We start from the raw sequence: 47,886 nt of genomic DNA, 5'->3' as shown, positions 1-47,886 counted from the left end.
TGGTAGTTGGGGGTCTCCCCCTGTGAGAGTAGGACGCCGCCAAGCTTGTCTAAAGATCAGTTCCATTCGGAACTGGTCTTTTTTGTGTTTTTCAGAGGTTTGACATAAGATAAATGTGGAAATAATATTCTTAGTTGAGCGATTATCTTGAAAAATTGATCAAAAAAATTTATAGTAAGATTAAAGTCAAATATAGTCAAAGTCAATGGAGGAGGAGGCGGAGTGGCACAAAATATTTCTGATATCATCGAGCAGTATTTGAAGGAAGTCTTGGAACAGAATGGTCGAGAAATATTAGAAATTAAGCGCAATGAAATTGCAGATAAGTTTCAATGTGTACCTTCACAAATTAACTATGTTATCAATACACGCTTTACAAGTGAAAGAGGCTATATCGTTGAAAGTAAGCGTGGAGGCGGTGGCTATATCCGCATTATTAAAGTCAAAATGAATGATGAAGTCGATTTATTGAACAACATTATTTCTCAAATATATCATCGTTTATCACAGGCTGCATCTGATCATATCATCATGCGTCTTGTTGAAAATAACATTTTATCTGAAAGAGAAGCAAAGATGATGATCAGTGTCATGGACCGTTCTGTATTGCACATTGATTTACCTGAACGTGATGAGCTGAGGGCTCGGATGATGAAAGCAATGTTAAATGCTTTAAAATTAAAGTAAAGCGGGTGAAAAGATTGATTTGTCAAGAATGCAATGAGAGACCAGCCACTTTTCACTTTACAAAAGTTATAAATGGAGAAAAACAAGAAATGCACATATGTGAGCAATGTGCAAAAGAAAACAGTGATTCATATGCTATGAGTGGAAACCAAGGTTTCTCGATTCACAACTTATTGTCAGGATTATTAAATATTGATCCGAGCTTTACATCCAGTGCTAATAAAGGATCATCTATTTTTCAAGAAGCGAGAGAAGTGAACCAATGTCCAAAATGTGGGTTAACCTTTCAGCAATTTAGAAAAACGGGTCGCTTTGGTTGTGCAGAATGCTATCGGACGTTTGATCAGTATCTTAATCCTGTGTTCCGGAAAGTTCATAGTGGAAATACAGTTCATAATGGAAAAGTTCCAAAACGAATTGCCGGCAACCTTCATGTACGCCGGAAGCTCGAGATGATGCAACAAGAGTTAAAACAGCTAATTGAGCAGGAAGAGTTTGAAAAAGCAGCGGAAGTTCGAGATCAAATTCGAGCATTAGAGCAAGAGCAATCTCAGCAGAGGGAGGGAGATTAACGACATGTCACTCCAGCACTTTATTCAAGACGCATTGAGTCAATGGATGAAACAAAAAGGACCAGAAAGTGACATCGTTCTAAGCAGTCGCATTCGGCTAGCACGTAATCTAGAGCATGTTCGTTTCCCAACTCAGTTTTCTCAAGAAGAAGCTGAAGCTGTTCTCCAGCAATTCGAGCAGAAGTTTGCTAGCCAAGAAGTAAAAGATATTGGAAACTTTGTTCTTATTCGAATGAATGAAACGCAGCCTTTAGCGAAGAGGGTACTTGTTGAAAAACATCTGATTAGCCCTAACTTGGCAGAGTCAAGGTTTGGTGGCTGCTTGCTTTCTAAAAATGAAGAAATCAGCGTGATGCTAAATGAAGAAGACCATATTCGTATCCAATGCTTGTTCCCTGGATTTCAGCTTGCAAATGCTTTAAAGGTTGCAAATCAAGTAGATGACTGGATTGAAGAGCAGGTGGATTATGCGTTTTCAGAAAAGCGGGGATACTTAACAAGCTGTCCAACCAATGTAGGCACAGGAATTAGGGCGTCAGTCATGATGCATTTACCAGCATTAGCTCTCACAAGACAAATGAATCGCATCATTCCTGCAATTAATCAATTAGGCCTTGTGGTCAGAGGAATTTATGGTGAGGGTAGCGAAGCAATAGGAAACATCTTTCAGATCTCGAATCAAATGACGCTTGGTCAATCAGAAGAGAATATTGTGGATGACTTGAATAGTGTGACAGCTCAACTCATTGAACAAGAGCGATCTGCACGAAAAGCATTATATCAAACGTCTAAAATTGAACTTGAGGACAGAGTATACCGTTCTTTAGGAATATTGGCCAATTGTCGCATGATTGAATCGAAGGAGACAGCAAAGTGTCTTTCGGATGTGCGGCTTGGAATTGATTTAGGTATCATTAAGGGGCTTTCAAGTAATATACTGAATGAGCTCATGATTTTAACGCAGCCTGGTTTTCTCCAACAATATTCAGGAGGAGCCTTGGAGCCAAATGAAAGAGATATCAAACGAGCAGCGATTATTAGAGAAAGGCTGCGCTTAGAAATGCATAGGAATGGACAGGAGGATGAAACGATATGATGTTTGGAAGATTCACTGAAAGAGCTCAAAAGGTATTAGCGCTTGCACAAGAAGAAGCTATTCGCCTAGGCCATAAGAACATCGGAACAGAGCATATTTTACTTGGTCTTGTACGCGAAGGTGAAGGAATTGCCGCAAAAGCATTAGAAGCACTGGGTCTTGTTTCAGAAAAAATCCAAAAAGAAGTTGAAAGCTTGATTGGGAGAGGACAAGAGGTATCTCAAGCTATTCCTCATTATACGCCAAGAGCAAAGAAGGTTACTGAGCTTTCAATGGATGAAGCGAGAAAGCTAGGTCATTCCTATGTAGGGACAGAACATATTCTTTTAGGGCTGATTCGTGAAGGCGAGGGTGTTGCTGCCCGCGTATTAAATAATCTCGGAGTGAGCTTAAATAAAGCGCGTCAACAAGTATTACAGTTGCTTGGTAGCAATGAGACTGGTACCTCTACTGCAGGATCTAATAGCAATGCAAATACGCCAACATTGGATAGTTTGGCTAGAGATTTAACAGCTATTGCAAAAGAGGACAGTTTAGATCCTGTCATTGGCCGAAGCAAAGAAATTCAACGTGTGATAGAGGTATTAAGTAGAAGAACGAAGAATAACCCTGTGCTAATCGGTGAACCTGGTGTTGGTAAAACAGCCATCGCAGAAGGTCTTGCACAGCAAATTATCCACAATGAAGTACCAGAAATCTTACGTGATAAACGAGTGATGACACTCGATATGGGAACCGTTGTAGCGGGAACGAAGTATCGCGGTGAATTCGAGGATCGTTTAAAAAAAGTCATGGATGAAATTCGTCAGGCTGGAAATATTATTCTCTTCATTGATGAACTTCATACATTGATAGGTGCTGGTGGAGCAGAGGGGGCCATTGATGCTTCTAATATTTTAAAACCATCTTTAGCACGCGGTGAGCTTCAATGTATTGGGGCAACCACGTTAGATGAATATCGTAAATATATTGAAAAGGATGCTGCATTAGAACGCCGCTTCCAACCAATTCAAGTCGATCAGCCATCTGTCGATGAGAGTATTCAAATTTTAAAAGGACTGAGAGATCGTTATGAAGCGCATCATCGTGTATCCATTACGGATGAAGCAATTGAAGCTGCGGTGAAGTTATCTGATCGTTACATTTCTGATCGTTTCCTTCCTGATAAGGCGATTGACCTGATTGATGAAGCAGGTTCGAAGGTGCGTTTACGTTCTTTCACCACACCGCCTAATTTAAAGGAACTAGAGCAAAAGCTGGATGAGGTTCGAAAAGAAAAGGATGCAGCTGTTCAAAGTCAAGAATTTGAAAAAGCAGCTTCATTACGTGATACAGAGCAGCGTCTTCGTGAAAAAGTAGAAGTGACTAAGAAAACGTGGAAAGAAAAGCAGGGTCAAGAGAATTCAGAGGTATCTGTAGATGATATTGCGATGGTTGTGTCCAGTTGGACGGGAGTACCTGTTTCAAAAATTGCACAGACCGAAACAGATAAGCTTCTGAATATGGAACAATTGCTCCATTCCCGAGTCATTGGACAGGATGAAGCTGTTGTCGCTGTAGCAAAAGCAGTGAGACGTGCTCGTGCCGGATTAAAAGATCCAAAACGCCCGATTGGCTCCTTTATCTTCTTAGGTCCAACAGGGGTTGGTAAAACTGAGCTTGCAAGAGCACTGGCTGAGTCTATTTTCGGTGATGAAGAAGCGATGATCCGTATTGACATGTCTGAGTACATGGAGAAGCACTCTACGTCAAGACTTGTTGGTTCACCTCCAGGCTATGTTGGCTATGACGAAGGTGGTCAATTAACAGAAAAAGTAAGAAGAAAACCATATTCTGTAGTGCTGTTAGATGAGATCGAAAAAGCGCATCCAGATGTGTTTAATATCTTACTGCAAGTGTTAGAAGATGGACGTCTAACTGATTCTAAAGGGCGTACAGTAGATTTTAGAAATACCATTTTGATTATGACATCAAACGTTGGTGCTAGTGAACTGAAGCGAAATAAATATGTCGGCTTCAACGTTCAAGATGAAAGTCAAAATTACAAAGATATGAAAGGGAAAGTAATGGGTGAGTTAAAGCGTGCATTTAGACCAGAATTCATCAACCGTATTGATGAAATCATCGTTTTCCACTCACTTGAGAAAAAGCATCTAAAAGAGATCGTTTCCCTCATGTCCGATCAATTGACTAAACGATTAAAAGAGCAGGATCTCTCAATTGAACTAACGGAGGCAGCGAAAGCGAAGATCGCCGACGAAGGTGTAGACCTTGAGTATGGAGCTCGTCCGTTAAGAAGAGCGATTCAAAAGCATGTGGAGGATCGTCTTTCTGAGGAATTGCTGAAGGGCAACATTCAAAAGGGGCAACATGTCGTAATAGATGTTGAAAATGGAGAATTTGTCGTAAAAGCAACTGCTGCTACGAATTAATATGGTAAGAAAAAAAGAGAGGCATACCGACAATACGTATGCCTCACTTTACTTATTTTTTGAACAGTATAAGGAGTTGTATTCTTCAATCTATGGCAAAGACAAAATCGAAATTTATATGCCAATCATGCGGCTATGAATCAGCCAAGTGGATGGGGAAATGTCCTGGCTGCGGCACATGGAACAGTATGACAGAAGAGGTCATTCGCAAAGAGCCAGCAAACCGCCGAAGTGCTTTTAACCATTCTGTACAAACCGTTCATCAACCTTCACCAATATCTACAATTGAAACATCAGAAGAACCCCGAATCAAAACAAATTTAGAAGAATTTAACCGAGTATTAGGAAGTGGAATTGTCAAAGGCTCTCTTGTTCTGATTGGCGGAGACCCTGGTATTGGTAAATCCACATTGTTATTACAAGTGTCAGCACAGCTCTCAGACCAGAAACAGAATGTGTTATACATATCTGGAGAGGAGTCAATCAAACAAACCAAACTGAGAGCAGACCGTCTTGGCATTGAAAGTGCCTCTTTACATGTTTTGGCTGAAACTGATATGGAGTATATAACGTCTGCTATACAAGAGATGAAACCCGCTTTTGTTGTGGTGGATTCGATTCAAACAGTTTATCAAAGCGATATTACATCAGCACCTGGATCTGTTTCTCAGGTGAGGGAGTGCACAGCACAATTGATGAAGATTGCGAAGACGAACGGAATCCCTATTTTTATCGTTGGTCACGTGACCAAAGAAGGGTCGATTGCAGGACCGCGCCTTTTAGAGCATATGGTTGACACTGTTCTTTATTTTGAAGGAGAGCGGCATCATACATTTCGTATCCTAAGAGCAGTAAAAAACCGGTTTGGTTCTACAAATGAATTAGGAATTTTTGAAATGAGAGAGGAAGGGCTCTCGGAAGTATTAAACCCGTCTGAAATTTTTCTAGAAGAGCGGTCAGCGGGTGTATCAGGTTCGTGTGTCGTTGCTTCAATGGAAGGAACAAGACCCGTTCTTGTGGAAATACAAGCATTAATTGCGCCAACAAGCTTTGGGAATCCGCGGAGAATGGCAACAGGTCTTGATCATAATCGTGTGTCATTACTGATGGCAGTCTTAGAAAAACGTGTAGGATTGTTGCTGCAGAATCAGGATGCGTATTTAAAAGTCGCTGGCGGTGTGAAGCTTGATGAACCAGCCATTGACCTAGCAATTGCCGTCAGTATTGCATCAAGCTTTAAGGATGCAGCACCGCATCAAGCGGATTGCTTTATAGGAGAAGTCGGTCTGACTGGAGAAGTCAGAAGAGTATCAAGAATTGAACAGCGTGTACAGGAAGCTACTAAACTAGGGTTTAAGCGAATGTTCATTCCTCAGGCGAATATGGATGGATGGAAAAAGCCTAGAGGGATTGAGTTAGTCGGTGTAGAAAATGTAGCGGAGGCACTTCGTATTTCACTAGGGGGATCATAGAAATGGAAAAAGAGAAAAAAGGAGCGAGAGAAGTAGATCTCTTAGATATTGTCCAGTTTGTGGCTCCAGGAACACCTCTGCGAGCAGGGATCGAAAATGTATTGAGAGCCAAGACTGGGGGGTTAATTGTCGTTGGTTATAATGATAAGGTCAAAGCAGTGGTAGATGGAGGTTTTCACATTAATTCAGCCTTCTCCCCAGCACACTTATATGAATTGGCCAAAATGGATGGAGCCATTATTTTAAGTGACTCTGGTCAAAAAATCTTGTATGCGAATACACAGCTCATGCCAGACGCAACGATTCATTCTTCAGAAACAGGCATGAGACATCGAACGGCTGAACGTGTAGCAAAACAGACTGGGTGCTTAATTATTGCGATTTCTGAACGGAGAAATGTCATTACCTTATACCAAGGAAATCGTCGTTATACTTTGAAGGATATTGGGTTTATTTTAACGAAGGCCAATCAGGCCATTCAAACACTTGAGAAGTATAAAACGATTTTAGACCATGCCATATCTACGTTAAGCGCCCTAGAATTTGAAGAGCTTGTGACATTTGGTGATGTGCTGTCAGTTCTGCATCGCTATGAAATGGTGCTAAGAATTAAAAATGAAATTAATATGTATATCAAAGAGCTCGGAACAGAAGGACATCTGATTCGTCTGCAAGTAAATGAGCTCATAACAGATATGGAGCAAGAAGCAGCTTTATTTATTAAAGATTACGTGAAAGAAAAGATTAAAGATCCATATGTTTTGCTCAAACAGCTCCAAGATATGTCTAGTTTTGAACTTTTAGATGATTCGATTCTGTACAAGTTACTTGGATATCCGGCTTCTACAAATATTGACGATTATGTGTACACAAGGGGATACAGATTACTGCATAAAATCCCTAGATTGCCTATGCCAATCGTCGAAAATGTCGTTGAAGCATTCGGTGTGCTCGATCGAATTATGGAAGCAGATGTACAAGAATTGGATGAAGTAGAAGGAATTGGAGAAGTAAGAGCGAAGAAGATAAAAAAAGGATTAAAAAGATTACAAGAAAAACATTATATTGATCGCCAACTATAAAAAAGGAAAAATCTTCTCATTTGCGGTTAAAAATGGATGAATTTGGGTATATTAATGATGCTTTTTGTTTTCTGTTGATCATGATGGGAAACTTAAACATATATCAATGTCAGGTGAAGGTGGATAGACAGATGAAAAATAAAGGAGGTGAAGGTATGTTAAAAAGAATCGTTCAGGTGTTTTTTATCATTTTGGGTGCAGTTGTGGGAATTTTTATCATTCCAGAGTTATTTCTACTGTTAAATGTAAAGGACATACCTTTCATAACAAATGCTTACTTTTCAGCACTAATAGGAGCGGCAGTGTTCTTCATCGTCGGCAAATGGTGCACAGGCTATGTTGTGAATTGGATGAAATGGATCGAGGATTCTCTATTGAAGGCACCTCTTCCTGATCTTATATCCGGAAGTTTCGGTTTAGTATTTGGACTTATTCTAGCTTATCTTATTGTAAACGTGATCCCGCTAAACAATATTCCATATCATATTTTTGGAACGATTTTCCCAATTTTCCTGGCTTTCTTTTTAGGATACCTTGGATTCCAAGTAGGATTTAAGAAGAAGGATGAAATGATGGGGCTGTTCTCAAGATCTGGAAAGGTCAGCAAGAAAAAAGGAGCAATTGATGATGAACCTGAAATAGAAGATAAAAAGCTGAAAATTTTAGACACAAGTGTTATCATAGATGGAAGAATCGCAGATATTTGTCAAACTGGATTCCTAGAAGGAATTATGGTGATTCCTCAATTTGTGTTAGAAGAATTACAGCATATTGCAGACTCATCTGACGTCTTAAAAAGAAATAGAGGCCGAAGAGGTCTTGATATTTTAAATCGTATTCAAAAAGAGTTGGATATCAAAGTTGAGATTTACGAAGGTGACTTCGAGGACATTCAAGAGGTTGATAGCAAGCTTGTGAAGCTCGCTAAGTTAACTTCAGGTGTTGTTGTGACAAATGATTTTAATTTAAATAAAGTATGCGAACTTCAAAAAGTAGCAGTGTTAAACATCAATGATCTAGCGAATGCGGTCAAACCGGTCGTATTGCCTGGGGAAGAAATGAAGGTACAGGTCATTAAAGATGGGAAAGAGCACAACCAAGGTGTTGCCTACTTAGATGACGGTACGATGATTGTTGTCGAAGAAGGACGCAATTACATTGGAAAAGACATTGATGTATTGGTCACAAGTGTGCTTCAGACTGCTGCTGGAAGAATGATTTTTGCGAAGCCAAAACTTCTGGAGAAGGCGCTCTAAAGGGAGAACGAACATGTATTATGAAGTAGTTATTCCGGCTGCGGGGCAGGGGAAACGAATGAAGGCCGGCCGCAATAAACTTTTTATTGAACTGAAAAGAATGCCGGTCATCATTCATACACTGAAGGTGTTTGACGCCCATTCACCATGCAAACGCATGATCCTTGCGATCAATGAAGAGGAGCGTCGTGACTTTGAAAGGCTACTAAAGGTATACGCTTTTCAAACGCCTGTTTCACTCGTCACTGGCGGTGAAGAACGTCAGCAAAGTGTATACGAAGGATTGAAAGCAGTAAAAGATGCGGACATCGTGCTTGTGCATGATGGTGCAAGGCCTTTTATTAAGCATAGACAGATTGACTTACTCGTTAAAGCCGCGATTGAAAAAGGCTCCGCAGTCGTAGCGGTACCAGTGAAAGACACAATTAAACGCGTTCAAGAAGGCAAAGTGGAGCAAACCATTGAACGTCAGAGCTTGTGGGCAGTCCAGACCCCACAAGCTTTTCGTCATTCTATTTTAAAAGAGGCGCATGAATATGCGGAACAGACAGGTTTCCTTGGAACAGACGACGCTAGCCTTGTTGAACAACTACAGGGTGAGAGTGTGTATATTGTCCAAGGAGACTATACCAATATTAAGCTGACAACACCGGATGATTTATTGGTTGCTAGGGCAATTATGGAGGCGGAAAGAGGGAACTAGAACATGTTTAGAATAGGACAAGGCTTTGATGTACATCAGTTAACAGAGGGAAGACCCCTTATTATCGGCGGGGTAACCATTCCCTATGAAAAGGGGCTGCTCGGTCATTCAGACGCTGACGTACTGCTTCATACGGTGGCAGACGCATGTCTAGGTGCGATTGGTGAAGGGGACATTGGTCGACACTTCCCAGACACTGACCCTGAATTTAAAGGTGCTGATTCATTCAAATTACTTCAGCATGTGTGGGCACTTGTGAAAGAAAAAGGTTATACGCTGGTGAATATTGATTGCACGATCATGGCTCAGAAGCCAAAGATGGCTCCATACATTCAACCAATGTGTGAGAAAATTGCAGAAGCGCTTGAGGCGGATGTCACTCAGGTGAATGTAAAAGCAACGACTACGGAGAAACTCGGATTTACAGGCAGAGGAGAAGGAATTGCGTCACAGGCGACAGTGCTTCTTCAGAGAAAGTAAAATCCGTTTTGATGCGAAAGGTATTTGATGATAAAATACGTATATAAAAAAATGTCAGACAACATGTGCAGATGAAAGGAAGTTAAACTCATGGGAAATGAAGTGCGTGTTCGTTATGCACCGAGTCCAACTGGTCATTTACATATTGGGAATGCTAGAACGGCTCTTTTTAATTATTTGTTCGCACGCAGTCAAGGCGGCAAATTTATTATTCGTATTGAAGATACGGATCAAAAACGTAATGTAGAAGGCGGTGAGGAAAGTCAGCTCCGTCATTTAAAATGGCTCGGCATTGATTGGGATGAGAGCGTTGATAAAGATGGTGGCTATGGTCCTTACAGACAATCAGAGCGTAATGATATTTACAAGAAATATTATGAGGAGCTGTTAGATAAGGACTTGGCTTATAAGTGCTATTGTACGGCTGAAGAACTAGAGCAAGAACGTGAAGCGCAAATTGCCCGCAGTGAAATGCCTAGATATTCTGGGAAATGCAGTCATTTATCAAAAGAAGAAGAGGACAAGCTTATTGCTGAAGGAAGAGAGCCAAGTATTCGCTTCCGTGTACCAAAAGGTGAAATGATCAAATTTAACGACATGGTCAAAGGTGATATTTCTTTTGAAACGGATGGTATCGGTGACTTTGTTATTGTGAAGAAAGATGGCACGCCCACTTATAACTTCGCTGTTGCAGTTGATGATCATTTGATGAAAATGACACACATTCTCCGCGGTGAGGATCATATCTCTAATACACCTAAACAAATCTTGGTATTCAAGGCTTTTGGCTGGGATGTACCGCTTTTCGGACATATGACATTGATCGTCAACGAGAATCGTAAGAAACTAAGTAAACGTGATGAATCCATTATTCAATTCATCGAGCAATATAAGAACTTGGGCTATTTACCGGAAGCGTTGTTTAACTTCATTTCATTACTTGGATGGTCTCCAGTTGGTGAAGAAGAACTATTTACAAAAGAGCAATTCATTGAAATTTTCGATGTAAACCGACTTTCAAAGTCACCAGCTCTATTTGATATGCATAAACTAAAATGGGTGAATAACCAATACATGAAAGCACTTGATCTTGATCAAGTTGTGCAATTAACACTTCCACATCTTCAAAAAGCAGGAAAAGTCAGTGAACAATTGACGGAAGAGGAAAGTGTTTGGGTACGTAAATTGATTTCTCTTTATCAAGAGCAGCTTAGCTACGGAGCAGAAATTGTTGAGTTAACAGAGTTGTTCTTTAAAGAGCAAATTGAGTATAATCAAGAGGCAAAGGCAGTTTTAGCAGAAGAGCAAGTTCCAGAAGTCTTGGCATCTTTTGCAGAACAGCTTGAGCGCCTTGAGTCTTTCACACCTGATGAAATTAAGGCTGCGATTAAAGCTGTTCAAAAAGAAACAGGGCACAAAGGCAAGAAACTATTCATGCCAATTCGTGTGGCTGTCACAGGACAAACGCATGGTCCAGAACTTCCGCAAAGCATTGAACTTTTAGGAAAAGAAACGGTATTAAACCGTATTAAACAACTATAAGTAAAATCGTTGCGAGGGAGAAGTACAAAGTTTTCACCCATCACAGAAAGAGTCTTCACCGGCTGAAAGAGACTTATGGGCAGACTTTGGAAATGCACCCTCAAGACCCTTGAGGAACACATAAGTAAGTATGCAAGGGCGGTGACCTCCGTTACGGGATTAAGTTGAGAAAGCTTGCAAGGTAAGAGAGCTTTCTAAACAGAGTGGAACCGCGTTTCAAAACGTCTCTGTCAGATGGCAGAGGCGTTTTTTATTTGTCTAAAAAGAGAGCAATTTTTTAGAGAGATTGATTTGGAAGAACGGGGGGGAGCATGTGTTTTTCAAAATGCTGAAAGAAGATATTGATACTGTGTTTGATCAAGATCCTGCTGCTAGAAGCTATATTGAAGTCGTGCTAACCTATTCGGGGCTTCATGCGATTTGGGCTCATCGTATCGCGCATGCATTTTATAAGCGCAAACTATATTTTATTGCGCGGGTCATTTCCCAGGTCAGCCGGTTTTTTACAGGTGTTGAGATTCATCCAGCGGCGACAATCGGCAGGCGCTTCTTCATTGATCACGGCATGGGTGTCGTGATCGGAGAAACATGTGAAATCGGAAACAACGTAACCGTTTTCCAAGGCGTGACGTTAGGAGGAACAGGGAAAGAAAAGGGAAAGCGACATCCAACTATTTTAGATGATGCCCTCATTGCCACTGGTGCAAAGGTGCTTGGTTCCATTACTGTTGGAAAAGGGTCCAAGATTGGTGCAGGGTCAGTTGTGTTAAAAGATGTCCCAGACCATTCAACAGTTGTAGGTATACCTGGGCGCGTGGTGGTTCAAAATGGGAAAAAAATCAATCGTGATCTCAATCATCAAGATTTGCCTGATCCAGTTTCCGATCGTTTTAAAGAATTGGAACGAGAAATGGAAAAACTAAAACGTGAGCTAGCTTCATTGAGCAGAAAGGAAGAACAATCATGACAATCAATATTTATAATACATTGACTCGTAAGAAGGAAGAATTTATCCCGCTTGAACCAGGAAAGGTCAAGATGTATGTGTGCGGACCAACCGTTTATAATTACATTCATATTGGGAATGCAAGGCCAGCTATTGTGTATGACACTGTTCGTAAGTATTTAGAATACAGCGGTTATGATGTACACTTTGTATCAAACTTTACAGATGTCGATGATAAACTCATTAAAGCGGCAAATGAATTAGGAGAAGATGTTCCAACTATTGCTGACCGGTTTATCCAAGCATATTTCGAAGACGTCAGTGCACTAGGTTGCAAAAAAGCAGACCTGCATCCTCGAGTGACAGAAAATATGGATGATATCATTGCTTTTATCGCCACATTGATTGAAAAAGGGTACGCTTATGAAGCGGATGGCGATGTGTATTACAGCACACGTTCATTTGAAGGTTATGGAAAGCTTTCTCACCAATCAATTGATGAACTGAAGACAGGCGCACGTATTCGTATAGGCGAAAAGAAAAGAGATGCGCTGGACTTTGCTTTATGGAAGGCTGCAAAGGATCAGGAAATCTCGTGGAAGAGTCCATGGGGCGAAGGACGCCCAGGTTGGCATATCGAGTGTTCAGCAATGGTGAAGAAATATTTAGGTGATACCATTGATATTCATGCAGGTGGACAGGACTTAACATTCCCCCATCATGAGAATGAAATCGCCCAATCTGAGGCTTTGACAGGAAAACCTTTTGCAAAGTATTGGATGCATAACGGGTATATCAACATTGATAATGAAAAAATGTCAAAGTCACTTGGAAACTTTGTGCTTGTTCATGACATTATTAAAGAACAAGACCCAGATGTCCTTCGATTCTTTATGTTATCTGTTCACTATCGTCATCCAATTAATTACTCAATTGACTTATTGGAGAGTACAAAAAGTGCATTTAACAGACTAAAAACATCTTTTGCTAACTTACAACATCGTCTTGAGAGTAGCACCAATTTAACAGACGATCACGCTGAATGGTTGGCGAAAATTGAAGAACAGCGTGCTACATTTATTGCTGAAATGAATGATGATTTTAATACAGCGAATGCTATTTCTGTCTTATTTGAATTAGCGAAACAGGCCAATTACTATATGGAGAATGATCATACATCAGAAGAAGTCATCAAGGCATTCATTGAACTGTTCAAAGAAATCACTTCAGTTCTTGGCTTCTCATTAGAAGAAAAGCACGCACTTGATGAAGAAGTAGAAGCGTTAATAGAAAAACGTAATGAAGCTAGACGAAATCGCGACTTTGCACTGTCTGATCAAATTCGTGACCAGTTAAAGAGCATGAATATTGTATTGGAGGATACTCCTCAAGGGACTCGTTGGAAAAGAGGAGAATAAAGTCATGTTGAATTTTGAAAAGCTGAAAGACGGAAAGCAGTTGAACGGACTTGCGCTTGCTTATATGGGTGATGCCATCTTTGAAGTATATGTCAGGCATTACCTCCTCCAAACGGGGGCGACAAAACCAAATGAACTGCATAAACGAGCAAGCAAAATTGTATCAGCTAAATCCCAAGCCGCCATTTTATTTGAACTTCAGCAGAGAGGCTTCTTTACTGAAAAAGAAGAAGCGGTGTTAAAAAGAGGAAGAAATGCAAAATCAGGCACAGTGCCTAAAAACACAGACGTTCAAACGTATCGTTATAGTACGGCGTTTGAAGCGGTCATGGGTTATTTATTTATTGAAAAGCAGGACGAGCGCTTAGAAGAGCTAATCCGTCAAGCGATTGAAATCGGAACGTCAGGGAGGAAGACAAATGAGTCAGCAACATGATTATGTGATTGGGAAGAATGCAGTGATTGAGACGTTGAAATCTGACAGAGAGTTATACAAGCTCTGGATGGCAGAAAACACTGTAAAAGGACAAGCCCAGCAGGTCATTGAACTCGCCAAAAAGCAGAATATCACCATACAGTATGTTCCGAGGAAAAAGCTTGATCAAATGGTATCCGGTCAGCATCAAGGAATTGTGGCACAAGTAGCTGCTTATGAATATGCGGAATTAGAAGATCTATATCAAATTGCACAAAAGCGAAATGAACAGCCATTTTTCCTTATTTTAGATGAGATTGAAGACCCTCATAATTTGGGATCCATTATGCGTACGGCAGATGCTGTTGGTGCGCATGGGATCGTCATTCCAAAAAGGCGAGCAGTCGGCTTGACGACAACCGTCGCAAAGGCATCTACTGGAGCGATCGAGCATATTCCCGTAGCAAAAGTAACCAATCTTTCAAGAGCTTTAGATGAGATGAAAGAAAGAGGGATTTGGATTGCAGGAACAGATGCATCTGCTAAACAGGATTACAGACAGTTTGATGGAACGATGCCTCTAGCTCTTGTTATCGGCAGTGAAGGAAAAGGTATTGGTCGATTAATTAAGGAAAAATGCGATTTCCTAATTAAGCTGCCAATGATCGGGAAGGTGACTTCATTGAATGCATCAGTTGCCGCCAGCTTGTTGATGTATGAAGTTTATCGAAAACGTTATCCGTTAGGAGAATAGAGATGGATATCCTCTTAGTCGATGGATACAACATGATCGGTGCATGGCCTCGTTTGCAACACTTAAAGGAAAACAGCTTTGAAGAAGCCAGAGACGTACTAATTCAAAATTTAGCAGAATACCAAGCATATACAGGGTATCGAGTTATTGTTGTATTCGATGCCCACATGGTCAAAGGAATCGAAAAAAAGCAGACAAACCACCGAGTAGAGGTCATTTTTACGAGAGAGAACGAAACGGCTGATGAGCGAATTGAAAAGCTGGCACAAGATTTGAATAATATCCGGACGCAAATCCATGTGGCAACATCTGATTATACGGAACAATGGGCGATTTTTGGACAAGGTGCTCTTCGTAAATCTGCTCGAGAGCTACTGAGGGAAATTGAAGTAATAGAAAGAAAGATTGAAACACGTGTAAAAAAGATTACTTCTGATAAACCAGCATCCAAAATTGAATTGTCAGAAGATGTATTGAAAACGTTTGAAAAATGGCGGCGGGGCCATTTAGAATAACTTGACGATATTTCAACCATTATTGTATAATATTTCTATCTAGGTGCGGTCGGGGGGATCGAAGTGACTCTAAACAACAGCAAGGGTAAATCCATCAGAGAGCAATTTTGCCAGTTGGAAGATGAACAAGTCATTGAAAGGGTTCATGTCGGAGATAGTGATGCGCTAGATTATTTAATAACGAAATACCGCAATTTTGTACGTGCAAAAGCAAGATCTTATTTTCTGATTGGAGCGGATCGTGAGGACATTGTCCAAGAGGGGATGATTGGGCTTTATAAGTCTATTCGTGATTTCAGAGAGGACAAGCTTACTTCATTTAAGGCTTTTGCAGAATTATGTATTACCCGCCAAATTATCACCGCAATTAAAACAGCTACTCGCCAAAAACATATCCCGTTAAATTCCTATGTATCATTAGACAAGCCAATATACGATGAAGAATCGGACAGAACATTATTGGATGTCATTTCCGGTGCTAAAGCGCTTAACCCAGAAGATCTGATCATTAGCAAAGAAGAATTTGATGATATTGAAATGAAAATGGGTGAACTATTAAGTGAGCTGGAAAGAAAAGTACTTGTGCTTTATCTGGATGGCAGATCCTATCAGGAGATTTCTGAAGATTTGAACCGTCATGTGAAATCTATTGATAACGCTCTCCAAAGAGTGAAGAGGAAACTGGAAAAATATTTAGAGCTTCGTGAAATCAGTCTCTAGTAAAACCTATATTGACAGCTTTTTCGACACTGTGATAAGGTACTAAGGAAATGATGTCGAGAAAATAGGTGTAAATTATGAGGAAAAAAGTGACTCTAGCCTGTAAAGACTGCGGGAGCCGCAATTATACGACAATGAAAAGTGTTGCTTCAGCAGCTGAAAGATTAGAAGTTAAGAAATATTGCAAGACTTGTCATTCACATAAAACACATTTAGAAACGAAGTAAGATTTGCGTTCTTTAATCTGTGGAGGTCTTTTACATGCGTATTATCAGTTTCCTAAAAAGTGTCGGGAAAGAAATGAAAAAGGTCAGTTGGCCAAAGAAAAACGAAATGGTTCGTTACACAGTCACTGTTATTTTGACAGTCGTTTTCTTTGCAGTTTTTTTCTCTCTTCTTGATATAGGAATCTCACAATTAATCGAATTAATTCATTAATACTTGAATAATGGTCTGCTGAACGTGCTATAATAGATCATAATATGACTCGCCAAAAAACCCGTTTTGCGGGTTTTTTCAATTGCTTGAAAATATCCACCGTTACTCGAGATTCGTCTAATAGACATTATGAAATGTGGGGAGGGAAGGACTGAATAGTCCTAAACGAAAATGGAAAAGAATTGGTATGTTGTGCATACGTACTCTGGCTATGAAAATAAAGTAAAAGCGAACTTGGAAAAGCGTGTTGAATCAATGGGCATGCAAGATAAAATCTTCCGCGTTGTCGTACCAGAAGAAGAAGAAACTGATATTAAAAATGGTAAGAAAAAAGTCGTCAAAAAGAAAGTGTTCCCAGGTTATGTTCTTGTTGAAATTGTGATGACAGATGACTCATGGTATGTGGTACGTAATACACCAGGTGTCACAGGGTTCGTCGGATCAGCTGGATCAGGTTCAAAGCCGACAGCACTATTACCAGGCGAAGCGGAAACCATTCTGAAGAGAATGGGTCTTGAAGAACGCAAGACAGAAATCGACTTTGAACTAAAAGAAACAGTGAAGGTCATTGATGGACCATTTGCGAACTTCACTGGCTCTATCGAAGAAATTGATTATGATAAAAATAAAGTGAAAGTATTCGTTAATATGTTTGGTAGAGAAACACCTGTTGAACTTGAGTTCACACAGATCGATAAATTGTAATTGAAAAGAGCTTGAAATGAGTGTATAGAAGTGGTAATATAGCTAAGGTACGTCTTGAGTTACTTCAAGATCGCTAGCTAGTTATTTCGTCATTCATATAAAGAATGAAGTTGTTGAGTGGGAGGGGGATTCCCCTATTACCACATCACGGACTTTAAGGAGGTGTGTCTCGTGGCTAAAAAAGTAGTAAAAGTTGTTAAATTGCAAATTCCTGCTGGAAAAGCTAACCCAGCTCCACCAGTTGGACCTGCACTAGGTCAAGCCGGTGTTAATATCATGGGATTCTGTAAGGAGTTTAACGCTCGTACAGCTGACCAAGCTGGTCTTATCATTCCTGTTGAAATTTCGGTTTTTGAAGACCGTTCATTTACATTTATTACTAAAACTCCACCTGCTGCGGTTTTACTTAAAAAAGCAGCTGGTATTGAGTCCGGTTCTGGTGAACCTAACCGTAATAAAGTTGCAACTGTTAAGCGTGATAAAGTACGCGAAATCGCAGAAACAAAAATGCCTGATTTAAACGCTGCTAGCGTTGAATCAGCTATGCGTATGGTTGAAGGTACTGCACGCAGTATGGGTATTGTCATCGAAGATTAATTTTTTTGTCTTGTTGGGTTGCGAGTTTGGTTTTGACAAGTTCGCAACCCTTATTCGTGGGAGGTTATTCCGCTAAAACCACATAAGGAGGATTTTTATAATGGCTAAAAAAGGTAAAAAGTATACAGAAGCTGCTAAGCTGATCGACCGTTCTAAAGCGTACGATGTAGCTGAAGCTGTTTCTCTTACAAAGAAAACAAATACAGCGAAATTTGATGCGACTGTAGAAGTTGCTTTTCGTTTGGGCGTAGACCCTCGTAAAAACGATCAACAAATCCGCGGTGCAGTTGTACTTCCTAATGGAACTGGTAAAACTCAACGCGTTCTTGTATTCGCTAAAGGCGAAAAAGCAAAAGAAGCAGAAGCTGCTGGAGCAGACTACGTTGGAGATTCTGATTACATCACAAAAATCCAACAAGGCTGGTTCGAATTCGATGTAATCGTTGCAACACCTGACATGATGGGTGAAGTTGGTAAGATCGGTCGTGTACTTGGGCCAAAAGGTCTTATGCCAAACCCTAAAACAGGAACTGTTACATTTGAAGTGGAAAAAGCAATCAATGAAATCAAAGCTGGTAAAGTTGAATACCGCGTTGATAAAGCTGGTAACATCCATGCGCCAATCGGGAAGGTTTCTTTTGAGGACGAGAAGCTTGTTGAGAACTTTACAACAATTTACGAGACCATCCTTAAAGCAAAACCTGCAGCGTCTAAAGGTGTATACGTGAAAAACGTTTCTATTACATCTACAATGGGACCTGGCGTGAAAGTGGATCCATCATCTTTCTCTGCTTCAAAATAATTCTTGACTAATCACAAACATTTTGATAACATCAAAATGTTGTAAAATAGAATAATGTCCATTTATACCGTAGACAGCAGGGGCCTTATGGCTTAAATAACCCGCCGAGGTGTATATGTCACAGTCTTACGTTAACGTATGCTTGTATATACAGCCTCCATGTCTTGATGGAGGCTTTTTATATGAAGAACCGTTCGTTAGGAACGTGATGGCCTGATCGGTATAAGTGTTACACAAAGAATGTACAGGAGGTGTAACCATGAGCAACGCAATCGAAACTAAAAAAGTAGTCGTTGATGAAATTACTTCTAAATTTAAAGACAGTAAATCAACAGTGATCGTTGATTATCGCGGTCTTTCAGTTGCTGAAGTAACAGAACTTCGTAAGCAACTTCGTGAAGCTGGTGTAGAATTTAAAGTTTACAAAAATACTTTGACTCGCCGTGCGGTTGAACAAGTTGAATTGACTGGTTTGAATGAATTCTTGACTGGTCCAAATGCGATCGCATTCAGTAACGAAGATGTAATCGCACCTGCGAAGATCATCAATGACTTTGCGAAAAACCACGAGGCTTTAGAAATTAAAGCTGGTGTCATCGAAGGAAATGTAGCGACTGTAGAAGAAGTGAAGGCTCTTGCTGAACTTCCGTCTCGCGAAGGCTTGCTTTCTATGTTGCTTAGCGTTCTTCAAGCTCCAGTCCGTAATCTTGCTCTTGCAACTAAAGCAGTTGCAGAACAAAAAGAAGAACAAGGCGCTTAATGCGTACTTGACGTAAAATAACTTAAAATGGAGGAATTACAAATGGCTTTAAATATCGAAGAAATCATTGCTTCAGTTAAAGAAGCAACTGTACTTGAGTTAAACGACTTAGTAAAAGCAATCGAAGAAGAATTTGGCGTAACGGCTGCTGCACCTGTAGCTGTAGCTGGTGCTGCTGCTGGTGGCGCTGCTGAAGAGAAAACTGACTTTGATCTAATCCTTGCTGGTGCTGGAGATCAAAAAATCAAAGTAATCAAAGTAGTTCGTGAAATCACTGGTCTTGGCTTAAAAGAAGCTAAAGAACTTGTTGACAACACTCCAAAACCACTTAAAGAAGGTATTGCTAAAGAAGAAGCTGAAGAACTTAAAGCTAAGCTTGAAGAAGTTGGCGCTTCTGTAGAAGTTAAGTAATCTTCGCCTAATCTTTTGGAAAAGCTCGCTTTTACTGGCGGGCTTTTTCTTTTCTAATCTCCTGAAACGATTGAATCCAGAGGAGGTCCATTCAATATGAGTGACCACTACTATACGGAAAAGCCATCAGTGAAAAGTAATAAAAAGACATGGGACTTCACCTTGAGAAACCGTACCTTTACTTTTACAAGTGATAGTGGAGTGTTTTCTAAGAAAGAAGTCGACTATGGTTCAAGGCTTTTAATTGAAGCTTTCGAAGAACCTGAATTGGATGGCGACGTCTTAGATGTCGGTTGCGGTTATGGACCGATCGGCTTATCATTAGCAAACGAAATGACAAGTCGCACCATTCATATGATTGATGTGAACGAAAGAGCAGTCGAACTTTCAAAGGAAAACGCTAAACATAATCGCATTGATAATGTCCGCATCTATCAAAGTGATTTGTTCTCGAATGTTCATTCATCAGCTACTTTTGCCTCGATACTGACCAATCCCCCCATCCGGGCAGGGAAGAAAGTTGTACATGCGATCTTTGAAAAAAGTGCTGATCATTTATTGCCAGAAGGTGAATTGTGGGTGGTTATTCAGAAAAAGCAAGGCGGGCCATCTGCGATTGAAAAATTAAAACAGCTCTTTAAAGAAGTGACGGTCGTTAAGAAAAAAAAGGGCTATTATGTGATCAAAGCTAAAAAAGTTTGACGCAGTTTCCGAGCTGTGTTAACATTATAAAATGCCAATATGTATATTTTGCTTGATAGGCTTAAAAAACAACTATTTTGTATAAATTATGCATACTTGGGAAAACTAATAAAATCGGTATTTGCTTTTGGATGTGGTTTTCTTATTTTAGAAACCCTTTTTTCTTTTGTCTTGTAAAAGTATTTCTATTCTGACATGCAAAAGAGCGAAATACTTTTTACACATATAATACGCATGATTTGAGGGGTGAATCAGTTGACAGGTCAACTAGTTCAGTATGGACGACACCGCCAGCGCAGAAGTTACGCACGCATAAGCGAAGTGTTAGAATTACCAAATCTCATTGAAATTCAAACCTCTTCTTATCAGTGGTTTCTTGATGAGGGTCTTAGAGAGATGTTTCAAGATATATCCCCAATTGAGGATTTTACTGGCAACCTTTCTCTTGAATTCATTGATTATAGCCTAGGGGATCCTAAGTATCCTGTAGCAGAATCAAAAGAACGTGACGTAACTTACTCTGCTCCACTAAGAGTGAAAGTTCGTCTCATTAACAAAGAAACTGGAGAAGTAAAAGACCAAGATGTGTTCATGGGTGATTTCCCAATTATGACAGACACAGGTACTTTTATCATTAATGGTGCGGAACGTGTAATCGTTTCTCAGTTAGTGCGATCTCCAAGTGTATACTTCAGTGGTAAAGTAGACAAAAACGGTAAAAAAGGCTTTACTGCGACTGTCATTCCAAACCGTGGCGCATGGTTAGAATACGAAACTGATGCGAAGGATGTAGTATATGTACGCATCGATCGCACACGTAAGTTGCCGGTTACGGTTCTTTTGCGTGCTCTCGGCTTCAGCTCTGATCAAGAGATTCTTGACATCATTGGCGAGAATGAATACTTACGCAATACGTTGGAAAAAGACAACACAGAGAATGCTGATAAAGCACTTCTTGAAATCTACGAGCGTCTTCGTCCTGGAGAACCGCCAACTGTTGAAAATGCGAAGAGCTTGCTAGACTCACGCTTCTTTGATCCAAAGAGGTACGACTTAGCAAATGTTGGACGCTACAAGATTAATAAAAAGCTTCATATTAAAAATAGACTTTTCAATCAAAAACTAGCTGAAACGTTAGTTGATCCTGAAACAGGTGAAATTCTAGCAGAAAAAGGTCAAATTATAGATAGAAGAGTTCTTGATAAAATTCTTCCATACTTAGAGAACGGCATCGGATTTAGAAAGCTTTATCCGAATGGTGGTGTAGTAGAAGATGAAGTAGAGCTTCAGTCTATCAAGATTTATGCACCAACTGATCCAGAAGGCGAACAAGTGATTCATGTGATTGGCAATGCATATGTAGACGAAACTGTAAAAAACATCACGCCATCTGACATTATTGCATCGATCAGTTACTTCTTTAACCTGTTGCACGGTGTAGGCGATACAGATGATATCGACCACCTAGGTAATCGCCGTCTACGTTCTGTAGGTGAACTTCTGCAAAACCAATTCCGTATTGGTTTAAGCAGAATGGAGCGTGTTGTTCGTGAAAGAATGTCTATCCAAGACACAAACACGATTACACCTCAGCAATTGATTAACATCCGTCCTGTGATCGCTTCTATCAAAGAGTTCTTTGGTAGCTCTCAGCTTTCTCAGTTCATGGATCAAACAAACCCGCTTGCTGAATTGACTCATAAACGTCGACTATCAGCACTTGGACCAGGTGGTTTGACTCGTGAGCGTGCAGGAATGGAAGTTCGTGACGTTCACTACTCTCACTATGGTCGTATGTGTCCAATCGAAACGCCAGAGGGTCCAAACATCGGTTTGATCAACTCTCTATCTTCATTTGCGAAAGTGAACCGTTTCGGCTTTATCGAAACACCTTACCGCAGGGTTGACCCTGAAACAGGTAAAGTGACACCAAGAATTGATTACTTGACAGCTGATGAAGAGGATAACTACGTTGTAGCACAAGCGAACGCTCAGTTAGATGAAGATGGCTCATTTATAGATGACAACATCATTGCTCGTTTTAGAGGGGAAAACACAGTTGTACCTCGAAACCGAGTTGACTATATGGATGTATCGCCAAAGCAGGTTGTTTCTGCAGCGACAGCATGTATCCCATTTTTAGAAAACGATGACTCTAACCGTGCTCTAATGGGAGCGAACATGCAACGTCAGGCTGTGCCTTTGATGCAGCCAGAAGCACCAATTGTTGGTACAGGAATGGAGTATGTATCAGGTAAAGACTCCGGTGCTGCTGTGATCTGTCGCTACCCAGGTGTTGTAGAACGTGTTGAAGCGAAAAATATTTGGGTTCGCCGTTATGAAGAGGTCGACGGACAACAAGTCAAAGGAAACCTAGACAAATACAGCTTGCTGAAATTTGTCCGCTCTAACCAAGGGACTTGCTATAACCAGCGTCCAATCGTTAGTGTTGGAGATGAAGTCGTCAAAGGAGAAATTCTTGCAGACGGTCCTTCTATGGAAAAAGGTGAATTGGCTCTAGGACGTAACGTGATGGTCGGCTTTATGACTTGGGACGGTTACAATTATGAGGATGCAATCATTATGAGTGAGCGCCTTGTAAAAGACGACGTCTACACATCTATTCATATTGAAGAATATGAATCAGAAGCTCGTGATACGAAGCTTGGACCTGAAGAAATTACACGTGATATTCCAAACGTTGGGGAAGACGCATTGCGCAACCTTGACGAGCGTGGAATCATCCGTATCGGTGCAGAAGTCAAAGACGGAGATCTTCTTGTTGGTAAAGTAACGCCTAAAGGTGTAACAGAACTGACAGCTGAGGAACGTCTATTACACGCTATCTTTGGTGAAAAGGCTCGAGAAGTTCGTGATACGTCTCTTCGTGTTCCACACGGCGGCGGTGGTATTATCCACGATGTGAAAGTCTTTAATCGCGAAGATGGAGATGAATTGCCACCAGGTGTGAACCAGTTAGTTCGTGTATACATCGTTCAGAAACGTAAAATTTCTGAAGGTGACAAAATGGCCGGACGACATGGTAACAAAGGGGTTATCTCCAAAATCCTTCCAGAAGAAGATATGCCATATCTTCCAGATGGAACACCGATTGATATCATGTTAAACCCTCTAGGGGTACCATCTCGTATGAACATCGGTCAGGTACTTGAGCTTCATATGGGTATGGCTGCACGTTACCTTGGCATTCACATCGCGTCACCAGTATTTGATGGTGCTCGTGAGGAAGATGTTTGGGAAACGCTTGAAGAAGCAGGTATGTCTCGTGATGCGAAAACAGTCCTTTATGATGGTCGAACTGGTGAACCATTCGACAACCGTGTATCTGTTGGAATCATGTATATGATCAAACTGGCTCACATGGTTGACGATAAACTTCACGCTCGTTCAACAGGACCGTACTCACTTGTGACGCAGCAGCCACTTGGCGGTAAAGCACAATTTGGTGGTCAGCGTTTCGGAGAGATGGAAGTATGGGCACTTGAAGCTTATGGTGCAGCTTACACCCTTCAAGAGATCTTAACAGTTAAGTCGGATGACGTTGTAGGTCGTGTGAAAACTTACGAAGCTATCGTCAAAGGGGATAACGTACCTGAACCAGGTGTCCCTGAATCATTCAAAGTGTTAATCAAAGAACTTCAAAGTTTAGGTATGGATGTGAAAATCTTATCTGGCGATGAAGAAGAAATAGAAATGAGAGATTTAGAAGACGATGAGGAAACGAAGAAAGCAGACGGATTAGCGTTATCTAATGACGAAGATGCCGCTGACTTCGTCCCTGTCGATCTTGAACGTGACGCAGTCACAAAAGAATAGCAGAAACGATTAGAGCAAGTGACTAGGGTATAACCCGAAGATTAAAAGGGAGGTAGGCCCCTTGCTAGATGTGAACAATTTTGAGTATATGAACATCGGTCTCGCATCACCTGATAAAATCCGTTCTTGGTCTTTTGGTGAAGTGAAAAAGCCTGAAACGATTAACTATCGTACACTGAAACCTGAAAAAGATGGTCTCTTTTGTGAACGTATCTTCGGACCACAAAAAGACTGGGAATGTCATTGTGGAAAGTATAAGCGCGTTCGTTATAAGGGTGTTGTATGTGACCGTTGTGGTGTAGAAGTAACACGGGCAAAAGTCCGTCGTGAGAGAATGGGGCATATTGAACTGGCTGCCCCAGTTTCCCACATTTGGTATTTCAAAGGTATTCCAAGCCGTATGGGACTTGTTCTTGATATGTCACCACGTGCGTTAGAAGAAGTGATCTACTTTGCTTCTTACGTCGTGACAGATCCAGGCAACACGCCGCTTGAGAAAAAACAACTCCTTTCTGAGAAAGAATTCCGTGCATATTTAGATAAATACGGTAATACCTTCCAAGCGGCTATGGGTGCTGAAGCAATTAACAAACTTCTTCAAGATATCGACCTTGTCAAAGAAGTGGATACACTAAAAGAAGAGCTGAAAACGGCTCAAGGTCAACGTCGTACACGTGCGATCAAACGCCTTGAAGTATTAGAAGCCTTCCGTAACTCAGGTAACAAACCATCTTGGATGATCCTTGACGTGCTTCCGGTTATTCCACCGGAATTGCGACCAATGGTTCAGCTAGATGGCGGACGTTTTGCTACATCTGACTTAAACGATCTCTATCGTCGAGTCATCAACCGTAACAATCGTCTGAAACGTCTATTAGATCTTGGTGCGCCAAGCATCATCGTTCAGAACGAGAAACGTATGCTTCAAGAAGCTGTCGATGCCTTGATTGATAACGGACGTAGAGGTCGACCAGTAACAGGACCAGGAAATCGACCATTAAAATCTCTTTCACACATGCTGAAAGGGAAACAAGGACGTTTCCGTCAAAACTTGCTTGGTAAACGTGTTGACTATTCTGGACGTTCCGTTATCGTCGTAGGACCACATTTGAAAATGTATCAATGTGGACTTCCAAAAGAAATGGCTCTTGAATTATTCAAACCATTTGTGATGAAGGAGCTTGTCGAAAAAGGATTAGCTCACAACATTAAGAGTGCAAAGCGAAAAATTGAGCGTGTACAACCAGAAGTATGGGATGTTTTAGAATCAGTGATTCGTGAGCACCCTGTTCTATTAAACCGTGCACCAACTCTTCACAGACTTGGTATTCAAGCGTTTGAACCTACACTTGTGGAAGGACGCGCAATTCGTCTACATCCACTTGTATGTACAGCCTACAACGCTGACTTTGACGGTGACCAAATGGCGGTTCACGTACCATTATCTGCTGAAGCACAAGCTGAAGCACGTATCTTAATGCTTGCTGCTCAAAATATTTTGAACCCGAAAGATGGAAAACCAGTTGTTACGCCATCTCAGGATATGGTGCTTGGTAACTACTACCTCACACTTGAACGTAAAGGTGCGATTGGAGAAGGTATGGTCTTCAAAGATACAGACGAAGCACTTCTCGCATATCAAAATGGATATGTTCACCTTCACACGCGTGTAGCTGTTGCAGCTAGCTCGTTGAAGAACTCGACATTCACTGATGAACAGCGTTCTAAACTGTTAATTACAACAGTTGGTAAGCTGATCTTTAACGAAATCTTACCGGAATCATTCCCATACATGAATGAACCGACAAAGAGTAATATTGAAGAAAAAACGCCTGACCGTTTCTTCCTTGAAAAAGGTGAGGATGTAAAAGCTGCTATCGAGAAACAAGAGATCAATCCGCCATTCAAAAAAGGTATTTTAGGAAAAATTATTGCGGAAATCTTTAAGAGATTCCACATTACTGAGACTTCTAAAATGCTTGATCGCATGAAAAATCTTGGTTTCAAATACTCTACTAAAGCGGGTATTACCGTCGGTGTTTCTGATATCGTCGTATTAGATGATAAGCAGAAAATTCTTGAAGAAGCACAAGCGAAAGTAGATAACGTCATGAAGCAATTCAGACGTGGGCTGATTACAGAAGAAGAGCGTTATGAGAGAGTGATTTCAATTTGGAGTTCTTCTAAAGATGTCATCCAAGGAAAACTGATGAAGTCCCTTGATGAAGTCAACCCGATCTACATGATGAGTGACTCAGGAGCGCGTGGTAACGCATCTAACTTCACTCAGCTGGCTGGTATGCGTGGTCTGATGGCCAACCCGGCTGGACGTATCATTGAACTTCCAATTAAATCTAGTTTCCGTGAAGGTTTAACCGTATTGGAATACTTCATTTCCACTCACGGAGCGCGTAAAGGTCTTGCCGATACTGCCCTTAAAACTGCTGATTCAGGTTACCTAACGCGTCGTCTCGTAGACGTTGCACAGGATGTCATTATCCGTGAAACGGATTGCGGAACGGATCGTGGAATCTTGGCTAAGTCCATTAAAGAAGGAAATGAAGTCATTGAAAAACTTGAAGAACGTCTGATCGGACGTTTTGCAAGAAAACCAATTACTCATCCGGAAACTGGAGAAGTCATTGTAAACGAAAACGAACTAATTGATGAAGATAAGGCACTTGAAATAGTAGACGCTGGTATTGAGGAAGTATGGATCCGCTCTGCATTTACATGTAACACACCGCATGGAGTATGTAAACGATGCTACGGTCGTAACCTTGCAACTGGTACCGACGTAGAAGTTGGTGAGGCAGTTGGAATCATCGCTGCACAATCGATCGGTGAGCCAGGAACACAGCTGACAATGCGTACGTTCCACACAGGTGGGGTTGCAGGAGACGATATCACACAAGGTTTACCTCGTATCCAAGAGCTATTTGAAGCGCGTAATCCGAAAGGGCAAGCGACCATCTCTGAAATTGATGGTGTTGTTGCTGAAATCAACGAGGTTCGTGACAAACAACAGGAAATTGTGGTTCAAGGCGAAGTTGAAACTCGCTCTTACACAGCTCCTTACAATGCTCGTCTTAAAGTCGTTGAAGGTGATAAAGTAACACGCGGTCAAGTACTGACAGAAGGCTCTATTGATCCGAAAGAACTTCTAAAAGTAACAGATATGACAGCTGTTCAAGAATATCTGCTTCATGAAGTACAAAAAGTATACCGTATGCAAGGGGTAGAAATCGGAGATAAGCACGTAGAAGTAATGGTTCGCCAAATGCTTCGTAAAGTGCGTGTCGCTGATGCAGGGGATACAGATGTATTACCAGGCACACTTCTTGATGTACATCAATTCACTGAAGCGAACAAGAAAGTATTATTCGAAGGCAAACGCCCTGCGACAGGTCGTCCAGTTCTACTTGGTATTACAAAAGCATCACTTGAAACAGACTCATTCTTGTCTGCTGCATCATTCCAAGAAACGACTCGTGTCCTAACAGACGCAGCAATTAAAGGAAAACGTGATGAGTTACTTGGCTTGAAAGAGAATGTGATCATTGGTAAACTTGTTCCTGCTGGAACAGGAATGCCGAACTACCGTAAAGTAAAGCCGGTTTCACAAGTGCAACCAACTGATGATATGGTACCTGTAGAATAAGTTTTCTCATAAGATTTCCATAAAAATCATCAAAAAATGGTGAAGGATGTCAAGATAATCTGATATACGATATTGACATCCTTCTGCCATGATGATAATATAACCAAGGTGCTCAAAATAAAACCTGTTACTTTGGAGGATATTCGATGTCTTATGATAAAGTATCACAGGCTCAATCAATTATTATTGGTACGAAGCAAACAGTAAAAGCTCTAAAACGAGATTCAGTAAAGGAAATCGTCGTAGCAAAAGATGCTGACCCTGCCTTAACAGCTGGTGTAATAAAACTAGCGAAAGAGAAGGGTGTAGACATTTTAGTGGTAGATTCCATGAAAAAGCTCGGCAAGGCCTGCGGAATTGAAGTTGGGGCAGCAGCTGTTGCCATTATGTTATAACGTACTTGTTTGTTTTTGTATGTGTAAAATGCAAAAACATTGTTTTTTGCCTTTTGATGAACCACCTGGGTATGTGGGTTATAAAAAAAGTAATGAAGGGAGGAATAACAACATGCCTACAATTAATCAGCTAGTACGCAAAGGACGCGTGAGTAAAGTTGAAAACTCAAAGTCTCCTGCACTTAACAAAGGATATAACAGTTTCAAAAAAGAGCACACTAACGTAACATCTCCACAGAAACGCGGGGTTTGTACTCGTGTCGGAACAATGACACCGAAGAAGCCAAACTCAGCACTACGTAAATATGCTCGTGTACGTTTGTCTAACCTGATTGAAGTAACAGCTTACATTCCTGGTATCGGACACAACCTACAAGAGCACAGTGTAGTACTTATTCGTGGCGGACGTGTAAAAGACTTACCGGGTGTACGTTACCACATCGTTCGTGGTGCGCTTGATACTGCCGGGGTTGACGGTCGTATGCAAGGACGTTCTAAATACGGAACAAAACGCCCGAAACAAAGCAAATAATATAAACAAACATAAGGGTTTTTAGAAGTTGAGTTCAGATCGGTTGAGTCAGGCACCTGACAATGAAACGGAGATGAGAGACAGATAGAAATCCTTTTAAAAGAGAAGGGAGGCTATTCAGATGCCACGTAAAGGTCCTGTAGCAAAAAGAGACGTTTTGCCAGATCCAATTTACAATTCTAAACTTGTATCTCGTTTGATCAACAAAATGATGATTGACGGTAAAAGAGGGAAAGCTCAAACAATCCTCTACAAGTCTTTTGATATCATCAAAGAACGTACTGGTAATGAAGCGATGGAGGTTTTCGAACAAGCCTTGAAAAACATCATGCCAGTTCTTGAAGTGAAAGCACGTCGTGTAGGTGGCGCTAACTACCAAGTACCTGTAGAAGTTCGCCCAGACCGTCGTACAACTCTAGGTCTTCGTTGGTTAGTGAACTACGCTCGTCTTCGTGGAGAAAAAACGATGGAAGAGCGTCTTGCTAACGAAATCCTTGACGCAGCTAACAACACTGGTGCTGCTGTGAAGAAACGTGAAGATACACACAAAATGGCAGAAGCGAACAAAGCATTCGCTCACTACCGCTGGTAGGATTCATACCAAACTAAAAAAACTATTTCCTAATAAGGAAGGAGAAATTACCCAATGGCAAGAGAGTTCTCCTTAGACAAAACTCGTAATATTGGTATCATGGCGCACATCGATGCCGGTAAAACGACAACGACTGAGCGTATCTTGTACTACACTGGTCGTATCCATAAAATTGGTGAAACTCACGAAGGAGCTTCACAAATGGACTGGATGGAGCAGGAGCAAGAACGTGGTATTACAATCACTTCTGCTGCTACTACAGCACAATGGAAAGGTTACCGTGTAAACATCATCGATACACCAGGGCACGTAGACTTCACTGTTGAAGTTGAACGTTCCTTACGTGTACTTGATGGTGCGGTTGCTGTTCTTGATGCACAATCAGGTGTAGAGCCACAAACTGAAACAGTTTGGCGCCAAGCAACAACTTACGGAGTACCTCGTATCGTATTCGTTAACAAAATGGATAAAACCGGTGCGGACTTCCTTTACTCTGTAAGCACATTAAGAGATCGTCTTCAAGCAAATGCTCATGCAATTCAATTGCCGATCGGTGCTGAAGACCAATTCGAAGGAATCATCGACCTTGTAGAAAACGTAGCGTATTTCTACGAAGATGACCTTGGAACTCGCTCTGATGCAAGAGAAATCCCTGATGAGTATAAAGACAAAGCTGAAGAGCTTCGCAACAGCTTAATTGAAGCTGTCGCTGAGCTTGATGAAGAGCTGATGGAAAAATACCTTGAGGGTGAAGAAATCACAATTCCTGAATTGAAAGCTGCAATCCGCAAAGGAACGTTGAATGTTGAATTCTATCCAGTTCTTGTTGGTTCTGCTTTCAAAAACAAAGGTGTTCAGCTTGTACTTGATGCTGTGCTTGACTACCTTCCTGCTCCAACTGATGTTGCTGCAATCAAAGGTATCTTACCAGATACAAATGAAGAGGTAGTTCGAGAGTCTTCTGACGACGCACCATTCTCTGCACTTGCATTTAAAGTTATGACGGACCCTTATGTTGGAAAACTAACTTTCTTCCGAGTTTACTCTGGAACACTTGATGCTGGTTCTTACGTAAAGAACTCTTCTAAAAACAAGCGTGAGCGTGTTGGACGTATCCTTCAAATGCACGCAAACAGCCGTGAAGAAATCTCTACTGTTTACGCAGGAGATATTGCAGCAGCTGTAGGTCTTAAAGATACATCAACTGGAGATACTCTTTGTGATGAGAAAAATCTTGTTATCCTTGAGTCTATGGAATTCCCAGAGCCAGTTATCGATGTAGCGATCGAGCCTAAATCTAAGGCTGACCAAGATAAAATGAGTATCGCTTTAGCTAAATTAGCTGAAGAGGACCCAACATTCCGTACACAAACAAACCCTGAAACTGGTCAAACGATCATCTCTGGTATGGGTGAGCTTCACCTTGATATCATTGTTGACCGTATGAAACGTGAGTTCAAGGTTGAAGCTAACGTAGGTGCTCCTCAAGTTGCGTACCGTGAAACATTCCGTTCTGCTGCAAAAGTTGAAGGTAAATTCGTACGTCAATCTGGTGGACGCGGTCAGTTCGGACACGTTTGGATCGAATTTGAACCAAACGAAGAAGGCGCAGGCTTCGAATTTGAAAATGCAATCGTCGGTGGGGTTGTTCCTCGTGAATATATCCCAGCTATTCAAGCAGGTCTTGAAGAATCACTTGAAAATGGTGTATTAGCTGGATTCCCATTAATCGACATTAAAGCAAAACTATTTGATGGTTCATACCACGATGTTGACTCTAACGAAATGGCGTTCAAAATTGCTGCATCTATGGCATTGAAAAATGCTGCTAGCAAATGTAACCCAGTTCTACTTGAGCCAATGATGAAAGTAGAAGTCGTTATCCCAGAAGAATACATGGGAGACATCATGGGTGACATTACATCTCGTCGTGGACGTGTAGAAGGTATGGAAGCTCGCGGTAACGCTCAAGTTGTTCGCGCTATGGTTCCACTTTCTGAAATGTTCGGATATGCAACTGCACTCCGTTCTAACACACAAGGACGCGGTACTTTCACTATGCACATGGATCACTATGAAGAAGTGCCGAAGAGCATCAGTGAAGAAATCATCAAAAAAAATAAAGGTGAATAATTGATTTTGCCTTTAAACTAAAGTATAACTACTATTGAAGATCAGAAAGTGGGAGGTAACTCTTCACTTTCTATCACTCTATACCAAATACAATGAACCTTTAAGGAGGATTTTTAGAATGGCTAAAGAAAAATTCGACCGTTCCAAATCGCATGCTAACATCGGTACAATTGGACACGTTGACCATGGTAAAACAACTCTAACTGCTGCTATCTCAACAGTTCTTCATAAGAAATCAGGTAAAGGTACAGCTATGGCTTATGACCAAATCGATGGTGCTCCAGAAGAGCGCGAGCGTGGAATCACAATCTCTACTGCACACGTTGAGTATGAAACTGAAACTCGTCACTATGCACACGTAGACTGCCCAGGACACGCTGACTACGTTAAAAACATGATCACTGGTGCTGCTCAAATGGACGGTGCGATCTTAGTAGTATCTGCTGCTGATGGTCCAATGCCACAAACACGTGAGCACATCCTACTTTCTCGTAACGTAGGTGTACCATACATCGTAGTATTCCTTAACAAATGTGACATGGTTGACGACGAAGAGTTACTTGAACTTGTTGAAATGGAAGTTCGTGACCTTCTTTCTGACTATGACTTCCCTGGTGACGAAGTACCAGTTATCAAAGGTTCTGCTCTTAAAGCTCTTGAAGGAGATGCTGAATACGAAGCTAAAATCCTTGAGCTTATGGATGCGGTTGATGAGTACATCCCAACTCCAGAGCGTGACACTGATAAGCCATTCATGATGCCAGTTGAGGACGTATTCTCTATTACTGGTCGTGGAACAGTTGCTACTGGACGTGTTGAGCGTGGACAAGTTAAAGTCGGTGATGAAGTTGAAATCATCGGTCTTCAAGAAGAAAACAAGAAAACAACTATTACAGGTGTTGAAATGTTCCGTAAGCTTCTTGACTATGCTGAAGCTGGTGACAACATTGGTGCACTTCTTCGTGGAATTTCTCGTGAAGAAATCCAACGTGGTCAAGTACTTGCTAAACCAGGTACAATCACTCCACACAGCAGATTCAAAGCTGAAGTTTATGTACTTTCTAAAGAAGAGGGTGGACGTCATACTCCATTCTTCTCTAACTACCGTCCGCAGTTCTACTTCCGTACAACTGACGTAACTGGTATCGTACATCTTCCAGAAGGTACTGAAATGGTTATGCCTGGCGATAACACTGAGATGGAAGTTGAACTGATCTCTACTATCGCTATTGAAGAAGGAACTCGTTTCTCTATCCGTGAGGGTGGACGTACTGTAGGTTCTGGCGTAGTTTCAACTATCATTAAGTAATGACGATACAAAAGAGACTCCTTGCAAAAGGGTCTCTTTTTTGCTTTTCATAGTGAGAACGGCTACTATAAGCTATAGAATCTAATAGGAACTGAGAGGATCACTGGAATGGCGAAGACATGTTTGAAGAGATGGTTGATTGGCGGTGTCGATCAATGGATTATGATGAAAGAGAACCATTCGCAAGAGACGAAGCCCATTCTTCTATTTTTACACGGAGGCCCAGGCTCAGCGCAAATCAGTTATATAGATTCCTTTCATCAGGAGCTCGATCAATACTTTACGGTCATTCATTGGGACCAGCGAGGTGCAGGGCTGTCATATCACAAGAACATTCCCTCTGCATCGATGACGATACAACAATTCGTTGAAGATACGATTGAACTATCAGAAAAACTGCTTTCCTATTTAGGCCAACCGAAGCTATACATTGCTGGATATTCATGGGGGTCATTGATTGCTATACAAGCTGTACATAAACGTCCAGATCTTTATCATGCTTATTATGGAATTAGTCAAGTTGTAGATATATTAAAAGAGGATATCGCATCGTACGAGCTTCTTCTTAAAAAATTCCATCGCAATAGACTATTTACCGCCTGTCTGAGATTACTTACACCTCCCCCGTGGAAGCGGACATCTGCTCATGCTTTGTTCTCCATGTATAAAGAGTTTGCAAAAGTAGGACTCACCCATAGGTGGAAGCCGCTCCTTCAGTTGGTGCGAACGTTTCTTACCAGTAAGCATTATCGGCTGAAAGACAAATGGAAATTCCTACAGGGACAAAAGTATAGTCAGGACATGCTTTGGGATGAATTATTGCAAGAGAGCATTCAATACCGAGTTTCTACTATATTAATACCGTGTTACTTTATCATGGGTCAACATGACTTGATTACCCCAGCCACTGTATCAAAACTATTTATTGAGCAATTAACTGCTCCAATGAAAGAATGGTTCATCTTCGAAGAATCAGCGCATTCTCCTCATATTGAAGAGCCAGATAAATTTATCCGAATTGTAAGAGAGACGGCTATACACCATCATCAAGGAGAGCTTGATTTATAGGCTAAACCCCTGTATAATATGAAAAGTGTGCAAATCGTAAATTTATCCGATTTATTATTGCAACACGCAGACCAATTTGGTACAATAGTGCATGTTGGTCTTTGACTGCGATGAAGTGAGAGGTTGCTGACACACCCGGCCGCTTTGCCATGGCAAGGTGATCAGGTTTTTCTCACGGAGAACTGTCTAACGTAAGTAGGCGAAAAGGAGGGAAAATAATGGCAAAACAAAAAATTCGTATTCGTTTAAAAGCATATGATCATAGAATTCTTGATCAATCTGCTGAGAAGATTGTTGAAACGGCTAAGCGTTCTGGTGCTAGTGTATCTGGTCCAATTCCGCTTCCAACTGAAAAATCAGTTTACACAATCCTTCGTGCGGTGCATAAGTACAAAGATTCTCGCGAGCAATTTGAGATGCGTACTCACAAACGTCTAATCGACATCGTGAATCCAACTCCGCAAACAGTTGATGCACTTATGCGTTTAGATTTACCATCTGGTGTAGATATCGAAATCAAACTTTAATTTAAATAGAAAACACATATTATAGGAGGTGTGACGAATGACCAAAGGAATCTTAGGTAGAAAAATTGGTATGACGCAAGTATTCGCAGAAAACGGTGACCTTATCCCTGTGACTGTTGTTGAGGCTGCTCCTAACGTTGTTCTTCAAAAGAAGACTGCTGATACGGATGGCTATGAAGCAATCCAAATTGGTTTTGATGACAAACGTGAAAAGCTTTCTAACAAACCAGAAAAGGGCCACGTTGCTAAAGCGGAAACTGCTCCTAAGCGCTTCGTAAAAGAATTACGCGGTGTGGAGTTAGATGCGTATGAAGTTGGTCAGGAAGTCAAAGTTGATATTTTCGCAAGTGGAGATATCGTAGATGTAACAGGAACATCAAAAGGTAAAGGATTCCAAGGTGCTATCAAACGCCACGGACAATCACGCGGACCAATGTCTCACGGTTCTCGCTATCATCGTCGTCCGGGTTCAATGGGGCCTGTAGATCCAAACCGAGTATTCAAAGGTAAACTTCTTCCAGGTCGTATGGGCGGAGAGCAAATCACTGTCCAAAACCTTGAGATCGTTAAAGTTGATGCAGAACGTAATCTTCTTCTGATCAAAGGAAATGTACCAGGAGCTAAAAAATCTCTAGTAACTGTAAAGAGTGCAGTTAAATCTAAATAACTCTCTTAGGAAAGGAGGAAACAAGTCATGCCCAAAGTAGCATTATATAACCAAAACGGTTCTACTAACGGTGAAATCGAATTAAACGATTCTGTGTTTGGAATTGAGCCAAACGAAAGCGTGGTATTCGATGCTATTCTTATGCAAAGAGCTTCCTTACGTCAAGGAACTCACAAAGTAAAAACTCGTTCTGAAGTACGTGGCGGAGGTCGTAAGCCTTGGAGACAGAAGGGTACAGGTCGTGCTCGACAAGGTTCTATCCGCTCACCACAATGGCGTGGAGGCGGTATCGTATTCGGTCCAACACCTCGCAGCTATTCTTATAAATTACCTAAAAAAGTTCGCCGCTTGGCTATCAAATCAGTATTGTCTTCTAAAGTAATCGACAACAACATCATCGTTCTTGAAGATCTTACTCTTGATGCAGTGAAAACGAAAGAATTCGCAGGCATCCTTAAAGGATTATCTGTTGAGAAAAAAGCGTTGGTTGTCACTGCGGATGCAAACGAAACAGTTGCCTTATCTGCTCGTAACATCCCTGGAGTAACAGTTGTTGAAGCTAAAGGTATCAATGTTCTTGACGTTGTTAACCATGAGAAACTTCTGATCACTAAAGCAGCGGTTGAAAAAGTAGAGGAGGGACTTGCATAATGAAAGATCCTCGTGATGTTCTAAAGCGCCCTATCATTACTGAACGTTCTACTGATCTAATGGCAGATAAGAAGTACACGTTTGAAGTGGACGTCAGAGCGAATAAAACAGAAGTGAAAGACGCTGTTGAAGAAATCTTTGGAGTGAAAGTTGAAAAAGTCAACGTTCAAAACTACAAAGGAAAATCAAAACGCGTTGGACGCTATACTGGTATGACTAGCCGTCGCAGAAAAGCAATCGTGAAATTAACTGCTGACAGCAAAGAAATCGAAATTTTTGAAGCGTAAATCTTAAAAAGAAGGAGGGAAATTCAAAATGGCGATTAAAAAGTATAAACCAACCAGTAATGGTCGTCGTGGCATGACTACTTCAGATTTTGCTGAAATCACGACTGACAAACCAGAAAAATCGTTGCTTGCCCCGCTTCATAAAAAAGGCGGACGTAACAACCAAGGTAGATTAACTGTTCGTCATCAAGGCGGCGGTCACAAACGTCAATACCGCATCATTGACTTTAAGCGTGATAAAGATGGTATACCTGGACGCGTTGCTACAATCGAGTATGATCCAAACCGTTCAGCAAATATCGCTCTTGTAAACTATGCAGATGGTGAGAAGCGTTACATCCTTGCACCAAAAGGAATCCAAGTTGGTACTGAAGTTACTTCTGGTCCAGAAGCTGACATTAAACCAGGTAATGCTCTTCCACTGATCAACATCCCAGTTGGTACAGTTGTGCATAACATTGAATTAAAACCAGGTAAAGGTGGACAATTAGTTCGTTCTGCTGGTACTTCTGCTCAAGTTCTTGGTAAAGAAGGTAAATACGTTCTTGTACGTCTGAACTCAGGAGAAGTTCGTATGATTCTTTCTGCTTGCCGTGCGACTATCGGTCAAGTTGGAAACGAGCAACACGAATTAATTAACATCGGTAAAGCTGGTCGCTCTCGCTGGAAAGGCATTCGCCCAACAGTTCGTGGTTCTGTCATGAACCCTAACGATCACCCACACGGTGGTGGTGAAGGACGTGCTCCAATCGGACGTAAATCACCAATGTCTCCATGGGGTAAACCGACTCTTGGATTCAAGACTCGTAAGAAAAAGAACAAGTCTGACAAATTCATTGTACGTCGTCGTAAAAATAAATAACGGGATTGTCTACGGTTCATTTAGGACCGTAGTTCAATTACGAAGGGAGGTTCCACAATGGCTCGCAGCTTAAAAAAAGGACCATTTGTTGATGATCATTTGATGGTTAAAGTCGAGAAATTAAATGAAGCTGACAAAAAGCAAGTAATTAAAACTTGGTCTCGTCGTTCTACAATTTTCCCACAATTCATCGGTCACACAATTGCAGTCTATGACGGCCGCAAACATGTACCTGTATTCATCTCTGAAGATATGGTAGGTCACAAATTGGGCGAATTCGCACCAACCCGTACTTACAAAGGTCATGCTAGTGACGATAAAAAAACAAGACGCTAATGAGAGGAGGCTTTTAAATGCAAGCTAAAGCTGTCGCAAGAACAGTCCGTATTGCTCCTCGTAAAGCACGTCTAGTAATGGACCTGATCCGAGGTAAGCAAGTAGGAGAAGCAGTATCTATCTTAAATCATACACCTAAGGCTGCTTCACCAATTATTGAAAAAGTATTAAAATCTGCTATCGCAAACGCTGAGCACAACTACGAGTTGGACGCTAACAACCTAGTGATTTCTCAAGCATTCGTTGACGAAGGTCCAACACTTAAGAGATTCCGTCCACGTGCTATGGGTCGTGCGAGCGCAATAAACAAACGTACTAGCCACATTACAATTGTTGTATCAGAAAAGAAGGAGGGATAATCCGTGGGTCAAAAGGTAAATCCAGTAGGTCTTCGTATTGGAATCATTCGTGATTGGGAATCTAAATGGTTCGCTGGAAAAGATTACGCTGATTTCTTACATGAAGACTTAAAAATCCGTGAATTCATCAGCAAGCGTTTGTCTGACGCGTCCGTTTCTAAGGTTGAAATCGAACGTGCTGCAAACCGCGTAAATATTACAATTCACACAGCTAAACCAGGGATGGTCATTGGTAAAGGCGGATCTGAAGTAGAAGCACTTCGTAAAGCCCTTAACAACCTAACTGGCAAGCGTGTACACATTAACATTCTTGAAATCAAGAGAGCAGATCTTGATGCTAAACTAGTTGCTGAAAACATCGCTCGTCAACTTGAAAACCGTATTTCATTCCGTCGTGCACAAAAACAAACAATCCAACGCACAATGCGTGCTGGAGCACAAGGAATCAAAACAATGGTTTCTGGTCGTCTTGGCGGTGCAGATATTGCTCGTTCTGAATATTACAGTGAAGGTACTGTTCCGTTGCACACACTTCGTGCTGACATCGACTATGCTACTGCTGAAGCTGATACTACTTATGGTAAGCTTGGCGTAAAAGTATGGATCTATCGTGGAGAAGTCCTTCCAACTAAGAAGAAGTCTGCGGAAGGAGGAAAATAATATGTTATTGCCAAAACGCGTGAAGTATCGCAGAGAACACCGTGGGAAAATGCGTGGTCGTGCAAAAGGTGGCACTGAAGTGCATTTCGGTGAGTTCGGTATCCAAGCTCTTGAAGCTTCTTGGATTACGAACCGTCAAATCGAAGCTGCTCGTATTGCTATGACTCGTTACATGAAACGTGGCGGTAAAGTTTGGATTAAAATTTTCCCTTCTAAGCCATATACAGCAAAACCACTTGAAGTCCGCATGGGTTCTGGTAAAGGTGCTCCAGAAGGATGGGTAGCTGTAGTAAAACCGGGCAAAGTTTTATTTGAAATTTCTGGTGTGTCTGAAGAAGTTGCTCGCGAAGCTCTTCGTCTTGCATCTCACAAATTGCCAATTAAAACGAAGTTCGTAAAACGTGAAGAAATTGGTGGTGAATCAAATGAAAGCTAATGAAATTCGTGACCTTACCACTGCTGAAATTGAACAAAAAGTAAAGTCTCTTAAAGAAGAACTTTTCAATCTTCGTTTCCAATTAGCAACTGGGCAGCTTGAAAATACTGCTCGTATTCGTGAAGTGCGTAAATCAATCGCACGCATGAAAACTGTGATTCGTCAAAGAGAAATCGCTGCTAATAAATAATAATGAGAGGGGAGGCCCCGAAAACATGAGCGAACGTAACCAACGTAAAGTGTACCAAGGCCGTGTTGTTTCAGACAAAATGGATAAAACCATTACTGTTGTTGTTGAAACATACAAAAAGCATTCACTTTATGGCAAACGTGTAAGATACTCTAAAAAGTTCAAAGCACATGATGAAAACAACCAAGCAAAAATCGGAGACATCGTTAAGATCATGGAGACTCGTCCATTATCTGCGACTAAACGCTTTCGTCTAGTTGAGGTTGTCGAAGAAGCTGTTATTATCTAATAAAGTTCGGATTTCTTTTTCCGAAGGGAGGTAACATTAATGATTCAACAGGAGACTCGTTTAAAAGTAGCTGACAACTCTGGCGCACGCGAAGTATTAACGATTAAAGTTCTTGGTGGCTCTGGACGTAAGACGGCTAATATTGGTGATGTCATTGTTTGTACGGTTAAACAAGCAACACCAGGTGGCGTTGTCAAAAAAGGTGATGTTGTAAAAGCAGTTATCGTTCGTACAAAGAGCGGAGCTCGCAGAAGCGACGGATCTTACATCAGCTTCGACGAAAATGCATGTGTCATCATCCGTGACGACAAGAGCCCTCGTGGAACTCGTATTTTCGGACCAGTAGCACGTGAACTTCGTGAAAATAACTTTATGAAAATTGTTTCTCTAGCACCAGAAGTACTTTAATGATTACAATCCGCGACTCAAGGAGGTGCGATTAAATGCATGTTAAAAAGGGCGATAAAGTAGTGGTTATCTCTGGTAAAGATAAAGGTAAACAAGGTGTCATCCTTGCTGCTTTCCCTAAAAATGACCGTGTTTTAGTAGAAGGGATTAACCTTGTAAAAAAACACTCTAAACCAACTCAAGCTAACCCTCAAGGCGGGATTTCTGAACAAGAAGCGCCAATTCACGTATCAAACGTAATGCCGCTTGATCCTAAAACGGGTGAAGTGACACGTGTCGGGTATAAAATTGAGGACGGAAAGAAAGTCCGTATAGCGAAAAAATCTGGGCAAGTTCTAGATAAATAGTAAATAAGGAAGGGAGGTCTTTCTCATGAACCGCCTTAAAGAAAAGTATATAAAAGAAATTACACCTGCATTAGTTTCTAAGTTTGAATACACTTCAGTGATGCAAGTGCCAAAAATCGAAAAAATCGTGATCAACATGGGTGTTGGTGACGCTGTTCAAAACGCTAAAGCAATCGATACTGCTGTTGAAGAATTAACGTTTATCGCTGGTCAAAAACCTGTCGTTACTCGTGCGAAGAAGTCTATTGCTGGATTCCGTCTTCGTGAAGGAATGCCAATCGGTGCAAAAGTAACACTTCGCGGAGAGCGCATGTATGATTTCCTTGATAAACTTATTTCTGTATCTTTACCACGTGTACGTGACTTCCGCGGAATTTCTAAAAAATCTTTCGATGGACGTGGAAACTACACCCTTGGTATTAAAGAACAGTTAATCTTCCCAGAAATTGATTACGATAAAGTAACAAAGGTCCGCGGTATGGATATCGTTATCGTTACTACTGCCAAAACGGACGAAGAAGCACGTGAGTTATTAACTCAAGTAGGTATGCCGTTCCAGAAATAATCAATGAAAGGGAGGCGAAATCGTGGCTAAAAAGTCTATGATTGCGAAACAACAACGCAAACAAAAGTTTAAAGTTCAAGAGTATACGCGCTGCGAACGTTGTGGACGTCCACATTCAGTTATTCGTAAGTTTAAACTTTGCCGTATTTGTTTCCGCGAACTTGCATATAAAGGACAAATTCCTGGCGTTAAAAAAGCCAGCTGGTAATCCCCATAAATGGGAAGGAGGTTATTAAATAATGGTTATGACAGATCCGATTGCAGATTTGCTGACTCGTATTCGCAATGCGAACACAGTACGTCATGAGAAGCTTGAAGTACCTGCTTCAAAAATCAAAAGAGAAATTGCTGAAATCTTAAAGCGTGAAGGTTTTATCCGTGACGTTGAATACGTCGAAGACAGCAAACAAGGAATTATCCGTTTGTTCCTTAAATACGGTCAAAACAACGAACGCGTTATCACTGGTCTTAAAAGAATCAGTAAGCCTGGTTTACGCGTATATGCGAAATCAAATGAAGTACCACGTGTACTTAACGGTCTTGGAATCGCAATTATTTCTACATCACAAGGTGTTTTATCGGACAAAGAAGCCCGTGCTAAACAAACTGGTGGAGAAGTACTTGCTTACGTATGGTAAAAAAAGTTTAAGATGAATGGAGGTGCTTGGTATGTCTCGTGTAGGTAAAAAACTACTTGAGATCCCTTCAGGTGTGACTGTGACAAACAACAATAATACAGTGACAGTAAAGGGACCAAAAGGTGAACTAACTCGTACGTTTCACCCTGATATGGAAATTAAAATTGAGGACAACGTCTTAACTGTAAGCCGTCCGTCTGATCATAAAGAACATCGTGCACTACATGGTACAACACGAAGCTTGCTTGCTAACATGGTTGAAGGTGTATCTAAAGGTTTTGAAAGAGGTTTAGAACTTATCGGTGTCGGTTACCGTGCTGCTAAATCTGGCAACAAACTTGTTCTTAACGTTGGATACTCTCACCCAGTTGAAATCGTTCCTGAGGCTGGAGTTGAAATCGAAGTTCCATCTCAAACGAAAGTAATTGTTAAAGGTATTGATAAAGAGCGTGTAGGAGCTATTGCTGCTAACATCCGCGCTGTCCGTTCTCCAGAGCCTTACAAAGGTAAAGGAATTCGTTACGAAGGTGAATTTGTTCGCCGTAAAGAAGGAAAAACTGGTAAGTAAGATCGCTTAAAGTGAAGAAAGGAGTGACTCGGATGATTACGAAAACTAGCAAGAATGCTACTCGTCTTAAAAGACATGCTCGTGTTCGCGCGAAACTTTCAGGTACTGCTGAAAGACCTCGTCTTAACGTTTTTCGTTCTAACAAGAATATCTACGCTCAAGTAATTGATGACGTAAAAGGTGTAACACTTGTAAGTGCTTCTACTCTTGATAAAGAGTTAAAAATCGAGAATAGATCTGACACAGCAGCTGCTACTAAAGTTGGCGAACTTGTTGCAAAACGTGCTGTTGAAAAAGGGATTTCTAACGTTGTATTTGACCGCGGAGGATATCTATATCATGGACGTGTGAAAGCTCTAGCTGAAGCTGCTCGTGAGGCTGGACTTAAATTTTAATAAAAGAAGGAGGGACACATCCGAATGAGTCGTATTGACCCAAGCAAATTAGAGTTAGAAGAACGCTTAGTTACGGTTAACCGCGTAGCGAAAGTTGTTAAAGGTGGACGTCGTTTCCGTTTTGCAGCTTTAGTTGTTGTCGGTGACAAAAACGGTCATGTAGGATTCGGTACTGGTAAAGCACAAGAAGTACCAGAAGCGATCCGCAAAGCTGTTGAAGATGCGAAAAAGAATTTAATTGAAGTACCAATGGTTGGAACTACAATTCCACACGAAATCATCGGTCGATTCGGTGCAGGAAACGTCTTATTAAAACCTGCTTCAGAAGGTACAGGAGTTATCGCTGGAGGCCCAGTGCGTGCAGTACTTGAGCTTGCTGGTCTAGCTGATATCCTTTCTAAATCTCTAGGTTCTAACACACCGATCAACATGATTCGTGCAACACTTCAAGGTTTAAGTGAGCTTAAACGTGCTGAAGATGTAGCGAAGCTTCGTGGAAAATCTGTAGAAGACCTGTTAGGATAAGGAGGGAACAATAATGGCAAATAAATTAGAAATTACCCTCAAACGCAGTGTTATCGGTCGCCCTGAAGATCAGCGAGTCACTGTTCGTACTCTTGGTCTTAAGAAAACAAACCAAACAGTCGTACATGAAGACAATGCAGCGATCCGCGGCATGATTAACAAAGTGTCTCATTTAGTCTCTGTTAAAGAACAATAAAACATATATAATCGATAAGGAGGTGCCCAAATGAAACTTCATGAATTGAAGCCTTCAGAAGGTTCACGTAAAGTACGTAACCGTGTTGGTCGTGGTATTGGATCAGGTAACGGTAAAACTTCTGGTAAAGGTCATAAAGGTCAAAACGCTCGTTCTGGTGGCGGTGTACGCCCTGGTTTCGAAGGTGGACAAATGCCTTTATTCCAACGCCTTCCAAAACGTGGTTTTACAAACATCAACCGTAAAGATTATGCGGTAATCAACTTAGATAGATTAAACAGTTTTGACGAAGGAACGGAAGTCACTCCTGAACTTCTTCTAGAGACTGGTACAATAAGCAAGTTAAAAGCAGGAGTTAAAATTCTTGGCAACGGTAAATTAGAAAAAAAATTAACTGTAAAAGCCAATAAATTCTCTGCTTCTGCGAAAGAAGCGATTGAAGCTGCTGGCGGTACAGCCGAGGTGATCTAACTTGTTTAAGACAATCTCCAATTTTGTGCGCGTGAAAGATATACGGAATAAGATTATATTCACACTTTTAATGTTAGTCGTCTTTCGTATAGGTGCTTTCATCCCTGTGCCTAATGTGAACGCCGATGTTCTCCAGGCACAGGATCAAATGAGTGTTTTCGGAATCCTCAACACGTTTGGGGGAGGGGCACTTTTCAAATTCTCCATTCTCGCAATGGGGATTATGCCGTATATCACCGCTTCGATCATCATCCAACTCTTGCAGATGGATGTTGTTCCGAAGTTTACTGAGTGGTCAAAGCAGGGAGAGGTTGGCCGCCGAAAATTAGCACAATTCACTAGGTATTTTACAATTGTTCTAGGATTTATCCAAGCTTTAGGAATGTCATATGGATTCAACAATATGGCAGGAGGCATGCTGATTGAAAACTCTGGTGTGACAACGTACCTCTTAATTGCGGTTGTACTCACTGCAGGAACAGCATTTTTAATGTGGCTCGGTGAGCAGATTACTGCTCATGGTGTTGGTAACGGTATTTCGATTATTATCTTTTCCGGTATCATCGCGGGTATCCCTCAAACATTAAAACAAGTGTACGCTCAGCAATTTGTAGGTGCAGATGGACAGCTATTCTTGCAAATCCTTAAAGTTGCGCTTATTGTACTTGCAATTCTTGTGATTGTTGTTTGTGTTATTTACATCCAAATGGCAGTGCGAAAAATTGCGATTCAATATTCAAAAGGAACTGGCCGTGCACAAATGTCTGCTAGTCAAGCAACGCACCTTCCATTGAAAGTGAATCCAGCAGGGGTGATTCCAGTCATCTTTGCCGTTTCTTTCATTATTACTCCGCAAACGATCGCATCGTTCTTCGGAACCAATAATGTGACAACTTGGATTACAAACAACTTTGACTATACTAAGCCAATCGGTATGACGATTTATGTAGCACTGATTGTTGCTTTCACATATTTTTATGCCTTTGTCCAAGTAAACCCTGAACAAATGGCTGAAAATCTGCAAAAGCAGGGTGGCTATATCCCGGGAGTTCGTCCAGGGAAAATGACTCAAGATAGAATTACGAGCATTTTGTACCGACTCACGTTTGTGGGCGCCATTTTCTTAGCCGTGATTTCAATACTTCCTATCTTTTTCATTCAATTCGCTGGATTACCTTCCGCTGCACAAATTGGCGGCACAAGTCTTCTCATTGTTGTAGGTGTTGCACTTGAAACAATGAAACAACTTGAGAGCCAATTAGTGAAACGAAACTACCGTGGATTTATGAAATAAAACAGAGGGATGGGCTGTTGCCCAACCTCTTTAAGTAAGGAAGGGGAAATCCGAAATGAACTTAGTCTTAATGGGGCTTCCGGGTGCTGGTAAAGGCACTCAGGCAGAACGAATTGTGGATGATTATGGGATCCCTCATATCTCAACAGGAGATATGTTCCGTGCTGCTATGAAAGAGGAGACAAAACTTGGGCTCGAAGCAAAATCCTTTATTGATAAAGGAGAGCTTGTTCCTGATGAGGTCACAATCGGTATTGTAAGAGAAAGACTTGGCAAGAATGATTGTGAACAAGGTTTTCTTCTGGACGGATTTCCGCGAACAGTTGCTCAGGCTGAAGCTTTAGAAGAAATTCTAAAAGACCTTGGCAGAACGATTGATTATGTCATTAATATTAAAGTCGATAAAGATGCTTTGATGGAGCGTCTGACTGGCCGAAGAATTTGCAAAAATTGCGGAGCTACGTATCACTTAGTTTTCAATCCACCTGCGAAAGAAAATGTTTGTGACAAGTGTGGAGGAGAGCTTTATCAACGTGCAGATGATAATGCAGAAACCGTTTCGACTAGACTTGAAGTAAACTTAAAGCAGACGGAACCTTTACTGAATTTCTATTCAGAAAAAGGATATCTTGCAAACATTGATGGTGCGAAGCACATTAACGACGTATATGCAGATATCAAGAACCTGCTTGGAGGATTAAATAAATGATCATCTGTAAAACTCCTCGCGAGCTTGAGATTATGAGAGAAGCTGGACGTATTGTCGCACTGACTCATGAAGAGCTTAAGAAACACATAAAACCAGGTATTTCGACAAAAGAATTGGATCAAATTGCCGAACGTTTTATTACAAAGCAGGGTGCAATCCCATCTTTTAAAGGGTATAATGGTTTTCGCGGGAGCATTTGCGTTTCGGTGAATGAAGAACTCGTTCACGGTATTCCTGGTAAACGGGTTTTACGTGATGGTGACATCATTAGTATTGATATCGGCGCAAAGTTAAATGGTTATCATGGTGACTCTGCTTGGACTTATCCAGTTGGGGTAATCAGTGATGAAGACCGCAAACTACTGGAAGTCACAGAGCAATCTCTATATAAAGGCTTACAGGAAGCAAAGCCGGGTGAACGTCTGTCAAACATTTCCCATGCTATACAAACGTATGTTGAAGGTGAGAATTTCTCAGTTGTTAGAGAATATGTTGGACATGGGGTCGGACAGGATCTTCATGAGGACCCTCAAATTCCTCATTATGGTCCGCCTAACAAAGGCCCGCGGTTAAAACCTGGAATGGTGTTGGCCATCGAACCGATGGTGAACGCAGGCAGCCGGTATGTGAAAACATTGGCTGATAACTGGACGGTTGTAACGGTTGATGGGTTATAGTGTGCTCATTTTGAGCATACGATTGCGATTACAGATACAGGTTTTGATATACTGACTAAGGTTTAGGTTTTATGAGCCTAAAGCGAAAGCCTTTCATGCCCAAATCGGGCAGGTTGTCCGTATAGTCCAAGGAAAAGAACAAGATCAGTATGCAGTCATCGGAATTTCCGATGTCGCCATGTACTAATCGCAGACGGAGAAAAGCGTAAATTTCATTCTCCTAAGAAAAAATATCAATCATTTAACCTTTTATGATTGCGTATCTCCGGAAGTTCAGAACAGTATATTCAAAACAGGTCGGGTGACAAATGAAAAAATGAGATAGTCTCGTTTGAAATTTGTCAGAGAGCAAGTTACTGATTTGAAGAAGGGAGAACACTTGAATGGCGAAAGACGATGTAATTGAAGTGGAAGGTACTGTAGTTGAAACTTTGCCAAACGCAATGTTCAAAGTTGAACTAGAGAATGGTCATACAGTTTTGGCGCATGTATCAGGAAAAATCCGTATGCACTTCATTCGCATTTTACCTGGAGACAAAGTTACGGTAGAATTATCTCCATATGACTTAACTCGTGGTAGAATTACGTACCGTTACAAATAAAGCAACTCCGGAAGAAGGAGGTTGGAAACACATGAAAGTGAGACCATCTGTTAAACCTATCTGTGAAAAATGTAAAGTGATTCGCAGAAAAGGAAAAGTAATGGTGATCTGTGAAAACCCAAAACATAAACAAAAACAAGGCTAATAATAAGGAGGTGCCCAAATCATGGCTCGTATTGCTGGTGTAGATATTCCACGTGATAAGCGTGTTGTCATTTCTTTAACATATGTTTTTGGAATTGGTCGTACGACTGCTCAACAAATTCTTAAAGAAGCAGGTGTTTCTGAAGACACTCGCGTTCGCGATTTAACTGAAGACGAACTTAGTAAAATCCGTGATATTATTGACAAACTTAAAGTAGAAGGTGACCTTCGTCGTGAAGTTTCACTTAACATTAAGCGTCTAATTGAAATCGGAAGCTACCGCGGAATCCGTCATCGTAGAGGACTTCCTGTTCGTGGACAAAACACAAAAAACAATGCGCGTACTCGTAAAGGTCCGCGTCGAACTGTAGCTAACAAGAAAAAATAAGTAAAGGAGGTAGTTAAAGAATGGCTGCTGCTCGTAAATCAAATACGCGTAAACGTCGCGTGAAAAAGAATATTGAATCTGGAATCGCTCATATCCGTTCCACTTTCAACAACACGATTGTAACGATTACTGATGTTCATGGAAACGCAATTTCTTGGTCAAGTGCTGGTGCATTAGGTTTTAGAGGTTCTCGTAAATCTACTCCTTTCGCTGCACAAATGGCTGCTGAAACTGCTGCTAAAGGATCAATTGAACACGGTCTTAAAACACTTGAAGTAACTGTTAAAGGTCCTGGTTCTGGTCGTGAAGCGGCAATTCGTGCGCTTCAAGCTGCAGGTCTTGAGGTTACTGCAATCAGAGACGTAACTCCAGTTCCTCATAACGGATGCCGTCCGCCAAAACGTCGTCGCGTGTAGTTTGTTTGTATAGATTTTGTGTCCCTGTCAATAATGGGTTATGATACAGTTATTTATGAGACGAATACACGACTCGTTGCCTAAGCACATACGGGACTAAACAATGAGGAATTTCGGATGGAATCTCATATGATTCTATTCGAGGTTTCGACGTTTTGAAGGAGGGTTTTATTAGATGATCGAAATTGAAAAACCAAAAATCGCACCGGGTGAAATCCGCGACGATGCCACCGATGGCAAGTTTGAC

The 47,886-nt window shown here is 41.2% G+C and carries 59 protein-coding genes, 2 pseudogenes and 2 other annotated features; all 61 genes and pseudogenes read left to right on the top strand.

Annotated elements, in window-relative coordinates:
• The first annotated feature begins 222 nt into the window (after positions 1–222).
• The 61 genes and pseudogenes from ACIQCE_RS15845 to rpsK all read left to right on the top strand — a co-directional run bounded on the left by ACIQCE_RS15845 (position 223) and on the right by rpsK (position 47,639).
• Positions 223–687, top strand: coding sequence for a CtsR family transcriptional regulator (locus ACIQCE_RS15845; RefSeq protein ID WP_353854032.1), 465 nt, complete (start codon positions 223–225; stop codon positions 685–687).
• A gap of 14 nt (positions 688–701) precedes the next feature.
• Positions 702–1,259: a protein-arginine kinase activator protein McsA gene (mcsA, locus tag ACIQCE_RS15840; RefSeq protein WP_353854031.1), complete on the top strand. Its 558-nt coding sequence runs from the start codon at positions 702–704 to the stop codon at positions 1,257–1,259.
• Between the two features lie 4 nt (positions 1,260–1,263).
• Positions 1,264–2,355 carry a protein-arginine kinase McsB gene (gene mcsB, locus ACIQCE_RS15835; RefSeq protein ID WP_353854030.1) on the top strand — a complete coding sequence of 364 codons (1,092 nt, stop codon included), beginning with the start codon at positions 1,264–1,266 and terminating at the stop codon, positions 2,353–2,355.
• The gene (gene clpC / locus ACIQCE_RS15830) at positions 2,352–4,787 is read left to right on the top strand and encodes an ATP-dependent protease ATP-binding subunit ClpC (RefSeq protein ID WP_353854029.1); all 2,436 of its coding nucleotides are present in this window, start codon (positions 2,352–2,354) and stop codon (positions 4,785–4,787) included. Before mcsB ends, clpC begins: the two co-directional genes overlap by 4 nt.
• A 92-nt stretch (positions 4,788–4,879) precedes the next feature.
• Positions 4,880–6,259 carry a DNA repair protein RadA gene (gene radA, locus ACIQCE_RS15825; RefSeq protein WP_400495949.1) on the top strand — a complete coding sequence of 460 codons (1,380 nt, stop codon included), beginning with the start codon at positions 4,880–4,882 and terminating at the stop codon, positions 6,257–6,259.
• 2 nt (positions 6,260–6,261) lie between these two features.
• Complete coding sequence (gene disA, locus ACIQCE_RS15820; RefSeq protein ID WP_353854027.1) at positions 6,262–7,341, top strand: DNA integrity scanning diadenylate cyclase DisA; 1,080 nt, start codon at positions 6,262–6,264, stop codon at positions 7,339–7,341.
• Between the two features lie 155 nt (positions 7,342–7,496).
• On the top strand, positions 7,497–8,597 hold the full coding sequence (locus ACIQCE_RS15815; protein ID WP_353856638.1) for a PIN/TRAM domain-containing protein: 1,101 nt from the start codon (positions 7,497–7,499) through the stop codon (positions 8,595–8,597).
• A 13-nt stretch (positions 8,598–8,610) separates the two neighbouring features.
• The gene (gene ispD / locus ACIQCE_RS15810; protein ID WP_353854026.1) at positions 8,611–9,300 is read left to right on the top strand and encodes a 2-C-methyl-D-erythritol 4-phosphate cytidylyltransferase; all 690 of its coding nucleotides are present in this window, start codon (positions 8,611–8,613) and stop codon (positions 9,298–9,300) included.
• Between the two features lie 3 nt (positions 9,301–9,303).
• Positions 9,304–9,780 (top strand): 2-C-methyl-D-erythritol 2,4-cyclodiphosphate synthase, encoded by a 477-nt coding sequence (ispF, locus tag ACIQCE_RS15805; protein ID WP_353854025.1) that lies wholly within the window; start codon positions 9,304–9,306, stop codon positions 9,778–9,780.
• Between the two features lie 90 nt (positions 9,781–9,870).
• Complete coding sequence (gene gltX / locus ACIQCE_RS15800; RefSeq protein ID WP_400495947.1) at positions 9,871–11,322, top strand: glutamate--tRNA ligase; 1,452 nt, start codon at positions 9,871–9,873, stop codon at positions 11,320–11,322.
• Positions 11,323–11,554, top strand: a binding site (T-box leader). It abuts the gene before it with no gap.
• A gap of 81 nt (positions 11,555–11,635) precedes the next feature.
• The gene (gene cysE / locus ACIQCE_RS15795; protein ID WP_353856637.1) at positions 11,636–12,289 is read left to right on the top strand and encodes a serine O-acetyltransferase; all 654 of its coding nucleotides are present in this window, start codon (positions 11,636–11,638) and stop codon (positions 12,287–12,289) included.
• Positions 12,286–13,686, top strand: a complete 1,401-nt coding sequence (cysS, locus tag ACIQCE_RS15790; RefSeq protein ID WP_400495945.1) for a cysteine--tRNA ligase — start codon at positions 12,286–12,288, stop codon at positions 13,684–13,686. Before cysE ends, cysS begins: the two co-directional genes overlap by 4 nt.
• 4 nt (positions 13,687–13,690) lie before the next feature.
• Positions 13,691–14,122: a Mini-ribonuclease 3 gene (locus tag ACIQCE_RS15785; RefSeq protein ID WP_353854022.1), complete on the top strand. Its 432-nt coding sequence runs from the start codon at positions 13,691–13,693 to the stop codon at positions 14,120–14,122.
• Positions 14,106–14,855, top strand: coding sequence for a 23S rRNA (guanosine(2251)-2'-O)-methyltransferase RlmB (gene rlmB, locus ACIQCE_RS15780; RefSeq protein WP_400495943.1), 750 nt, complete (start codon positions 14,106–14,108; stop codon positions 14,853–14,855). The genes ACIQCE_RS15785 and rlmB overlap by 17 nt, the downstream gene beginning before the upstream one ends.
• 2 nt (positions 14,856–14,857) lie before the next feature.
• Positions 14,858–15,370, top strand: a complete 513-nt coding sequence (gene rae1 / locus ACIQCE_RS15775; protein WP_400495941.1) for a ribosome-dependent mRNA decay endonuclease Rae1/YacP — start codon at positions 14,858–14,860, stop codon at positions 15,368–15,370.
• 63 nt (positions 15,371–15,433) lie between these two features.
• Complete coding sequence (gene sigH, locus ACIQCE_RS15770) at positions 15,434–16,090, top strand: RNA polymerase sporulation sigma factor SigH (RefSeq protein ID WP_353854019.1); 657 nt, start codon at positions 15,434–15,436, stop codon at positions 16,088–16,090.
• A gap of 77 nt (positions 16,091–16,167) precedes the next feature.
• Entirely contained in the window at positions 16,168–16,317 is a 150-nt protein-coding gene (gene rpmG / locus ACIQCE_RS15765) for a 50S ribosomal protein L33 (RefSeq protein ID WP_400495939.1), read from the top strand.
• Positions 16,318–16,351: 34 nt separating this feature from the next.
• On the top strand, positions 16,352–16,528 hold the full coding sequence (gene secE, locus ACIQCE_RS15760; RefSeq protein ID WP_400495937.1) for a preprotein translocase subunit SecE: 177 nt from the start codon (positions 16,352–16,354) through the stop codon (positions 16,526–16,528).
• 171 nt (positions 16,529–16,699) lie between these two features.
• The gene (gene nusG / locus ACIQCE_RS15755; RefSeq protein WP_268498225.1) at positions 16,700–17,233 is read left to right on the top strand and encodes a transcription termination/antitermination protein NusG; all 534 of its coding nucleotides are present in this window, start codon (positions 16,700–16,702) and stop codon (positions 17,231–17,233) included.
• Between the two features lie 171 nt (positions 17,234–17,404).
• Complete coding sequence (gene rplK / locus ACIQCE_RS15750; RefSeq protein ID WP_003216956.1) at positions 17,405–17,830, top strand: 50S ribosomal protein L11; 426 nt, start codon at positions 17,405–17,407, stop codon at positions 17,828–17,830.
• Between the two features lie 100 nt (positions 17,831–17,930).
• Positions 17,931–18,632 (top strand): 50S ribosomal protein L1, encoded by a 702-nt coding sequence (gene rplA, locus ACIQCE_RS15745; protein ID WP_353854016.1) that lies wholly within the window; start codon positions 17,931–17,933, stop codon positions 18,630–18,632.
• Positions 18,633–18,681: 49 nt separating this feature from the next.
• Positions 18,682–18,822 (top strand) — a sequence feature (ribosomal protein L10 leader region).
• A gap of 69 nt (positions 18,823–18,891) precedes the next feature.
• Positions 18,892–19,392, top strand: coding sequence for a 50S ribosomal protein L10 (rplJ, locus tag ACIQCE_RS15740; protein WP_400495934.1), 501 nt, complete (start codon positions 18,892–18,894; stop codon positions 19,390–19,392).
• A gap of 42 nt (positions 19,393–19,434) precedes the next feature.
• Complete coding sequence (rplL, locus tag ACIQCE_RS15735; RefSeq protein ID WP_353854014.1) at positions 19,435–19,803, top strand: 50S ribosomal protein L7/L12; 369 nt, start codon at positions 19,435–19,437, stop codon at positions 19,801–19,803.
• A gap of 96 nt (positions 19,804–19,899) precedes the next feature.
• Positions 19,900–20,505: a class I SAM-dependent methyltransferase gene (locus ACIQCE_RS15730; RefSeq protein WP_400495931.1), complete on the top strand. Its 606-nt coding sequence runs from the start codon at positions 19,900–19,902 to the stop codon at positions 20,503–20,505.
• A gap of 255 nt (positions 20,506–20,760) precedes the next feature.
• Positions 20,761–24,342, top strand: a complete 3,582-nt coding sequence (gene rpoB, locus ACIQCE_RS15725; protein WP_400495929.1) for a DNA-directed RNA polymerase subunit beta — start codon at positions 20,761–20,763, stop codon at positions 24,340–24,342.
• A 61-nt stretch (positions 24,343–24,403) separates the two neighbouring features.
• Positions 24,404–28,003, top strand: a complete 3,600-nt coding sequence (gene rpoC / locus ACIQCE_RS15720; protein WP_400495927.1) for a DNA-directed RNA polymerase subunit beta' — start codon at positions 24,404–24,406, stop codon at positions 28,001–28,003.
• Between the two features lie 146 nt (positions 28,004–28,149).
• Positions 28,150–28,398 carry a 50S ribosomal protein L7ae-like protein gene (locus ACIQCE_RS15715; protein ID WP_400495925.1) on the top strand — a complete coding sequence of 83 codons (249 nt, stop codon included), beginning with the start codon at positions 28,150–28,152 and terminating at the stop codon, positions 28,396–28,398.
• 112 nt (positions 28,399–28,510) lie between these two features.
• The gene (gene rpsL / locus ACIQCE_RS15710) at positions 28,511–28,930 is read left to right on the top strand and encodes a 30S ribosomal protein S12 (protein WP_008356518.1); all 420 of its coding nucleotides are present in this window, start codon (positions 28,511–28,513) and stop codon (positions 28,928–28,930) included.
• A 121-nt stretch (positions 28,931–29,051) separates the two neighbouring features.
• Positions 29,052–29,522 carry a 30S ribosomal protein S7 gene (gene rpsG, locus ACIQCE_RS15705; RefSeq protein ID WP_008356520.1) on the top strand — a complete coding sequence of 157 codons (471 nt, stop codon included), beginning with the start codon at positions 29,052–29,054 and terminating at the stop codon, positions 29,520–29,522.
• A 54-nt stretch (positions 29,523–29,576) separates the two neighbouring features.
• A complete protein-coding gene (gene fusA, locus ACIQCE_RS15700) occupies positions 29,577–31,655 on the top strand; it encodes an elongation factor G (protein ID WP_400495922.1) in 2,079 nt (692 codons plus the stop codon).
• Between the two features lie 118 nt (positions 31,656–31,773).
• Positions 31,774–32,964 (top strand): elongation factor Tu, encoded by a 1,191-nt coding sequence (gene tuf, locus ACIQCE_RS15695; protein WP_353854008.1) that lies wholly within the window; start codon positions 31,774–31,776, stop codon positions 32,962–32,964.
• Positions 32,965–33,072: 108 nt separating this feature from the next.
• The gene (locus ACIQCE_RS15690; RefSeq protein ID WP_400495919.1) at positions 33,073–34,032 is read left to right on the top strand and encodes an alpha/beta fold hydrolase; all 960 of its coding nucleotides are present in this window, start codon (positions 33,073–33,075) and stop codon (positions 34,030–34,032) included.
• A 218-nt stretch (positions 34,033–34,250) separates the two neighbouring features.
• A complete protein-coding gene (gene rpsJ / locus ACIQCE_RS15685) occupies positions 34,251–34,559 on the top strand; it encodes a 30S ribosomal protein S10 (protein WP_003156464.1) in 309 nt (102 codons plus the stop codon).
• 37 nt (positions 34,560–34,596) lie between these two features.
• Positions 34,597–35,226, top strand: a complete 630-nt coding sequence (gene rplC / locus ACIQCE_RS15680) for a 50S ribosomal protein L3 (RefSeq protein ID WP_353854006.1) — start codon at positions 34,597–34,599, stop codon at positions 35,224–35,226.
• Positions 35,227–35,253: 27 nt separating this feature from the next.
• Complete coding sequence (rplD, locus tag ACIQCE_RS15675; RefSeq protein ID WP_353854005.1) at positions 35,254–35,877, top strand: 50S ribosomal protein L4; 624 nt, start codon at positions 35,254–35,256, stop codon at positions 35,875–35,877.
• Positions 35,877–36,164, top strand: a complete 288-nt coding sequence (gene rplW, locus ACIQCE_RS15670; protein WP_353854004.1) for a 50S ribosomal protein L23 — start codon at positions 35,877–35,879, stop codon at positions 36,162–36,164. Before rplD ends, rplW begins: the two co-directional genes overlap by 1 nt.
• A 28-nt stretch (positions 36,165–36,192) precedes the next feature.
• Positions 36,193–37,026: a 50S ribosomal protein L2 gene (gene rplB / locus ACIQCE_RS15665; protein WP_400495914.1), complete on the top strand. Its 834-nt coding sequence runs from the start codon at positions 36,193–36,195 to the stop codon at positions 37,024–37,026.
• Between the two features lie 57 nt (positions 37,027–37,083).
• Positions 37,084–37,362 carry a 30S ribosomal protein S19 gene (gene rpsS / locus ACIQCE_RS15660; protein WP_353854002.1) on the top strand — a complete coding sequence of 93 codons (279 nt, stop codon included), beginning with the start codon at positions 37,084–37,086 and terminating at the stop codon, positions 37,360–37,362.
• 17 nt (positions 37,363–37,379) lie between these two features.
• Positions 37,380–37,721 carry a 50S ribosomal protein L22 gene (rplV, locus tag ACIQCE_RS15655; protein ID WP_353854001.1) on the top strand — a complete coding sequence of 114 codons (342 nt, stop codon included), beginning with the start codon at positions 37,380–37,382 and terminating at the stop codon, positions 37,719–37,721.
• A 3-nt stretch (positions 37,722–37,724) separates the two neighbouring features.
• A complete protein-coding gene (gene rpsC / locus ACIQCE_RS15650) occupies positions 37,725–38,381 on the top strand; it encodes a 30S ribosomal protein S3 (protein WP_400495912.1) in 657 nt (218 codons plus the stop codon).
• Position 38,382: 1 nt separating this feature from the next.
• Complete coding sequence (rplP, locus tag ACIQCE_RS15645) at positions 38,383–38,817, top strand: 50S ribosomal protein L16 (protein ID WP_003225801.1); 435 nt, start codon at positions 38,383–38,385, stop codon at positions 38,815–38,817.
• Positions 38,807–39,007 carry a 50S ribosomal protein L29 gene (gene rpmC / locus ACIQCE_RS15640; protein ID WP_003217155.1) on the top strand — a complete coding sequence of 67 codons (201 nt, stop codon included), beginning with the start codon at positions 38,807–38,809 and terminating at the stop codon, positions 39,005–39,007. The genes rplP and rpmC overlap by 11 nt, the downstream gene beginning before the upstream one ends.
• A 25-nt stretch (positions 39,008–39,032) precedes the next feature.
• Positions 39,033–39,296, top strand: a complete 264-nt coding sequence (gene rpsQ, locus ACIQCE_RS15635) for a 30S ribosomal protein S17 (protein WP_353853999.1) — start codon at positions 39,033–39,035, stop codon at positions 39,294–39,296.
• A 39-nt stretch (positions 39,297–39,335) separates the two neighbouring features.
• Complete coding sequence (gene rplN, locus ACIQCE_RS15630; protein WP_353853998.1) at positions 39,336–39,704, top strand: 50S ribosomal protein L14; 369 nt, start codon at positions 39,336–39,338, stop codon at positions 39,702–39,704.
• A gap of 35 nt (positions 39,705–39,739) precedes the next feature.
• Entirely contained in the window at positions 39,740–40,051 is a 312-nt protein-coding gene (gene rplX, locus ACIQCE_RS15625) for a 50S ribosomal protein L24 (protein WP_353853997.1), read from the top strand.
• A gap of 25 nt (positions 40,052–40,076) precedes the next feature.
• Entirely contained in the window at positions 40,077–40,616 is a 540-nt protein-coding gene (gene rplE, locus ACIQCE_RS15620) for a 50S ribosomal protein L5 (protein WP_264008740.1), read from the top strand.
• Positions 40,617–40,638: 22 nt separating this feature from the next.
• The gene (gene rpsN, locus ACIQCE_RS15615; protein ID WP_008356542.1) at positions 40,639–40,824 is read left to right on the top strand and encodes a 30S ribosomal protein S14; all 186 of its coding nucleotides are present in this window, start codon (positions 40,639–40,641) and stop codon (positions 40,822–40,824) included.
• Positions 40,825–40,855: 31 nt separating this feature from the next.
• The gene (gene rpsH / locus ACIQCE_RS15610) at positions 40,856–41,254 is read left to right on the top strand and encodes a 30S ribosomal protein S8 (RefSeq protein ID WP_353853996.1); all 399 of its coding nucleotides are present in this window, start codon (positions 40,856–40,858) and stop codon (positions 41,252–41,254) included.
• Positions 41,255–41,285: 31 nt separating this feature from the next.
• Positions 41,286–41,822 carry a 50S ribosomal protein L6 gene (gene rplF, locus ACIQCE_RS15605; protein ID WP_400495911.1) on the top strand — a complete coding sequence of 179 codons (537 nt, stop codon included), beginning with the start codon at positions 41,286–41,288 and terminating at the stop codon, positions 41,820–41,822.
• 32 nt (positions 41,823–41,854) lie between these two features.
• Positions 41,855–42,217, top strand: a complete 363-nt coding sequence (rplR, locus tag ACIQCE_RS15600) for a 50S ribosomal protein L18 (RefSeq protein ID WP_353853994.1) — start codon at positions 41,855–41,857, stop codon at positions 42,215–42,217.
• 24 nt (positions 42,218–42,241) lie between these two features.
• Positions 42,242–42,742, top strand: a complete 501-nt coding sequence (rpsE, locus tag ACIQCE_RS15595; protein WP_007496332.1) for a 30S ribosomal protein S5 — start codon at positions 42,242–42,244, stop codon at positions 42,740–42,742.
• 13 nt (positions 42,743–42,755) lie between these two features.
• A complete protein-coding gene (gene rpmD, locus ACIQCE_RS15590) occupies positions 42,756–42,938 on the top strand; it encodes a 50S ribosomal protein L30 (protein WP_003217067.1) in 183 nt (60 codons plus the stop codon).
• Between the two features lie 30 nt (positions 42,939–42,968).
• Positions 42,969–43,409 (top strand): 50S ribosomal protein L15, encoded by a 441-nt coding sequence (gene rplO / locus ACIQCE_RS15585; RefSeq protein WP_008356545.1) that lies wholly within the window; start codon positions 42,969–42,971, stop codon positions 43,407–43,409.
• Position 43,410: 1 nt separating this feature from the next.
• Positions 43,411–44,703, top strand: coding sequence for a preprotein translocase subunit SecY (gene secY, locus ACIQCE_RS15580; RefSeq protein ID WP_400495907.1), 1,293 nt, complete (start codon positions 43,411–43,413; stop codon positions 44,701–44,703).
• A gap of 55 nt (positions 44,704–44,758) precedes the next feature.
• Positions 44,759–45,412 carry an adenylate kinase gene (locus ACIQCE_RS15575; protein ID WP_400495905.1) on the top strand — a complete coding sequence of 218 codons (654 nt, stop codon included), beginning with the start codon at positions 44,759–44,761 and terminating at the stop codon, positions 45,410–45,412.
• Positions 45,409–46,155: pseudogene (gene map / locus ACIQCE_RS15570) on the top strand (type I methionyl aminopeptidase). The gene ACIQCE_RS15575 and the pseudogene map overlap by 4 nt, the downstream one beginning before the upstream one ends.
• 37 nt (positions 46,156–46,192) lie before the next feature.
• Positions 46,193–46,495: pseudogene (locus tag ACIQCE_RS15565) on the top strand (KOW domain-containing RNA-binding protein).
• Positions 46,473–46,691: a translation initiation factor IF-1 gene (infA, locus tag ACIQCE_RS15560; protein WP_003178377.1), complete on the top strand. Its 219-nt coding sequence runs from the start codon at positions 46,473–46,475 to the stop codon at positions 46,689–46,691. The pseudogene ACIQCE_RS15565 and the gene infA overlap by 23 nt, the downstream one beginning before the upstream one ends.
• Positions 46,692–46,722: 31 nt before the next feature.
• Entirely contained in the window at positions 46,723–46,836 is a 114-nt protein-coding gene (gene rpmJ, locus ACIQCE_RS15555) for a 50S ribosomal protein L36 (RefSeq protein WP_003156543.1), read from the top strand.
• Positions 46,837–46,857: 21 nt separating this feature from the next.
• Positions 46,858–47,223, top strand: a complete 366-nt coding sequence (gene rpsM, locus ACIQCE_RS15550; protein ID WP_353853990.1) for a 30S ribosomal protein S13 — start codon at positions 46,858–46,860, stop codon at positions 47,221–47,223.
• 20 nt (positions 47,224–47,243) lie between these two features.
• Positions 47,244–47,639: a 30S ribosomal protein S11 gene (rpsK, locus tag ACIQCE_RS15545; RefSeq protein WP_026586050.1), complete on the top strand. Its 396-nt coding sequence runs from the start codon at positions 47,244–47,246 to the stop codon at positions 47,637–47,639.
• Positions 47,640–47,886: the final 247 nt, after the last annotated feature.

It is taken from the genome of Bacillus sp. NPDC093026, assembly GCF_044754665.1.
In the GTDB taxonomy this organism is placed as follows: domain Bacteria; phylum Bacillota; class Bacilli; order Bacillales; family Bacillaceae; genus Bacillus; species Bacillus maqinnsis.
The sequence above is the reverse complement of the archived record's forward strand: the minus strand, read 5'-3'. Positions and strand labels throughout refer to the sequence as shown.

What these genes read in the sequence shown, in the direction of transcription:
- mcsB (WP_353854030.1), top strand. Translation starts at nt 1,264, where the DNA reads ATGTCACTCCAGCACTTTATTCAAGACGCATTGAGTCAATGGATGAAA.
- clpC (WP_353854029.1), top strand. Translation starts at nt 2,352, where the DNA reads ATGATGTTTGGAAGATTCACTGAAAGAGCTCAAAAGGTATTAGCGCTT.
- radA (WP_400495949.1), top strand. Translation starts at nt 4,880, where the DNA reads ATGGCAAAGACAAAATCGAAATTTATATGCCAATCATGCGGCTATGAA.
- disA (WP_353854027.1), top strand. Translation starts at nt 6,262, where the DNA reads ATGGAAAAAGAGAAAAAAGGAGCGAGAGAAGTAGATCTCTTAGATATT.
- ACIQCE_RS15815 (WP_353856638.1), top strand. Translation starts at nt 7,497, where the DNA reads ATGTTAAAAAGAATCGTTCAGGTGTTTTTTATCATTTTGGGTGCAGTT.
- ispD (WP_353854026.1), top strand. Translation starts at nt 8,611, where the DNA reads ATGTATTATGAAGTAGTTATTCCGGCTGCGGGGCAGGGGAAACGAATG.
- ispF (WP_353854025.1), top strand. Translation starts at nt 9,304, where the DNA reads ATGTTTAGAATAGGACAAGGCTTTGATGTACATCAGTTAACAGAGGGA.
- gltX (WP_400495947.1), top strand. Translation starts at nt 9,871, where the DNA reads ATGGGAAATGAAGTGCGTGTTCGTTATGCACCGAGTCCAACTGGTCAT.
- cysS (WP_400495945.1), top strand. Translation starts at nt 12,286, where the DNA reads ATGACAATCAATATTTATAATACATTGACTCGTAAGAAGGAAGAATTT.
- ACIQCE_RS15785 (WP_353854022.1), top strand. Translation starts at nt 13,691, where the DNA reads ATGTTGAATTTTGAAAAGCTGAAAGACGGAAAGCAGTTGAACGGACTT.
- rlmB (WP_400495943.1), top strand. Translation starts at nt 14,106, where the DNA reads ATGAGTCAGCAACATGATTATGTGATTGGGAAGAATGCAGTGATTGAG.
- rae1 (WP_400495941.1), top strand. Translation starts at nt 14,858, where the DNA reads ATGGATATCCTCTTAGTCGATGGATACAACATGATCGGTGCATGGCCT.
- rpmG (WP_400495939.1), top strand. Translation starts at nt 16,168, where the DNA reads ATGAGGAAAAAAGTGACTCTAGCCTGTAAAGACTGCGGGAGCCGCAAT.
- secE (WP_400495937.1), top strand. Translation starts at nt 16,352, where the DNA reads ATGCGTATTATCAGTTTCCTAAAAAGTGTCGGGAAAGAAATGAAAAAG.
- nusG (WP_268498225.1), top strand. Translation starts at nt 16,700, where the DNA reads ATGGAAAAGAATTGGTATGTTGTGCATACGTACTCTGGCTATGAAAAT.
- rplA (WP_353854016.1), top strand. Translation starts at nt 17,931, where the DNA reads ATGGCTAAAAAAGGTAAAAAGTATACAGAAGCTGCTAAGCTGATCGAC.
- rplJ (WP_400495934.1), top strand. Translation starts at nt 18,892, where the DNA reads ATGAGCAACGCAATCGAAACTAAAAAAGTAGTCGTTGATGAAATTACT.
- rplL (WP_353854014.1), top strand. Translation starts at nt 19,435, where the DNA reads ATGGCTTTAAATATCGAAGAAATCATTGCTTCAGTTAAAGAAGCAACT.
- ACIQCE_RS15730 (WP_400495931.1), top strand. Translation starts at nt 19,900, where the DNA reads ATGAGTGACCACTACTATACGGAAAAGCCATCAGTGAAAAGTAATAAA.
- ACIQCE_RS15715 (WP_400495925.1), top strand. Translation starts at nt 28,150, where the DNA reads ATGTCTTATGATAAAGTATCACAGGCTCAATCAATTATTATTGGTACG.
- rpsL (WP_008356518.1), top strand. Translation starts at nt 28,511, where the DNA reads ATGCCTACAATTAATCAGCTAGTACGCAAAGGACGCGTGAGTAAAGTT.
- rpsG (WP_008356520.1), top strand. Translation starts at nt 29,052, where the DNA reads ATGCCACGTAAAGGTCCTGTAGCAAAAAGAGACGTTTTGCCAGATCCA.
- fusA (WP_400495922.1), top strand. Translation starts at nt 29,577, where the DNA reads ATGGCAAGAGAGTTCTCCTTAGACAAAACTCGTAATATTGGTATCATG.
- tuf (WP_353854008.1), top strand. Translation starts at nt 31,774, where the DNA reads ATGGCTAAAGAAAAATTCGACCGTTCCAAATCGCATGCTAACATCGGT.
- ACIQCE_RS15690 (WP_400495919.1), top strand. Translation starts at nt 33,073, where the DNA reads ATGGCGAAGACATGTTTGAAGAGATGGTTGATTGGCGGTGTCGATCAA.
- rpsJ (WP_003156464.1), top strand. Translation starts at nt 34,251, where the DNA reads ATGGCAAAACAAAAAATTCGTATTCGTTTAAAAGCATATGATCATAGA.
- rplC (WP_353854006.1), top strand. Translation starts at nt 34,597, where the DNA reads ATGACCAAAGGAATCTTAGGTAGAAAAATTGGTATGACGCAAGTATTC.
- rplD (WP_353854005.1), top strand. Translation starts at nt 35,254, where the DNA reads ATGCCCAAAGTAGCATTATATAACCAAAACGGTTCTACTAACGGTGAA.
- rplW (WP_353854004.1), top strand. Translation starts at nt 35,877, where the DNA reads ATGAAAGATCCTCGTGATGTTCTAAAGCGCCCTATCATTACTGAACGT.
- rplB (WP_400495914.1), top strand. Translation starts at nt 36,193, where the DNA reads ATGGCGATTAAAAAGTATAAACCAACCAGTAATGGTCGTCGTGGCATG.
- rpsS (WP_353854002.1), top strand. Translation starts at nt 37,084, where the DNA reads ATGGCTCGCAGCTTAAAAAAAGGACCATTTGTTGATGATCATTTGATG.
- rplV (WP_353854001.1), top strand. Translation starts at nt 37,380, where the DNA reads ATGCAAGCTAAAGCTGTCGCAAGAACAGTCCGTATTGCTCCTCGTAAA.
- rplP (WP_003225801.1), top strand. Translation starts at nt 38,383, where the DNA reads ATGTTATTGCCAAAACGCGTGAAGTATCGCAGAGAACACCGTGGGAAA.
- rpmC (WP_003217155.1), top strand. Translation starts at nt 38,807, where the DNA reads ATGAAAGCTAATGAAATTCGTGACCTTACCACTGCTGAAATTGAACAA.
- rpsQ (WP_353853999.1), top strand. Translation starts at nt 39,033, where the DNA reads ATGAGCGAACGTAACCAACGTAAAGTGTACCAAGGCCGTGTTGTTTCA.
- rplN (WP_353853998.1), top strand. Translation starts at nt 39,336, where the DNA reads ATGATTCAACAGGAGACTCGTTTAAAAGTAGCTGACAACTCTGGCGCA.
- rplX (WP_353853997.1), top strand. Translation starts at nt 39,740, where the DNA reads ATGCATGTTAAAAAGGGCGATAAAGTAGTGGTTATCTCTGGTAAAGAT.
- rplE (WP_264008740.1), top strand. Translation starts at nt 40,077, where the DNA reads ATGAACCGCCTTAAAGAAAAGTATATAAAAGAAATTACACCTGCATTA.
- rpsH (WP_353853996.1), top strand. Translation starts at nt 40,856, where the DNA reads ATGGTTATGACAGATCCGATTGCAGATTTGCTGACTCGTATTCGCAAT.
- rplF (WP_400495911.1), top strand. Translation starts at nt 41,286, where the DNA reads ATGTCTCGTGTAGGTAAAAAACTACTTGAGATCCCTTCAGGTGTGACT.
- rplR (WP_353853994.1), top strand. Translation starts at nt 41,855, where the DNA reads ATGATTACGAAAACTAGCAAGAATGCTACTCGTCTTAAAAGACATGCT.
- rpsE (WP_007496332.1), top strand. Translation starts at nt 42,242, where the DNA reads ATGAGTCGTATTGACCCAAGCAAATTAGAGTTAGAAGAACGCTTAGTT.
- rpmD (WP_003217067.1), top strand. Translation starts at nt 42,756, where the DNA reads ATGGCAAATAAATTAGAAATTACCCTCAAACGCAGTGTTATCGGTCGC.
- rplO (WP_008356545.1), top strand. Translation starts at nt 42,969, where the DNA reads ATGAAACTTCATGAATTGAAGCCTTCAGAAGGTTCACGTAAAGTACGT.
- ACIQCE_RS15575 (WP_400495905.1), top strand. Translation starts at nt 44,759, where the DNA reads ATGAACTTAGTCTTAATGGGGCTTCCGGGTGCTGGTAAAGGCACTCAG.
- infA (WP_003178377.1), top strand. Translation starts at nt 46,473, where the DNA reads ATGGCGAAAGACGATGTAATTGAAGTGGAAGGTACTGTAGTTGAAACT.
- rpmJ (WP_003156543.1), top strand. Translation starts at nt 46,723, where the DNA reads ATGAAAGTGAGACCATCTGTTAAACCTATCTGTGAAAAATGTAAAGTG.
- rpsM (WP_353853990.1), top strand. Translation starts at nt 46,858, where the DNA reads ATGGCTCGTATTGCTGGTGTAGATATTCCACGTGATAAGCGTGTTGTC.
- rpsK (WP_026586050.1), top strand. Translation starts at nt 47,244, where the DNA reads ATGGCTGCTGCTCGTAAATCAAATACGCGTAAACGTCGCGTGAAAAAG.